The 51,473-nt window shown below is 64.8% G+C and carries 45 protein-coding genes, 1 pseudogene and 1 riboswitch (1 of these 47 cut by a window edge); of the genes and pseudogenes, 31 read left to right on the forward strand and 15 right to left on the reverse strand.

Features of this window, described 5'->3' with window-relative positions:
- Positions 1-118: the final stretch of an efflux RND transporter permease subunit gene (locus SB771_RS26120; protein WP_175659794.1), read on the forward strand. Its footprint begins 3,089 nt before the window's first position; the window shows 118 of its 3,207 coding nt (coding positions 3,090-3,207); its start codon lies off the left edge, out of view; it ends in the stop codon at positions 116-118.
- The gene (locus SB771_RS26125; protein ID WP_175659793.1) at positions 115-483 is read left to right on the forward strand and encodes a copper-binding protein; all 369 of its coding nucleotides are present in this window, start codon (positions 115-117) and stop codon (positions 481-483) included. The genes SB771_RS26120 and SB771_RS26125 overlap by 4 nt, the downstream gene beginning before the upstream one ends.
- Before the next feature lie 123 nt (positions 484-606).
- Here SB771_RS26125 and SB771_RS26130 read toward each other — a convergent pair whose 3' ends face one another.
- The 3 genes from SB771_RS26130 to SB771_RS26140 form a co-directional block, all read right to left on the reverse strand.
- The gene (locus SB771_RS26130; RefSeq protein ID WP_105833701.1) at positions 607-1,617 is read right to left on the reverse strand and encodes a sodium:calcium antiporter; all 1,011 of its coding nucleotides are present in this window, start codon (positions 1,615-1,617) and stop codon (positions 607-609) included.
- A gap of 82 nt (positions 1,618-1,699) precedes the next feature.
- A riboswitch (yybP-ykoY riboswitch) is annotated at positions 1,700-1,876 on the reverse strand.
- A 145-nt stretch (positions 1,877-2,021) separates the two neighbouring features.
- Positions 2,022-3,431, reverse strand: a complete 1,410-nt coding sequence (locus SB771_RS26135; protein ID WP_175659792.1) for a heavy metal sensor histidine kinase — start codon at positions 3,429-3,431, stop codon at positions 2,022-2,024.
- The gene (locus tag SB771_RS26140; RefSeq protein WP_012365252.1) at positions 3,428-4,099 is read right to left on the reverse strand and encodes a heavy metal response regulator transcription factor; all 672 of its coding nucleotides are present in this window, start codon (positions 4,097-4,099) and stop codon (positions 3,428-3,430) included. The genes SB771_RS26135 and SB771_RS26140 overlap by 4 nt, the downstream gene beginning before the upstream one ends.
- Before the next feature lie 278 nt (positions 4,100-4,377).
- Between SB771_RS26140 and SB771_RS26145 the strand changes: the two genes are divergently transcribed.
- From SB771_RS26145 to SB771_RS26190, 10 genes are all read left to right on the forward strand, one after another.
- The gene (locus SB771_RS26145) at positions 4,378-4,764 is read left to right on the forward strand and encodes a hypothetical protein (RefSeq protein WP_175659791.1); all 387 of its coding nucleotides are present in this window, start codon (positions 4,378-4,380) and stop codon (positions 4,762-4,764) included.
- 94 nt (positions 4,765-4,858) lie between these two features.
- Positions 4,859-5,155: a hypothetical protein gene (locus tag SB771_RS26150; protein WP_175659790.1), complete on the forward strand. Its 297-nt coding sequence runs from the start codon at positions 4,859-4,861 to the stop codon at positions 5,153-5,155.
- Complete coding sequence (locus tag SB771_RS26155) at positions 5,152-6,690, forward strand: TolC family protein (protein WP_175659789.1); 1,539 nt, start codon at positions 5,152-5,154, stop codon at positions 6,688-6,690. Before SB771_RS26150 ends, SB771_RS26155 begins: the two co-directional genes overlap by 4 nt.
- 1 nt (position 6,691) lies before the next feature.
- On the forward strand, positions 6,692-7,987 hold the full coding sequence (locus SB771_RS26160) for a multicopper oxidase family protein (protein WP_175659788.1): 1,296 nt from the start codon (positions 6,692-6,694) through the stop codon (positions 7,985-7,987).
- A gap of 82 nt (positions 7,988-8,069) precedes the next feature.
- On the forward strand, positions 8,070-8,417 hold the full coding sequence (locus SB771_RS26165; protein WP_175660136.1) for a copper-binding protein: 348 nt from the start codon (positions 8,070-8,072) through the stop codon (positions 8,415-8,417).
- A gap of 14 nt (positions 8,418-8,431) precedes the next feature.
- On the forward strand, positions 8,432-8,827 hold the full coding sequence (gene copC / locus SB771_RS26170; protein WP_011660121.1) for a copper homeostasis periplasmic binding protein CopC: 396 nt from the start codon (positions 8,432-8,434) through the stop codon (positions 8,825-8,827).
- Complete coding sequence (locus SB771_RS26175) at positions 8,824-9,765, forward strand: CopD family protein (RefSeq protein WP_175659787.1); 942 nt, start codon at positions 8,824-8,826, stop codon at positions 9,763-9,765. The genes copC and SB771_RS26175 overlap by 4 nt, the downstream gene beginning before the upstream one ends.
- A 215-nt stretch (positions 9,766-9,980) precedes the next feature.
- Complete coding sequence (locus tag SB771_RS26180) at positions 9,981-11,795, forward strand: ExeM/NucH family extracellular endonuclease (RefSeq protein ID WP_175659786.1); 1,815 nt, start codon at positions 9,981-9,983, stop codon at positions 11,793-11,795.
- Between the two features lie 807 nt (positions 11,796-12,602).
- The gene (locus SB771_RS26185; RefSeq protein ID WP_175659785.1) at positions 12,603-14,453 is read left to right on the forward strand and encodes a S10 family serine carboxypeptidase-like protein; all 1,851 of its coding nucleotides are present in this window, start codon (positions 12,603-12,605) and stop codon (positions 14,451-14,453) included.
- A 44-nt stretch (positions 14,454-14,497) separates the two neighbouring features.
- Positions 14,498-14,926 (forward strand): 2-oxoglutarate dehydrogenase, encoded by a 429-nt coding sequence (locus SB771_RS26190; protein WP_175659784.1) that lies wholly within the window; start codon positions 14,498-14,500, stop codon positions 14,924-14,926.
- 167 nt (positions 14,927-15,093) lie between these two features.
- On the opposite strand, the gene SB771_RS26195 is transcribed toward SB771_RS26190, so the two are convergent.
- The gene (locus SB771_RS26195) at positions 15,094-16,098 is read right to left on the reverse strand and encodes a helix-turn-helix domain-containing protein (RefSeq protein ID WP_175705223.1); all 1,005 of its coding nucleotides are present in this window, start codon (positions 16,096-16,098) and stop codon (positions 15,094-15,096) included.
- A 205-nt stretch (positions 16,099-16,303) separates the two neighbouring features.
- Here SB771_RS26195 and SB771_RS26200 point away from each other — a divergent pair, with 205 nt between their 5' ends.
- The 3 genes from SB771_RS26200 (at position 16,304) to glyA (ending at position 19,932) form a co-directional block, all read left to right on the forward strand.
- On the forward strand, positions 16,304-17,551 hold the full coding sequence (locus SB771_RS26200) for a D-arabinono-1,4-lactone oxidase (RefSeq protein WP_175659782.1): 1,248 nt from the start codon (positions 16,304-16,306) through the stop codon (positions 17,549-17,551).
- 33 nt (positions 17,552-17,584) lie between these two features.
- Complete coding sequence (locus SB771_RS26205) at positions 17,585-18,364, forward strand: SDR family NAD(P)-dependent oxidoreductase (RefSeq protein WP_175659781.1); 780 nt, start codon at positions 17,585-17,587, stop codon at positions 18,362-18,364.
- A 320-nt stretch (positions 18,365-18,684) separates the two neighbouring features.
- A complete protein-coding gene (gene glyA / locus SB771_RS26210; RefSeq protein ID WP_410721217.1) occupies positions 18,685-19,932 on the forward strand; it encodes a serine hydroxymethyltransferase in 1,248 nt (415 codons plus the stop codon).
- Positions 19,933-20,080: 148 nt separating this feature from the next.
- On the opposite strand, the gene SB771_RS26215 is transcribed toward glyA, so the two are convergent.
- Entirely contained in the window at positions 20,081-21,613 is a 1,533-nt protein-coding gene (locus SB771_RS26215) for an amino acid permease (protein WP_175662705.1), read from the reverse strand.
- Between the two features lie 234 nt (positions 21,614-21,847).
- On the opposite strand from SB771_RS26215, the pseudogene SB771_RS26220 reads away from it, so the two are divergent.
- Positions 21,848-22,257: pseudogene (locus SB771_RS26220) on the forward strand (thiamine biosynthesis protein ThiJ); the annotation flags it as partial.
- Positions 22,258-22,321: 64 nt separating this feature from the next.
- Here the strand turns inward: SB771_RS26220 and SB771_RS26225 are convergent.
- The 7 genes from SB771_RS26225 to SB771_RS26255 all read right to left on the reverse strand — a co-directional run bounded on the left by SB771_RS26225 (position 22,322) and on the right by SB771_RS26255 (position 32,866).
- The gene (locus SB771_RS26225) at positions 22,322-23,806 is read right to left on the reverse strand and encodes an aminotransferase class V-fold PLP-dependent enzyme (protein WP_175662704.1); all 1,485 of its coding nucleotides are present in this window, start codon (positions 23,804-23,806) and stop codon (positions 22,322-22,324) included.
- Between the two features lie 266 nt (positions 23,807-24,072).
- On the reverse strand, positions 24,073-24,387 hold the full coding sequence (locus SB771_RS26230; RefSeq protein ID WP_244096887.1) for a TrfB-related DNA-binding protein: 315 nt from the start codon (positions 24,385-24,387) through the stop codon (positions 24,073-24,075).
- 18 nt (positions 24,388-24,405) lie between these two features.
- Positions 24,406-24,663: a PAAR domain-containing protein gene (locus tag SB771_RS26235; protein WP_011660133.1), complete on the reverse strand. Its 258-nt coding sequence runs from the start codon at positions 24,661-24,663 to the stop codon at positions 24,406-24,408.
- A gap of 71 nt (positions 24,664-24,734) precedes the next feature.
- On the reverse strand, positions 24,735-26,075 hold the full coding sequence (locus SB771_RS26240) for a virulence factor (protein WP_175662712.1): 1,341 nt from the start codon (positions 26,073-26,075) through the stop codon (positions 24,735-24,737).
- Positions 26,076-26,291: 216 nt separating this feature from the next.
- On the reverse strand, positions 26,292-27,632 hold the full coding sequence (locus SB771_RS26245; RefSeq protein ID WP_175662711.1) for a virulence factor: 1,341 nt from the start codon (positions 27,630-27,632) through the stop codon (positions 26,292-26,294).
- A 134-nt stretch (positions 27,633-27,766) separates the two neighbouring features.
- A complete protein-coding gene (locus tag SB771_RS26250; RefSeq protein ID WP_175662702.1) occupies positions 27,767-30,079 on the reverse strand; it encodes a hypothetical protein in 2,313 nt (770 codons plus the stop codon).
- Between the two features lie 18 nt (positions 30,080-30,097).
- The gene (locus tag SB771_RS26255; RefSeq protein ID WP_175662701.1) at positions 30,098-32,866 is read right to left on the reverse strand and encodes a type VI secretion system Vgr family protein; all 2,769 of its coding nucleotides are present in this window, start codon (positions 32,864-32,866) and stop codon (positions 30,098-30,100) included.
- A gap of 745 nt (positions 32,867-33,611) precedes the next feature.
- On the opposite strand from SB771_RS26255, the gene SB771_RS26260 reads away from it, so the two are divergent.
- From SB771_RS26260 to SB771_RS26305, 10 genes are all read left to right on the forward strand, one after another.
- Positions 33,612-34,862, forward strand: coding sequence for an MFS transporter (locus SB771_RS26260; RefSeq protein ID WP_175662700.1), 1,251 nt, complete (start codon positions 33,612-33,614; stop codon positions 34,860-34,862).
- Between the two features lie 169 nt (positions 34,863-35,031).
- Positions 35,032-35,961, forward strand: coding sequence for a LysR family transcriptional regulator (locus tag SB771_RS26265; protein WP_175662699.1), 930 nt, complete (start codon positions 35,032-35,034; stop codon positions 35,959-35,961).
- Positions 35,962-36,075: 114 nt separating this feature from the next.
- Positions 36,076-36,570 carry a hydroxyquinol 1,2-dioxygenase gene (locus SB771_RS26270; RefSeq protein WP_175662698.1) on the forward strand — a complete coding sequence of 165 codons (495 nt, stop codon included), beginning with the start codon at positions 36,076-36,078 and terminating at the stop codon, positions 36,568-36,570.
- Between the two features lie 44 nt (positions 36,571-36,614).
- Positions 36,615-37,634 (forward strand): hydroxyquinol 1,2-dioxygenase, encoded by a 1,020-nt coding sequence (locus SB771_RS26275; RefSeq protein ID WP_175662697.1) that lies wholly within the window; start codon positions 36,615-36,617, stop codon positions 37,632-37,634.
- A 32-nt stretch (positions 37,635-37,666) separates the two neighbouring features.
- Positions 37,667-39,133 carry an aldehyde dehydrogenase family protein gene (locus SB771_RS26280; RefSeq protein WP_175662696.1) on the forward strand — a complete coding sequence of 489 codons (1,467 nt, stop codon included), beginning with the start codon at positions 37,667-37,669 and terminating at the stop codon, positions 39,131-39,133.
- 7 nt (positions 39,134-39,140) lie between these two features.
- Positions 39,141-40,208, forward strand: coding sequence for a maleylacetate reductase (locus SB771_RS26285; protein WP_175662695.1), 1,068 nt, complete (start codon positions 39,141-39,143; stop codon positions 40,206-40,208).
- Between the two features lie 28 nt (positions 40,209-40,236).
- Entirely contained in the window at positions 40,237-41,109 is an 873-nt protein-coding gene (locus tag SB771_RS26290) for an intradiol ring-cleavage dioxygenase (RefSeq protein WP_410721825.1), read from the forward strand.
- 5 nt (positions 41,110-41,114) lie between these two features.
- Complete coding sequence (locus SB771_RS26295; protein WP_012365279.1) at positions 41,115-41,426, forward strand: YciI family protein; 312 nt, start codon at positions 41,115-41,117, stop codon at positions 41,424-41,426.
- A gap of 3 nt (positions 41,427-41,429) precedes the next feature.
- Positions 41,430-41,765 (forward strand): Rieske (2Fe-2S) protein, encoded by a 336-nt coding sequence (locus tag SB771_RS26300; RefSeq protein ID WP_006759991.1) that lies wholly within the window; start codon positions 41,430-41,432, stop codon positions 41,763-41,765.
- Positions 41,766-42,003: 238 nt separating this feature from the next.
- Positions 42,004-43,092: a porin gene (locus SB771_RS26305; protein ID WP_175662710.1), complete on the forward strand. Its 1,089-nt coding sequence runs from the start codon at positions 42,004-42,006 to the stop codon at positions 43,090-43,092.
- 103 nt (positions 43,093-43,195) lie between these two features.
- On the opposite strand, the gene SB771_RS26310 is transcribed toward SB771_RS26305, so the two are convergent.
- Positions 43,196-43,855: a glutathione S-transferase family protein gene (locus SB771_RS26310; RefSeq protein WP_175662693.1), complete on the reverse strand. Its 660-nt coding sequence runs from the start codon at positions 43,853-43,855 to the stop codon at positions 43,196-43,198.
- 121 nt (positions 43,856-43,976) lie between these two features.
- Between SB771_RS26310 and SB771_RS26315 the strand changes: the two genes are divergently transcribed.
- Both SB771_RS26315 and SB771_RS26320 read left to right on the forward strand, forming a co-directional pair.
- Complete coding sequence (locus SB771_RS26315; RefSeq protein ID WP_175662709.1) at positions 43,977-44,786, forward strand: AraC family transcriptional regulator; 810 nt, start codon at positions 43,977-43,979, stop codon at positions 44,784-44,786.
- 269 nt (positions 44,787-45,055) lie between these two features.
- A complete protein-coding gene (locus SB771_RS26320) occupies positions 45,056-45,868 on the forward strand; it encodes a hypothetical protein (RefSeq protein ID WP_175662692.1) in 813 nt (270 codons plus the stop codon).
- A 95-nt stretch (positions 45,869-45,963) separates the two neighbouring features.
- Here SB771_RS26320 and SB771_RS26325 read toward each other — a convergent pair whose 3' ends face one another.
- Both SB771_RS26325 and SB771_RS26330 read right to left on the reverse strand, forming a co-directional pair.
- The gene (locus tag SB771_RS26325; protein ID WP_244096886.1) at positions 45,964-46,470 is read right to left on the reverse strand and encodes an adenylate kinase; all 507 of its coding nucleotides are present in this window, start codon (positions 46,468-46,470) and stop codon (positions 45,964-45,966) included.
- A 151-nt stretch (positions 46,471-46,621) separates the two neighbouring features.
- Positions 46,622-48,730, reverse strand: a complete 2,109-nt coding sequence (locus SB771_RS26330) for a copper-transporting P-type ATPase (protein ID WP_244096888.1) — start codon at positions 48,728-48,730, stop codon at positions 46,622-46,624.
- Between the two features lie 574 nt (positions 48,731-49,304).
- Between SB771_RS26330 and SB771_RS26335 the strand changes: the two genes are divergently transcribed.
- The 3 genes from SB771_RS26335 to SB771_RS26345 are packed head-to-tail and all read left to right on the forward strand — an operon-like array spanning position 49,305 to position 51,318.
- On the forward strand, positions 49,305-49,967 hold the full coding sequence (locus SB771_RS26335; RefSeq protein ID WP_410721216.1) for a LemA family protein: 663 nt from the start codon (positions 49,305-49,307) through the stop codon (positions 49,965-49,967).
- Positions 49,968-49,984: 17 nt separating this feature from the next.
- A complete protein-coding gene (locus SB771_RS26340) occupies positions 49,985-50,818 on the forward strand; it encodes a TPM domain-containing protein (RefSeq protein WP_175662691.1) in 834 nt (277 codons plus the stop codon).
- A 2-nt stretch (positions 50,819-50,820) separates the two neighbouring features.
- Positions 50,821-51,318: a TPM domain-containing protein gene (locus tag SB771_RS26345; RefSeq protein ID WP_175662690.1), complete on the forward strand. Its 498-nt coding sequence runs from the start codon at positions 50,821-50,823 to the stop codon at positions 51,316-51,318.
- Positions 51,319-51,473 lie beyond the last annotated feature (155 nt).

Raw genomic sequence — 51,473 nt, forward strand, 5'->3', positions numbered from 1 at the left:
CGCCGCATGGCTTTTGCGGCAGCGCCGTCGCGTGCGCAGCGCCAGCCGCCGGCGGCATTCCGATGCAGTTCCTCGCGGCATGAACGTGCCGTCCAACCCCACTGGAGAATCACGATGAAGATGAATCAACTGATCGTCACTGCCGCCGCCGCTCTCGCGACCGGGGCGTTCGCCGTACCCGCGCTTGCCGCGGGCGACATGTCGGGCATGGAGATGTCCGGCATGAAGATGTCGTCCGGCGGCGCGGCCGAATCGGGCACGGCGCTGACCGATGCGGAAGTGAAGAAGGTCGATGCCGCGAGCGGCAAAATTACGCTGAAGCACGGCGCTTTGCAGAACGTCGACATGCCGTCGATGACGATGGCGTTCAAGGCGAAGGACGCGGCGATGCTCGCGGAGGTTCATGCGGGCGACAAGGTGAGGGTGCGCGTCGAGCGCGTCAACGGCACGCTGACGATCGTCAAGCTCGAGAAGGCATCGTAAGCGCGGCAATGCGGGCGGCGCAGCCGCCGGCAGCGACGGCCGCGGCTCACGATGCGGCTTCGTGAACCGCGGTCGGGCGCGTGGATGCGCCCGATGTTGCCCGATCGTGCGCGATGTCGCGTTTCAGCGCGTCAGCGTCACGAACAGATAGCCGACGTACCCAGCCCCGTTCGCGAGCAACGCCCAGATCGCGAGCCCGTGCGCGCGGGCATTGACGCGCAGCCACGCCGCCGCCGCGAGCGTGATGATTACGCCGGTCAGCACTTCGGGGCGCGGCTCCCACGGCGTCAGCATGATGCCGATCGCCGGCAGCAGCGTGCCCTGGAACACCATCGCGCCGGTGATGTTGCCGAATGCGAGCGTGTCTTTCTTGCGGCGGATCCACAGCACGCTGTTGACCTTCTCTGGCAACTCCGTCGCGATCGGCACGATGATCAGCGACAGCAGCAGCGCGGAGATGCCGAGCACGTGCGACACGCCCTCGACGCCGTGAATGAAGCCCTTCGCACCGCCGACGAGCAGCGCGACGCCGATCGCGAGCTGCAGCGCGATGGTCGCGAGGTTGGTGGGCAGCCCGATGCGCGACAGGAACATCGCGTGCGGCGCTTCGGTGCCGTGCCCGGCATCGACGAGCTGCGTCGACGCGCGGAACGTCATCACGACATACAGCACGTAGATGCCGACCAGCATCGCGGCGAGCAGCGCGCGGACGCCCCACACGTGATGCGGGACGAACATCGCGACGGTGGCGAGCGCGAACGCGGCGATGAAGTAGTTCAGGTCGCGCACGAAGCCGGTGCGCTCGGGCTTGATCGTGCCGGTGAGGCCGCGCGAGCGGATCACGGCGATCGTCATCAGGAAGGTCGTCAGCGTCGCGAGCATCAGCGGCGCGCCGAGAATCGCGCCGACGCCGATTTCCTCGTTCACGGCTGCATTCGACGTGCCGCCCGCGAGCGCGAGCAGCGGCACCATCGTTTCGGGCAGCGCGGTGCCGACGGCCGCGAACAGCGAACCGGTGACGCCTTCGGAAATCTTCAGCCGTTCACCGAGATGTTCGAGCGCATTCGTGAAGAACTCGGCGGCGACCAGGATGACGATCAGCATGAACGCCAGTTCGACGAGCATCAACGTCATGCGGCACCTCCGCAGGCAGGCATGCAGGCGGTCATGGAACGGATGAAACGCGAAGGACAGGCAACGAGGAACATGGGGACTCCGTGGTCGGACGTGGACGAACCATGACGCATCTGCCGACGTCCGACCAGGAACGGCGCGATGCGTCGATGGTCTCGCCAGACCGATTCGGCCGAACGCGCCACGGCCGCAGGCCGAGTATGTTGACGTGTTCGCTTTCCGGGGGATGGAAAGCAGGCTACTCCCCAAAGACGAAGGGCAGTCTAGCCGAGCCGGCCGCTTTCGGCAAGCTTGTGCGGTCACACCCTTTCATTCGGAAAGGCAGGTCGAGCGACAGCGGATGCGCATGCCGTAGCGGGGAAGCAATCGGCGTGCGCGGGCGTCACGTGCGTGTCACGCGTGTGTTACGCAGCGCGAACCGGGAAATACAGCGCGAAGGTCGTGCGTCCGTCGCGGCTCTCGACCTCGACCTTGCCGCGGTGCAGCTCGATGATCGACTTGACGATCGCAAGCCCGAGCCCGGCGTTGCGCGCCGCACCGTGTCGCGACGAATCGATCCGGTAGAAGCGCTCGAAGATCCGCTCGATCTGCTCGGGCGGAATCGCGGCGCCCCGGTTCGTGACTTCGACGACCGCGTAGCCGGGCCGCGTCGATACGTTCAGCTCGATCGTCGAGCCGGCTTGCGCGTGTTCGAGCGCGTTCGACGCGAGATTGCTGACGGCGCGCCGGAACAGCGTCGCGTCCGCGACGACCGCCGCTTCGCCCTGCACGGCGAGCTGCACGCCGGCCTCGTCGGCCAACGCCTGGAAATACGACGCGAGCCGGCGCAGCTCGGCGCCCGCATCGAGTTCGACGGTCTTCAGGTGCTGCCGCGCATTGTCGGTGCGCGCGAGAAACAGCATGTTCTCGATCATTCGCTGCAACCGTTCGCATTCCTCGATGTTCGAATCGATCAGCGCTTCGTATTCCTCGGTGGTGCGCGCGCGCGACAGCGTGACCTGCGACGAGCTGATCACGTTCGCGAGCGGCGTGCGCATGTCGTGCGCGAGATCGGACGAGAACTGCGACAGCCGCACGAACGCGCGCTCGAGACGGTCGAGCATCCGGTTGACCGACGTGGCGAGTTCGTGCAACTCGACCGGACCGCCGCGCGCATCGAGACGCGCGTTCAGGTTGTGTGCCTCGATGCGCGAGGTCTGCCGGCCGAGGCTCTCGACCGGGCGCAGGCCGCGCGACGCGACCGCGTAGCCGAGCGCGCCGACCAGCAGCGCGCCGAGGGCGGCCGCGAGCCAGATGTCGACGCGATAGCTTTCCAGCAGCGACTGACGATCGGTCGCCGTGCGCGCCAGCGCGACCTGGATGGTTTCGCCCGACGGCAGTGTGGCGTGCGCACGCACGCAGCGCGACGTGCCGATGCCGGGCGGCGCGCAGGTGAACGGGCTGGCGGCCGCTGCGTCGGCCGGCCGCGGCCGCGCGATCACCGACGCGAGCGTGTTGCCGGCTTCGTCGGTGTGTTCGACGAGCGGACGGTTCGCGGCGTCGTAGATGCCGAGATAGACGCCCGGATGCGACAGCAGCACTTCATGGAAGACGGCCGGATCGGCGCGCAATGCCGCCGTCGACCCGCTCGCGCGCGCGAGCTGCAGGAACTGGTTGAGCTTGCCGGCGATCTCGATGTCGTCGCGCCGGGTCAGCTCGGCGGACAGCGAGCGATACAGGTACGCGCCGGTCAGCGCGAACACGAGCGCGGCGACGGCGGCGAACGCGAGCGTCAGGCGCCGGAGCAGCGAATACGGCGCGGGGTCGCCGGTCACGAGCGATCCTCGAGCACGTAGCCCATGCCGCGGATCGTGTGGATCAGCTTCTTCTCGTAAGCGTTGTCGATCTTCGCGCGCAGGCGCTTGATCGCCGCATCGACGACGTTCGTGTCGCTATCGAAATTCATGTCCCAGATCTGCGACGTGATGAAGGTGCGCGTCAGCACCTCGCCTTCGCGTTCCGCGAGCAGCTGCAGCAGCGCGAATTCCTGCGCGGTCAGATCGATGCGATTGTCCGCGCGCCGTACCCGGCGCTTGATCAGGTCGACCTCGAGATCGGCGACCTGCAGGAAGTCGCGCGCATTGCGCGGTGCGCGCCGCAACAGTGAACGGATGCGCGCGAGGAACTCCGCATACGCGAACGGCTTGAGCAGGTAGTCGTCGGCGCCCAGCTCGAGCCCCGTGACCTTGTCCTCGATCGCGTCGCGCGCCGTCAGCAGCAGGACCGGCGTCTGCTTCTGCGCGCGCAGCCGCCGGAGCACCTCGAAGCCGTCCAGCTCCGGAAGCATCACGTCGAGCACGACGAGATCGAAATCCTCGTGCAGCGCAAGGAACAGCCCGTCCTTGCCGTTCTCGGCCACGTCGACCGTATAGCTCGCCTCCGCCAGCCCCTTGCGCAGGTAGGACGCCATCTTGGGTTCGTCTTCGACTATCAGTATCCGCATGGTGGAGCAGGCCGTTCGTGATTCATCCGTGATTTCAGCCGGTCAGTGTAACGCGTGAGCTTAGGGCGCCGCGCGTGCGCGAAAGATGACCGGCGGATGACGGAATTGTCATGAAGCGCGCTCGCCGTGCGACGCCCGCGTTTCATGAAAAACCGGTCATGTTTCGGCCATGTCGTCGTCACGACGGCGGCGATAAGCTGCGGTGGTCTTGTGTCCGGAGCGCGCCGTCGCGGTGTCGCTCCCGTTCATCCGGTCGTAGCCTGCCTGATTCCGCATCCATGTCGTACTGGCGCAAATTCATCCTCGTCGTGCTGCTGGCGCTGAGCCTGCCGATCCAGTCGTTCGCGACCGTGTCGATGCAGTGCGCGGGCGCTGCCGCTGCCGTGCCGCATGGGGAGCATGAAGCGAGCGCCGATCATCCGGCCGCGTCGCTTGCGATGCAGAGCGCGCAGGGTGGCGAGCATGCGCACGACGACCACGCACGACATGCATCGTCGTGTTCGTCGTGCGGGGCCTGCTGCTTCGGCACCGGCATGGCCGATCCACCCGCGGCGTCCGTGGCGTCGGGTATCGGTATCGCGTTCGTCGCTTTCGCGCCGTCGCCGGTCGTCGTGTCGTTCCTGACCGGCGGCATCGAGCGGCCGCCGCGCCGGCTTCCCGTCTAGTCCTTGCCCTCTTCCGCGGCCGACCGGCCGCGATCCGCAAACCGTGCCGGCGGTCATTCGATGCCCGTCGCACGACACACGACGAGAAACACCCATGCGATTGATCATTGCGGCGCTGCTTGGCGCGGCGGCCCTCGTGCCGTCGCTCGCGCCTGCGCAAACTCCGCGTCCCGATCCGGCCGATGCCGCAGCGCCTGTGTCGGACGTCGCCGTGCCATCCGCGTTCGACGGCTACGTGCGGTATCGGGACGATGCAGGCCCGGGCTGGAAACAACTGAACCGCGACGTGATGGAGCGGCCCGCGAAGGGGCACGCGAAGTCCGGAAGCGCGAAGCCCGAAAACACGGCGGGCGGAGCGGCCCATTCGATGCACGGAGAGGCCGCGCAATGACGAGACTTGCGATGTCACCGCGAATCGGCGCGACCGCGCTCGTGCTGGCCTTCCTCGCCGGCTGTACGACGTTCTCGAAGGACGGCGGCTTCGACGCCGTGTCGTCCGCCGCATCGGAGCGGATCGGGAAAGACGCCGTGATCGTCAGGACCGACGCCGACCGCGACGCCGTCGACGCGCGCACGAAGGAACTGCTCGCGAAACCGCTGTCGATGGACGACGCGGTGCAGCTCGCGCTGCTGAACAACCGCGGCCTGCAAGCGTCGTACGCGGCGCTCGGGCTGTCGGAGGCCGATCTCGTGCAGGCCGGCCGGCTGCCGAACCCGCGCTTCTCGTTCAGCCGCACGCGGGCCGGCGACGGCGAGCTGAGCCTCGGGCGCACGTTCTCGGCCAACGTATTCGCGCTGCTGACCCTGCCGCTCGCGACGAACATCGAACGCCGCCGCTTCGAGCAGACCAAGCTCGAGACGGCCGACGCGATGCTGAAGGTCGCGGCCGACGCGCGCCGCGCGTATGTCGAGGCCGTGGCCGCCGAACAGGCCGCGAACTATGCGCGGCAGGTGCGCGACGCCGCGAGCGCCGCCGCCGAACTCGCGCTGCGCATGCGCCAGGCCGGCAACTTCAGCCGGCTCGACTACGCACGCGAACAGGCGTTCCATGCGGACGCGGTCGCCCAGCAGGCGAAGGCGCAGCAGCAGGCCGTGGCCGCACGCGAGAAGCTCACGCGGGCGATGGGGCTGTGGGGCGAGCGCACGCGCTACGCGCTGCCCGAGCGTCTGCCCGACCTGCCGAAGTCGCGTCCGGACCTGCCCGATCTCGAACGCTACGCGATGAGCAACCGTCTCGACATCCAGGCCGCGAAGCTGCAGACGCAGGGTGTCGCGTCGTCGCTCGGACTCAGCAAGGCGACGCGCTTCGTCAACGCGGTCGATCTCGGCTACGTGAACAACTACGAGACCGACAAGGGGCACGAGCACGGCTACGAGATCAGCGTCGAGATTCCGCTGTTCGACTGGGGTGGCGCGAAGGTCGCGCGGGCCGAGGCCGTCTACATGCAGTCGGCGAACCGGCTCGCGCAGACCGCGATCGACGCCCGCTCGGAAGTGCGCCAATCGTACGCGGCGTACACGACAAGCTACGACGTCGCGACGCACTATCGCGACGAAGTCGTGCCGCTGCGCAAGACGATCTCGGACGAGTTGCTGCTGCGCTACAACGGGATGCTCGCGAGCGTGTTCGAGCTGCTCACCGATGCACGCGAACAGGTCGGCGCGGTCAACGGCTACATCGATGCGCTGAAGGACTACTGGCTCGCCGAAACCGATCTGCAGATGGCCGTCGGCGGCCGGCTGCCGACTTCGCAGCCTGCGCCGCAGCCAACGTCGCAGCCGACCTCGCAGCCGATCTCGCAACCGGCGCCGCAACTGGCGCCACGCACCGCCGCGCCCGCCGCCTCCACGCCCGACGCTGCACAGCAGCCGGCTCCCTCTCCCGTGGCGCAACCGGCGCCCGCAACGCATCCGGAAGGTCATTGACATGGTGTCCCGTCGACAATTTCTCAGCGGCTCGGGCGCCGCGCTGCTCGGTGCGGCGATGGTCAGCAAGGCCGGCGCCGCGTCGCTGCCCGAAGCGCCCACGATGGCGAAGGCCGGCACTCAGCCGCCGCTCGTGCCGCCCAACGGCCGTCCGTACACGCCCGTCGCGACGCTGAATGGCTGGACGCTGCCGTGGCGGATGAAGAACGGCTGGAAGGAGTTCCACCTGACGGCCGAGCCGGTCGTGCGCGAGATGGCGCCCGGAATGAACGCGAACCTGTGGGGCTACAACGGCCAGTCGCCGGGCCCGACGATCGAGGCCGTCGAGGGCGACAAGGTCCGCATCTTCGTGACCAACCGCCTGCCGGAGCACACGACGATCCACTGGCACGGGCTGCGGCTGCCCAACGGGATGGACGGCGTCGGCGGCCTCACGCAGCCGCATATCCCGCCGGGCAAGACCTTCGTCTACGAGTTCCAGCTGGAGGCGCACGGCACGTTCATGTATCACCCGCACGCCGACGAGATGGTGCAGATGGCGATGGGGATGATGGGCATGTTCATCGTGCACCCGAAGGACCGCGCGACGATGCCGGTCGATCGCGACTTCGTGTTCCTGCTCTCCGCGTACGACATCGACCCGGGCAGCTACACGCCGCGCGTGAACGAGATGACGGACTTCAACATGTGGACGTTCAATTCGCGCGTGTTCCCGGGCATCGACCCGCTGCCGGTGCGGGCGGGCGACCGCGTGCGGATTCGTTTCGGAAACCTGACGATGACGAACCATCCGATCCATCTGCACGGCTACAGCTTCGAGGTCGCTGGCACCGACGGCGGCTGGATTCCGCCGGCGGCGCGCTGGCCCGAGGTGACGGCCGACGTCGCGGTCGGCCAGATGCGCGCGATCGAGTTCACCGCCGATCGCCCCGGCGACTGGGCGTTCCATTGCCACAAGTCGCATCACACGATGAATGCGATGGGCCATCAGGTGCCGAACCTGATCGGCGTGCCGCAGAAGGATCTCGCGCAGCGCATCGGCAAGCTCGTGCCCGACTACATGGCGATGGGCAGCACCGGCGGCGCGATGGGCGGCATGGAGATGCCGCTGCCCGACAACACGCTGCCGATGATGACGGGCACCGGCCCGTTCGGGCCGCTGGAGATGGGCGGCATGTTCACGGTGCTGAAGGTCCGGCAGGGGCTCGGCCGCAATGACTATCGCGATCCGGGCTGGTTCCGGCATCCGAAGGGCACCGTCGCCTACGAATACACCGGCGAATTGCCGGACGGCTGAGCGGCGGCCAACAGCGGCAAGCGGTGGCCGCACGGTGCGGCCGCCGGTTTCATTTCACTCACTCTGGATGGAGCAGGCAATGATGAAGAAAGGACTGGTTTCGATTGCAACGGGTTGCGTGCTGGCATTTTCCACGGCGGCGTACGCGGCCGGCGACATGGCCGGCATGGACATGGGCGGCAACGCGAAGCAGGGCGCCGACGCGACGCGCAAGATGTCGCATGGCGAGATCCGCAAGGTCGACACGGCCGCGGGCAAGCTGACGATCAAGCACGGCCCGCTCGAGAACCTCGGGATGGACGCGATGACGATGGTGTTCAAGGTCAAGGACCCGGCGATGCTCACGCAGGTCAAGGCCGGCGACAAGATCGATTTCGTCGCCGAGGACGTGGACGGCGCGTTGACCGTCGTCGAACTGCGCAAGCCGTGATGCCGGGGCGGAACATGCACACGAAGATCACGATGCTCACGCGGTTCGTTCGCGGCGTCCGCTTCGTCGCGGCCGGCGCGCTGATCGCCGCCGCGCCGGTTGCGGCCTGGGCGCACGGCAAGCTGGAGAGCGCGACGCCCGCGACCGGCAGCACGGTCGACACCGCACCCGACACGCTGCGGCTCGCGTTCAACGAAGACCTGGAGCCCACCTTCAGTTCGGTGAAGGTGTCGGACGCGAACGGCAAGCCCGTCGCGCACGACAGCGCGAAGGTCGATCCGGCGACGCCGCGCGTGATGACCGTCGCGATGCCGAAGCTCGCGCCGGGTGCGTACACGGTGCAATGGGTGGCGATGACGGCCGACGCGCATCGCACCAAAGGCACCTATACGTTCAAGGTGAAAGGGTGAACGAAGGCTTCGTCGGCATGCTGCGGCTGGCGGCCGTGGCGATCCAGAACGCCGGCTTTGCCGTCGTTATCGGCACGCTGCTCGGCAGCCGCTGGCTCGCGCGGGGCGAGTCGGCGTGGCAGCACGGCATCGCGCGGCGGCTCCTCGCGACGCTGCGCGGTGCGTCCGTCGTGTCGCTGCTCGCGAGCATCACGGCGTTCTGGGCGCACTGCGCGTTGATGAGCGAAGTGCCGCTGCTCGACGCGTGGCCGTCCGTGCGCGCGATGCTCGCCGGCACGGGGTTCGGTCATGCGTGGCTGGCCGGCGCCGTGTTCATGCTCGCGGTCGTGATCCTGTCGTTCGTTCGGCGCGTGACCGATACGCGCTTTCCGTTCGCGATCTGGGCCGCGCTCGCATGCGTCGCGCTGGCACGCAGCAACGGCGGCCATCCGGTCGACGCGGGGCTGTTCAGCGTGCCGGTGTGGGTCGACTGGCTGCATCTGCTGGCGATCAGCGCGTGGGTCGGGCTCGTGCTCGTGACGGCGTTCGGCGTGATGCCGCGATTGGCCGGGATGCCCGCGAGCGAGCGCACGACCGGCGCGTCGTTCGTGCAGTCGCTCTCCGATGCGTCGACGGTTGCCCTGGCCGTCCTGTTCGCGACCGGTGCATACAACGGATGGCGCGGCGTCGATACGACGGACAACCTGCTCGCATCGACGTACGGGCAGATCCTGCTGCTCAAGCTCGCGCTCGTGCTGATCGCGGCGGCGCTCGGCGGACACAACCGGTTCTTCGGGATGCCGAAGCTGTTGGCCGCGCTGAAGGATTCGCAGGCCGCGATGCCGGTCGTCGCGTTGCGCGGGTTCGGCGCGGTGCTGCGGATCGAGGCGGTCGTGCTCGCCGGCGTGCTGATGGTGGCGGCCGTGCTCGTGTCGAGCGCGTTGCCGGGGACGGTCTAGCGTCGCGGCGGGGTGAGGGGTGACGCCGGCAGCGGGAAATCGTCGGAACGGGGCCGGTGGTTGTCGGACGATTTCCCGCTTTTCGAGCGTGAGCGCGCGGCGGATCGCGGTGGCGCAGCGATACCGGGAATTACATATGCCTGTCTTCCGGTTACTAAAAACTGTCACCGAGCGCCGCTAAGCTTTCGCCACCCTCACAACCGGGATTCCCCGTCATGCGCTCGACAATCCGCCTGTTTGCCCCGCTATTGCTGCTGCCCACGCTTGCCGCGCCGGTCCTCGCGGCGACCGCCGCCCCCGTCAGCCCGAACTGCGGCGGCAGCACGACGCCGATCGCCGACATCCAGGGGCCGGGCGCGCCATCGCCGCTCGCCGGCCAGAACGCGTCGATCGAAGCGGTCGTCACGGCCGATTTCGGCGGCACGGACGGCTTCGGCGGCTTCTTCGTCCAGCAGGCCGACCCGCAGCGCCGCAACCAGCCGGGCGTGTCCGAAGGGCTGTTCGTCTATGCGCCGAAAGTGCGCGCGAAGGCCGGCGATCTCGTGCACGTGACGGGCAAGGTCGAGGAGAAATACGGGCAGACGCAGCTCACGCTGTCGGGTGCGATCGCGGTGTGCGCGAACGGCCAGACGGTCACGCCGGCGACGCTCACGCTGCCCGTCGACAGCCCGAACGCGTTCGCCGCGTATGAAGGGATGCTGGTGCGCCTGCCGCAGACGCTCACCGTCACCGACAACTACGAGCTCGGCCGCTACGGCAGCACGATGCTGAGCAACGGCCGGCTGCGCACGCCGACGAGCGTGGTGCCGCCGTCGCAGGCGCAGACGCAGATCGATGCGAACGCACGCAACCGGCTGATTCTCGACGACGGCTCGAACAAGCAGAACCCGGCGAGCGTGCCGTATCCGGCGCCGGAACTGTCGGCCGCGAACACGCTGCGCTCCGGCTACACCGTGCGCAACGTCGAAGGCGTGCTCGAGGTGCGCTACGGCGCATGGCGCGTGCAGCCGCTGCCCGGCGCGGCCGCGCCGACGTTCGACACGCGCGCGAACCCGCGCACCAACGCACCGGCACGCGATCCGAAATCGAACCTGCGCGTCGCGTCGTTCAACGTCCTCAACTACTTCAACGGTAACGGCATGGGCGGCGGCTTCGACGATCCGAACAACCGCGGCGCGAAGAGCTTCCAGGAATTCCAGCGTCAGGAAGCGAAGATCGTCAGCGCGCTGAAGGCACTCGACGCCGACGTGATCGGCCTGATGGAAATCCAGAACAACGGCTACGGCGAACTGAGCGCGGTGCGCCAGCTCGCGGCGAAGCTCGGCAGCAACTGGCGCGTGGTCGATCCGGGCACGTCGCGCCTCGGCGGCGACGCGATCACGGTCGCGATGATCTACGACAGCCGCACGGTCGAACCGGTCGGCCGCGCGTCGACGCTCGCGATCGACGACAAGAACCGCCAGCCGCTCGCGCAGTCGTTCCGCCGCGTCGGCGGCAACAAGCAGGCGCTGACGATCGCGGTCAACCACCTGAAGTCGAAGAACTGCCCGGACGCGGCGAACGACGACCTCGACCAGGGCGACGGCCAGGGCTGCTGGAACCCGACGCGCACGCGCGCGGCGGCGAAGCTGGCCGACTGGCTCGCCGGCACGCCGACGGGCGTCGCGGGGCAGGGCACGCTGCTGATCGGCGACTTCAACAGCTACACGTATGAAGACCCGATCCGCCTGCTTGAAGCGCGCGGCTACCGCAACCTCGTGTCGCGCTGGATCGGCGCCAATGCGTACAGCTACGTGTACAACGGCGAAGCCGGCTACCTCGATCACGCGCTCGCATCGTTGCCGCTCGCGTCGCACGTGAAGGCCGTGCACGAATGGCACATCAACGCGGATGAGCCGCTCGCGCTGCAGTACACGCTCGCGTACAAGTCGGCCGAGCAGCAGAAGACGTACTACGCGCCGGATGCGTATCGCTCGTCGGATCACGATCCGGTGCTGATCGATATCGCGCTGCCGGGCGGCGGGCGCTGATCGCCGCTCGAGCGTTTGGATGATGGCGTGCGGCGCTGCCGCACGTCGTCGCGTGAGCGTGAGCGGGAGTGTCGCCGCTCGCTCGCGCGGCCGCTCCGTTCACCACGCATCACGTGCCCGATTCGCGATTGCCGCAATGCAATCCGCAATGCGCGGGGCGAATGATTGCTTCTTCCTTGTGAATAACCCGCGTATTACAGCAACCGTGCGGCTTTATTCCGATATCGGGTAAATAATTCCGCCGCGTATCCTGAAAATCGTCGGAATCGGTATTTCGTGGATAGAGCCGGGTTTTATTCAGTAATTCGCGTCAGTCGGCTTCGGGTAATTAAAATGAAAGAATAACCCTGTCGATTTGAAGGAATCCCATGCGCGCGGCCAATGTTCGACAAAGGGTTGTGCGACATGCGACAAAGCCGCGGCATTCCGGGGAAAACGACTCGTATGGCGTGTCGGATGCGAACAATCGCATTTTCTTTCAAAATCCAGACACTGATCTCCGTTCGCATCATTGAAGATTTTTTAATATCGGAATGATCTTTGACAACGCGGCGCAACACCGCCTATTTTTGTTCTGTCGTAAATTTCGGTAATACAAAAGTCGTCAAAACTGCAAGGGGGCGGCGTTCCCGCATCATTCTCCGCCAGCAGTTTGCTGTGTCTGTATCAAGTTCAGTCTCTCGAAGAAGTCCAATCCCCAACCGCCGTCTGCCGATCGTGCAACGCGAGTGGCGGGTATGCCTGCGCGTTTTCGCCGGCGATGGCGGCCTGTGTGTGAAGCGATATTCGACCCACAAGGACAGAGGCATGCAACCAGACAGGAGCAGTACCGGCAGCCGCCGCGAACGCCGCGGCCGGCTGGCCGGGCTAGGCGCATTGACCGTCTTGACCATGGTGCTCGCGAGCTGCGGCGGCGACGATTCGTCGTCGGTCGGCGCGTCGAGCCTCGCGCAGGCCGTCGCCAGCCAGCAGGCCGGCGCGCAGCAGGCCGCGGGCAATCAGACGCCCGCGGCGAACCAGCCTTACGTCGACCCCGTTGCCTATTCGATGAACGCGACCGACGGCCTCGCGCCCGGGCAGGTGTCGGAGAAGGCGGCGGTGATGCATTACCAGTGGAAATCCGGCGGCACGACGGTCAACTACACGACGACCACCGGCCACCTGACCGCGCAGGACGCGAACGGCAACGCGGAGGCGTCGATGTCGTATGTCGCGTACACCGCGCCGAGCACGAACGGCAAGCCGCGTCCCGTCACGTTCGTCTATAACGGCGGCCCCGGCTCGTCGTCGATCTGGCTGCGGCTCGGCTCGTTCGCGCCGACGCGCGTCGCGACGCCCGATCCGCTGTTCGGCAACAACTGGCCGAACTATCCGCTCGTCGACAACGCGGAAAGCCTGATCGACACCACCGATCTCGTGTTCATCGACCCGCCGGGAACCGGGCTGTCGGAAGCCGTGTTGCCGAACACCAACCAGAAGTACTGGGGCTCCGACGCGGACGTCAACGTCATGCGCGACTTCATCCAGCGCTACCTGAACGTGAACGGCCGCGGCACGTCGCCGATCTACCTGTACGGCGAATCGTACGGCACGCCGCGCACCGACATGCTCGCGCTGGCGCTCGAATCGGCCGGCGTGCACCTGACGGGTATCGTGCTGCAGTCGGCGATCCTGAACTACTTCGCGGATGCGGTGGAGGCGGTGGCGATCACGCAGTCGACCGAAGGGCTGCTGCTCGACACCGATACCGTGGCCGGCTATCTGCCCGGCTATGCGGCGGTCGCCGCGTACTTCAACCAGGTGTCGCGGGCGCCGGTCAACCCATTCCTGTATGCAGTGCAGACCGAACTGTTCACGACGCTGATCTACAACCAGCTGCAGAAGTATTCGCAGTCGTGGGTGCTGAGCCAGCTCGGCATTCCGGATGCGCTCGGCACGCCGGTGTTCCCGAGCGATGCGACGCTGAAGCTGTGGTCGATCCCGTCGAGCCTCACGCAACAGGCGCTGCGCGACTACTTCAACGCGAACCCGTTCGGCACGAACCTGGTGCCCGGCACGACGATCGGCCGCTACGACGGACGCGTGTCGTTGCCGAACAGCGATCCGCGGCTGCAGGCGGACGGCGACCCGTCGGACATCCTGATCTCGCAGCCGTTCACGAACGCGCTCGCGACGCAGATGCCCGACTACCTCGGCTACACCGCGCCGAACGCGACCTACCTGCCGTTGAACGACAACATCATCCAGGTGTGGGACTTCTCGCATGACGGCCAGCCGATGCCCGACACGATCCCCGATCTGCTCGGCGCGCTGCAGCTCAATCCGAAGCTCCACGTGCTCGCGGAGAACGGCCTCCACGATCTGGCCACGCCGTTCTTCAACACGGAGAAGCAGCTCGCCCGTCTGCAGACGGTGAAAGGCCTGAATCCGAAGCTGCAGGTGAATTTCTTCCAGGGCGGGCACATGACGTATCTGGATGACGTCGCACGTCCGCAGATGAAGCGCGACCTGGCGACCTTCTACAAGGGCGCGCGGATTCCGACGGCGCTGACGCTGAAGACCCTGCCGCCGCCGTGGCCGGACGAGAATCCGGCCGGCACGCCGACCGGCAGCACGCCGGGCGCGACGGCCTCGACTTCGCTGGCGGCGGCACCGTAAACGACGGACTCCTTGCGAAAAGGAACCCTCTATTCATCCATTGAATGCGAGTGATCATGTCTCCAATCAACTTGATGCGACGTATGTGTTCGTTGATCGTCCTCGGTGCGGTGATGAGCGCCGCCTATGCGCTGCCGCCGCAGGCGGTGGCGCCGGTGAAGCTGCCGCACGGCGGCCACGGCGTCGACGGTCCGTTCTTTCCGTCGACCCGCGCGGTGCCGGTATTGCCGTCGACCGGCGCGACGCTGCAGCAGCAGGCGCAGAAGCGCGTCGATGCCAGGCTCGGCGGCAACACGGTGCTGGGCAACGGCGCGGCGGTGACGAAAGCGCAGGCGCAGAGCAGCGGGCTCGGGTTCGTCGCGAAGCACTTCGACGAGATCGATGCGAAGCACACCGGTCGCGTGACGATGAGCGATGTGCGGCAGTTCATCCAGCAGCGGCAGGTGCAGGCGCAGCAGGAACAGCAGGAGTGACGGTGTAGCGAGGTCGCCGGGTGGGAAGGCGGCCGGTGCCGGTTCGGTGCCGGCTGCCCAACCGCGGCGGCGGCCTGCGTTCAACCTGCCGCGGCGCACGTTCGTGCCGCGGCCTTCTTCGTGGAAGTTCGGCACGCGCCTAGCATCACGCCTCGCACGATCGACGCTCACGCTTCCCGCTGCGCGTATCGCCTCGCCGTCGCCGACGGCAACTCGCCGAACATCGCGCGATAGTCCTGCGCGAAACTGCTCAGGTGCCAGAAGCCCCACTTCGTCGCGGCCGACGTCACGGGCCCGCCGAGCCGCAGCTCGCGCCGCACGTGATTGAGCCGGACGGCGCGCAGGTAGGCGATCGGATTCAGATTGAGCGTGTCGTTGAACGCGTATTGCACGGTACGCCGGCTGATGCCGAGCTGCACGCACAGCTCGGCGATCGACAGCGGGCACGTCGACGCATCCTGCAGCCGCGCCTGCGCCGCGTTGACGAGCGACCAGTACTTCGTCGAACGCGTCGCGAGCGCGTCCGCGTCCGGCGCGGGCACCGTCATCGCTTCGGAAATCGCATACAGCACGGTCCGCTCGAGCAGCTCGATGCGATCCTGCGTCGTCACGTCGTCGGCCGGCGTGCTCTTCGCGGCCGCGGCCATCGCATGGCGCAGCAGGTGACGCAGGCGATCCGCGACCTGGGCCGTCATCGGGATCAGCGGTGCGAAGGTGCGGGCCCGCAGCGACGCGGCGAACGTGCGCAGCGCCAGCGTCGACAGCTTGTCGGGCGCGATTTCGACGTTCACCAGCACGTGCCGGTCCGGAGAATAGAACTCGAACACGGGCTGGCTCGAGAACACGTGCAGGCTGTCGCGCCCGCTCTTTTCGCCGCACATGCGCGCATGGCCTTCGAGCTCGAGCGGCACGGCCACGGCGACGCGATCCGACGGCACCGCGCCCTGTTGCAGGATCACCTTGTCGAGGTCTTCGACCAGCAGCCGGATGCCGCCGAGCGACACGATGGACGACGAGCCATGAAACCGGCCGCCCGAGATCTGCGTGTAGTTGAGGTGCCAGCCGTCGAAGATCCGCGCCTGCTCCTCCACGTCGGTGAACGCGCAGAACGTCACCCTCCGCGCGAGCGGCGGCGCGCCGGAGAAATCGCTCGGATCGGCAGACGGCGTCATCGGAGTCGGGAGGGGAGCGGGCGGATCGATTCATTGTAGTCGCTGCACGCGCCCGTCAAAAAACCCCGGAGAAAACCCTCGTTTGCCGAAATCCGATAGTGCAAAGCCAGCCGGCGAAATATCGTTGGCACGAACACGACGCATCGCGCCGGCACCGGGAGTCTCCCGCTTCGTTGCCGGCCCGCGCACTTCAGGAGAGAGGTTGATGGAGCTTCCACGTGGCGGATTCTGGCGGAACTGGGTCGGCAATCAATCGTGCGTCGCCGCGCACATGGCGGCGCCCACCAGCGAGGCGGAGATTGCCGAGCTGGTGCATGCCGCGACGAGCCGGGGCAAGAACGTCCGCTGCGCGGGATCGGGGCATTCGTTCACGCCCATCGTCGCGACGAGCGGCCTGCTGCTGTCGCTGAAGGACTACCACGGCATCGTCGCGGTCGACGAGCGGCAGAAGCGCGTGACGGTGAAGGCCGGCACGCGGATCAACGCGGTCACGCAGCATCTGAAGCAAATCGGCTTCTCGCTCGTCAACCAGGGCGACATCGATTCGCAGGCCATAGCCGGTGCGTTGGCGACGGGCACGCACGGCACCGGGACGACGCTGAGCAATCTGTCGTCGCAGGTGGTCGGGATGCGCATCATTCGCCCCGACGGCTCGATCATGGAAGTGAGCGACAAGCAGGACCTCGACCTGCTGCACGCGACGCAGGTGAATATCGGCATGTTCGGCGTGGTCTCCGAGCTGACGCTGCAGGTGACCGACGCGTTCTGGCTGCACGACCGCGTGTGGCGCGAGGACTTCGACGCGCTGATGGAACGTTACGACGAACTCGCGGCGACGCACCGGCATTTCGGTTTCTTCTGGTGCCCGACGTCCGAAAGCCGCCACCTGTACTGCCTGCCCGACACCACCGCGGTGTCGAATTCGAAGAAGGACTACGACGTGTGCGAAGTGAAGGTGATGGACGTGACCGACGCGCGCACGTACCACGAAGGCGAGCACGAGAAGATCGCGTACAGTTCGGAGGTCTACGCGATCCATTACGTCGCTAACTTTCACGAGCTCGAGTACGCGGTGCCGGCCGAACACGGCAAGGAAGCGTTGCGCCGCGTGCGCGACATGATCCTCACGAAGCATCGGGACTGCATCTTCCCGGTCGAGTACCGCTTCACGAAGGGCGATCCGGCATGGATCAGCCCGTTCAATCACCAGGACAGCGTGACCATCTCGTGCTCGGGCGGTCCGAACGGCGTCGACTACTGGCCGTTCCTGAAGGATGTCGACGACATCCTGCGCGACTACGGCTCGCGTCCGCACTGGGGCAAGCTGCACTTCACGAACCGCGACGACGTGGACCGCTGGTTTCCGAAGGCCGAGGCGTTCCGCGAACTGCGCCGCAGCGTGGACCCGGAAGGCCGTTTCCTCAACGATCATCTTCGGACCCTGTTCAGCTGAGGGGTTCTGACGAATCACACTGGAGAACGACGCATGAATGCCAAGATTGACGGTCGCCTGGCCGGCAAGGTCGCCATCGTGAGCGGCGGCGCGGGCGGATGCGGCGCCGCCGCGTCCGAGCTGTTCGCCGCGCAGGGCGCGAAGGTGGCGATCATCGACCGTGACGGCGACGCGGCCGACACGCTCGCGTCCCGGTTGCGCGATGTCGGCCTGCACGCGATCGGCCTGCAAGCCGACGTGTCGAAGCAGCCGGACGTGCAGCACGCCGTCGAGGCGGCCCGCACGCAGTACGGCAACGCGGACATCCTGTTCAATCATGCGGGCACGCTGATCGTCAAACCGTTCCTCGACATCGAGGAGTCGGAATGGGACTGGCTGATGGGCGTGAACGTGAAGAGCATGTTCCTGATGACGAAGGCGGTGCTGCCGCAGATGCTGGAAAAAGGGCGCGGCAGCATCGTGTGTACGTCGTCGATCTCGGCCGTCTGCGCGACGCCCGGCGAGGTGCTGTATGACGCGACCAAGGGCGCATGCCAGATGTTCGCGCGGGCGATCGCCGTCGAATACCGCGACCGCGGCATCCGCTGCAACGCGCTGGCGCCGGGCTTCATCCGCACGCCGCACGGGATGCGCGAGCTGAAGGATCTGCAGGCGATGGGCGTGGACGCGACCGAGGCGGCCATCGCGGTGCAGCAAGGCCGGCTGTGCGAGCCGTCGGAAGTGGCCGCGGCCGCGCTGTTCCTTGCGTCCGACGAATCGAGCTTCGTCAACGGCACCCAGCTGTTCGTCGACAACTGTTTTTCCGCTGTTTAGGCCCCCATATAAGCAAGAAGCCGACGGGCTGGCGCGACCTCTCCGGGAACGGCAGGTTCGGTCGAAGGTGCCGCAGCGATGCGGACCTTCGATTTTTTTTGGCCTGGCGTCGCGCGATGCGTCCTAGCGGAATGTCGCAATCCTTCTATCTGAACGCCGTGGCGTCTGCTGGAATGGCAATGACGTGTCACCGTTCAGCCGGCTTCGCGACGCGGCAGGGTTGTCGACGTCATCGAGCGCCGCGCCGGCGCTCGGCTTCGCGGGTCCGGGCAAGTCCGGCATACCAGGATCAATCCATCACTCTCTTCTGATCAATCATCATGTTCAATCGCACTACCAGCACCGTCGCCAACGTCGATCCCGAACTCTGGACTGCCATTCAGGACGAGAACCGCCGCCAGGAAGACCACATCGAGCTGATCGCGTCGGAAAACTACACGAGCCCGGCCGTGATGGCCGCGCAGGGCTCGCAGCTCACGAACAAGTACGCGGAAGGTTATCCGGGCAAGCGCTACTACGGCGGCTGTGAATACGTCGACGTGGTCGAGCAGCTGGCGATCGACCGTGTGAAGCAGCTGTTCGGCGCGGAAGCCGCGAACGTGCAGCCGAACTCGGGTTCGCAGGCGAACCAGGGCGTGTTCTTCGCGATGCTCAAGCCGGGCGACACGATCATGGGCATGAGCCTCGCGCACGGTGGTCACCTGACGCACGGCTCGCCGGTGAACATGTCGGGCAAGTGGTTCAACGTGGTGAGCTACGGTCTGAACGAGCAGGAAGACATCGACTATGACGCCGCCGAGCAGCTCGCACAGGAACACAAGCCGAAGCTGATCGTCGCGGGTGCATCGGCGTTCGCGCTGAAGATCGACTTCGAGCGCCTGGCGAAGATCGCGAAGTCGGTCGGTGCGTACCTGATGGTCGACATGGCGCACTACGCGGGCCTGATCGCGGCGGGCGTGTATCCGAACCCGGTGCCGCACGCCGACTTCGTGACGACGACGACGCACAAGAGCCTGCGCGGCCCGCGCGGCGGCGTGATCCTGATGAAGTCGGAATACGAGAAGCCGATCAACTCGGCGATCTTCCCGGGCATCCAGGGCGGCCCGCTGATGCACGTGATCGCGGCGAAGGCCGTGGCGTTCAAGGAAGCGCTGTCGCCGGAATTCAAGGCATACCAGGAAAAGGTGGTCGAGAACGCGCGCGTGCTGGCTGAAACGCTGGTCAAGCGCGGGCTGCGGATCGTGTCGGGCCGCACCGAAAGCCACGTGATGCTGGTGGACCTGCGCGCGAAGAACATCACGGGCAAGGCAGCGGAAGCGGCGCTGGGTGCCGCGCACATCACGGTGAACAAGAACGCGATCCCGAACGATCCGGAAAAGCCGTTCGTGACGAGCGGCATCCGCCTGGGTTCGCCGGCGATGACGACGCGCGGCTTTGGCCCGGCGGAAGCGGAACTGGTCGGCAACCTGATCGCCGACGTGCTGGAAGCGCCGGAAGATGCGGCGACGATCGAGCGCGTTCGCGGGCTTGTCGCGGAGTTGACGCAGCGTTTCCCGGTCTACGGCTGACGCGCTGCAGTCGGGCACCCGGTCGCGGGTTCCACTGCTCAGGCGGTTGAACCTCGTCCGGTCCGAAGCGATGTAAAAAAATCCGGCTCGCCGTGTATGTGCGAGCCGGATTTTTGCGTTGTGAGCCTAGGTGCGAGTCGCTATCGCTTCACACCGACGCATCGACGTTCGCCTCGAGTTCGCGAATGCGCGCGTCGTTGCGCGTGTCCTTGAGCACCGGCGGCCCCGCGAACGACTTGCGCACCCCGAAGCCGTACCAGATCACCATCAGCACGACCACGAACGCAACCAGCACGTAGAGCACCTTCTCGTTCGGCGGCTGGATGCCGACGTAAGCCAGCACGCAGGCGCCCACCAGCCCGAGCAACGCGCAGGGCTTCGACCAGATGCCGAGCTGGAACGGGCCTTTTTCGGTCCACGTGCGCCCTTCGGCGAGCATCCCGGAGCCGATCGGCATCGCATACGAGATGAACAGGAACACGGCGCTGCCCGCGCTCAACACCGAGAACGCGTCGCCGTACAGCGTGACGACGATCGCGAGCACGGCGCACGTCCAGATCGCGGGGCCGGGCGTCCGATGGTTGTGATTCACGCTGCGCAGCAGTTTCGACGCCGGCAGCCCGCCGTCGCGCGCAAACGCATACACCATGCGCGACGTCGACATGATCGCGGCGAGCCCGCACACATAGTTGATGAAGAACATCGCGAGCTCGAGGCATACGCGCAAGGCCTTCGGAATCGGCGCGAGGATCGCTTCGAAGAAGCCGGTGCCCTGTTTCATCGCGGCCGTCAGGTCCGGCATCACCAGCACGAACGTGCACACCATCACGTAGCCGAACACCGCGGACCAGAACACCGAGCCGATGATGCCGCGCGGCACGTTCCTCGCCGCGTTGTGGGTCTCTTCCGACGTGTGCGCGGACGCGTCGAAGCCCGTGATCGTGTAGGTCACCAGCAGCAGGCCGGACAGGAACGCGAGCGGCAGCGTCTGTTTCGGCCATGCGCCGCCGTCGACGCCCGTGAAGTTGGTGAAGGTAACGAGCCGATGCAGGTCGAACGCGACCGGCGAGTAGACCAGCAGCGACACGACCAGCGCGATCGTCACGACGAAGATCAGGTAGCCGGACAGGTCGGTGATCTTGCTCGCGATCTTGATGCCGCGTGCGTTCAGCATCGCCTGCGACAGCGTGATGAACGCGATGAACGCGGTCTGGTGCCACCACGTCAGGCTGTCCGAACTGACGCCGAACATCGGGGCGATCAGCGTCTTGAAGAACGGATCGTAGGTGCCGAAATTGATCGCGGCGATCACGAAGATCAGGCCGATCAGGTTCAGCCACGCCGTCATCCACCCCCATTTCTTCCCGCCGAGGATGGCGCCCCAGTGATAGAGGCCGCCGGCGGTGGGGAACGCCGATGCGATCTGCGACATCGACACTGCGACGATCAGCGCGAACAGCGAGCCGAGCGGCCAGCCGAGGCCGATCGATGCGCCGCCGGCGGCGGAAAACGCGAGCTGAAACGCCGTGATGCCGCCCGACAGAATGCAGATCACCGAAAACGACACGGCGAAGTTCGAGAAGCCGCTCATGCGTCTCGACAGCTCCTGCGCATATCCCATCTTGTGGAGAAGGCTTACGTCACTGTCGGTGCCTGAGTCAGGCTGGATTTTCGCGTCCATGTTCGCTCCGTCACGAATGTCCTGCATGGCAGGACCGTCATCGCTGCCCGGGCCCGGCATTGCGGCCCGCCCCTGGAATTCGTCGGCGGCACGCGACGTCATGGGTGAATGACACGTCGCTTTCCGGTCCGATGCGGGAACGGTATGAAGCCAAATCTCGCGACGCTATCGGATTTTGGCAATGCACCGGAAAGTCTGGACGGATGCACCTTTCGGGGGCATCGAGGGGGGGCTGATGCGGCTTGGGTCGGCGATCGCCGTTATGTGATGGAGGGGAATGCGATGACGGCGACTGCCGTGGCCGCGTCGGTTCGCGCGTCGCTTGCATTGGTGAATGCGTTGGCGGGGTTCGGCTGCGGGGCGCAACGTCGGCGCGGATGGATGGAGCGATGTGCACGACGGCAGCCGGGGCGGGTTGACCGCACGTGCCGTTGCGACTGCGCCGACGAATCGCGTCACGTTCTGGCGGCATCGGACCTTCGATTGGCCGGTCGCGAACGGCTTCGACGAACTCCCCGATGGTGCTCACCGCCGATGCGTGGGTGCGGACATCGCGCAGCGATGTTGGCGCAACGGCGGATGCGCAAGTACGTGGCGACGCGACGTCAGACTGGGTGGCGCTGCAACTGGAGTATGCGAAGTAGCGGCGGAGAATTGGCGTGTCGCTCGACGCGAACCGCGCTTCCCGGCCCGGAAACGGCGTTGCGCTCAGGCCGTGGCCGTCCGCCGCGCCGTCAGCCGGTTCCACAGCATCCCGGAGCGGCTTCCGCTGCGGCAATACGCGAGCACGGGCTTCGGCAGCGCATCGACCAGCGCGCCGAACGCGTCGACTTCCGCATCGCCGATCCGGTCGCGTTCGACCGGCAGATAGCGCGCGTCGAGGCCGAGTTCGCGCGCGGCGGCCGCGATCTCGTCGAAGGCCGGCTGATCGGCGCCTTCGCCGTCCGGCCGGTTGCAGATCACCGCGCGAAAGCCTGCATTGCGGATCGCTTTCAGGTCCGCCGGCGTGATCTGTCGCGACGCCGTGAACCCGGTGGCGGCCGCGGCCCGGCATTGTTCGATCGCGCGCGCAAAACACGCGACCGCGAAATCGACATCCTGCTCGGTCGTGAAGCGGCCGAAGCTGATGCGCACCGTGCGGCCCGCGGCTTCTGCATCGAGACCGATCGCGGTCAGCACGTGGGACGGCGCGCCGCTCGTCGAGTTGCATGCGGAGGTCGACGACACGGCGAGCGAATCGCCGAGCATGAACGGGAAGAAGCCCGGCGCGTTCACCGTGATGCTCAACGTGTGCGGGATGCGGCGCGCCGCTGCTGCGTTGTGCGTGATGTCGCCGAGCGCGTGCAGCGCGTCCTTCAGGCGCGCGCTGAGTGCCGCGATCCGCTCGGCTTCGCGCTCGAGCTTTTCGGCGGCCAGCTCGCACGCGGTGCCCATCCCGACGATCTGATGCGTCGCGAGCGTGCCCGAGCGCAGGCCGCGTTCGTGCCCGCCGCCGTGAATCTGCGGCGCGATGCGATCGGCGATGTCGCGACGGACGAACAGCGCGCCGATACCCTTCGGGCCATACACCTTGTGCGCGGACATCGACAGCAGGTCGATGCCGAGCGCGCGCACGTCGATCGGCGTCTTGCCGAGCGCCTGCGCGGCGTCGACGTGCAGCAGCGCGCCCGCCGCATGCACGATGCGCGAGATCGCGCCGATGTCCGTCAGCGTGCCGAGCTCGTTGTTGACGAGCATCAGCGACACGAGGCCCGTATCGGGGCGGATCGCCGCGGCCACGGCGTCGACGGTGATTTCGCCGTCGGCGGTGGGGCTCAGGTAAGCGGCCGTCATCCCGCGCTTCGACAGGTTCGCCATCGTGTCGAGGATGGCCTTGTGTTCGATGCGGCTCGTGATCAGGTGGCGCTTATCGGTCGCGGCTTCCGCGTAGCCCTTCAGCGCGAGGTTGTTCGATTCGGTGGCGCCCGACGTCCAGATGATCTCGTCGGCGTGCGCGCCGATCAGCGCGGCAACCTGCGCGCGTGCGTGCTCGACTTTTTCCTTCGCCAGCCGGCCGGCGGCGTGCGAACTCGACGCCGGATTGCCGAAGATGCCGTCGGCGCCGAGGCAGGCCGTCATCGCTTCGATCACGCGGGGATCCGCAGGGGTGGTGGCTGCGTAGTCGAGGTAGTGCAGCGGGGTGGTATCGCTCATGTCCTTCTCTTGCTCTTCTCTTCGGAATGGGAGAAATGATACGAGGTCGGGCGGGGAAAAAGGATCCAAAAGCGGCTGAGAATTTAGCTTGATATGGAATATGGATCTATCTGAATCCGATATTGGGGGATGAATTTTCTTTTGTTGGCGTGGCGGAGCCTCGGGGATTGGTCATACGGATGCCCTAGGGCGCGGCGCACCGCGGTGGCGCGCGGGCCGGGCTGCGACAAACCGAAATGCCGTCAGCGCGTCGGCGCGCGGGTCGGTCAGGCCGGCTCGTCTTGATCGGACCGGTTCGATAAACGATGCGCGTCCTGCACCCATGCGTGCAGCGCGCGCTCGTATTTCGCCGGGATCGTGATCGTGACCGTGGTGAGGCGTGTGACGTTACCCGGCAGGTCCAGATACCGCTGCCACGCCTTGCGAACGAGTTGAGACATTGCCGAGCGGTTCATGCCCAGCTTCCCGGCCAGTTCGCGCTGCGGGCGGCCCTTCACGAAAATCTCGTGCAGCGCCCACTGGTTCACCGGCTTGATGCGGGTATCTTGAAGCCGCAACTGCCGGAACTGTTCGGCGGTCATGCGTCGTGTCTTCTGCATTCAAATTCGCCCCGAATTCGGAAGTGAAGAAATCAGTTTCGCGCCGCAGGTCGTTTCGTCACCATCGAACGCGGCGGCTTGGCCTTCAATGTTGAAGGCCGGGTCACCTGCTGCAATCGTGCAGGCGCCGTGGATCGGACACGAGCAGGCGTCGCCGAAGCGCGCGACCGCGCGCCCCATCACCTTGCTGATTCCGGCGCCGGATTCGACCCGGCCGCCGTGGGTATGCATGTCGCCTACGCGGATAATTCCTCGCATATGACTCGTCCTCCGAATGATTTGTGTGTGGGTCGCGCGTTGCTCGCGCTGTGCCGCGGAGCCGGTTTGCATCACCACGAATAGCCTTGCATGCCGTAATCGATATCGTGTCGGCGTCCCCACCACGGCAGGTAGGCGTTGTTTCCGCCGCGCGCGCGGAACCAGTCCTTGGTTGGGTCGATCGGCGTGAGATTCGATGGCGGCCTGACGACGACGGCGACGGGGTGTTCAGTGTCGGTCGTGCCGGCGACCAATGCGTTGCCGCCGAAGTGGTTGATGCGACCGATCGCGAGCGCGACGTCGGTCAATGCGCTGCCTGTTCCCATGTCGCCGAGCAGGGCGGCGGTGTTGAAGGTCTGCTTCTTGTGCTCGTATTCCGGGAGCGTTTCGGTCAAGGTTTGCGCGAGAGCGGCGACGCGTGACGACGCAGCATCGCTGCCGTGGCCTGCATCGTGAACGATGTAGTTGAGGTCAGTGACCGCGACACCCGCATTGCGTGCCGCTTGCGCGATGGTTGCCTTCCACGCCTGGACGGCGCGCGTCGTGCCGACCTTCGGCGCAAATGCTTTCGTGTCGCCGGCCGCGGCCTTGCCGATCCAGGCGAGTGGTTCGCGCTCGGTATTGAAGTTCGGGCCGGCGAGGAACAGCACGACGAGGTTTTCGTTGATCTGCGCATCCGTGGGCGGGAAGTTCGGGGCATCCCAGTTCATTGCCCACGCGGTCTTGTCGGGGTTTGCCTGCAAGTAGTCCAACGCCTTGTTCAGCGATGTAAAACCGGCGTTCGCGCCGCCTTGCGTGATCTGAATATCGGGGGGTGTGTCGCGGCTCCAGAGCGTCTTGGGTGACGGTGGGCCGATTTCGAAAAAATTCATCATCCGATCACCCATGCGCGACCGGGCAAAGGCCGGATCAAGTCGGGGCGGAATGGCAGCTTCGACGTGCATGCCAGCGAGTTCGCGCCAATCACTTTGCTGCTCGGAACCTACTGTGTAGAAATACTTCGCGTTGCTGAAATAGCGCGAGCGGAGCAGTAAGATGAATTTATCGATGTACTTGGCGTAGAAGCCCTTGAACGATTCTTCTCCCTCGTTGCCGTATGCGATGCCAGCTACCGATTGCAGCGTGGTAAAAGACTTTGGGTCGGTGCGAACCATATCGTCATTCTTGTTGGGAGCCGAAAGTCCTTGTGCCCACAACAATTGCCATTCGGTGGGGTAGTCCATACGTTGCAACGGATTCAGCCACATCAGGCCGACAACCTGCGCGACGAACGGCTTGGCCGGCTCTTCGACTGATGACGATGAATTCTCTAACGCGCTGACAGGTGCGGCATGTACCGAGCGGGCGATGGCCGTGGTGAACAAGAACACCATGAGCGCAGCCAGGCTCGGTACGACAAAGAATCGTTTCATCCAATCTCCTATCTCCAATTGTGCCGGGTCGGGCTGTCCGACGTGCGCCATCAACGAGGCCATGAGCACGGTGGCGATCAGCCATGTCGAAACAGCGACGGCGCGTCGCGGCCACGTGGCGATCATGGGTTTCATACGAAACCCCCGGCCTTCAAATAAAACCCGCCTTCACGTTCGTCAGTGATCGTCGGTCATCCGTCCCGGCGCCGGTTTGCATCACCACGAATAGCCCTGCATGCCGTAATCGACGTCGTGTCTGCGTCCCCACCACGGCAGGTATGCATTGTTTCCGCCGCGCGCGCGGAACCAGTCCTTGGTTGAGTCGATCGGCGTGAGCTTCGATGGCGGCCTGACGACGACGGCGACGGGATGTTCAGGGTCGGTCGTGCCGGCGACCAATGCGTTGCCGCCGAAGTGGTTGATGCGACCGATCGCAAGCGCGACGTCGGTCAATGCGCTGCCCGTTCCCATGTCGCCGAGCAGGGCGGCGGTGTTGAATGTCTGCTTCTTGTGGTCGTATTCCGGCAGCGTTTCGGTCAAGGTTTGCGCGAGAGCGGCGACGCGTGACGACGCAGCATCGCTGCCGTGGCCTGCATCGTGAACGATGTAGTTCAGGTCAGTGACCGCGACACCCGCATTGCGGGCCGCTTGCGCGATGGTTGCCTTCCAGGCCTGGACGGCGCGCGTCGTGCCGACCTTCGGCGAAAACGCTTTCGTGTCGCCGGCCGCGGCCTTGCCGATCCATGCGAGCGGCTCGCGCTCGGTATTGAAGTTCGGGCCGGCTAGGAACAGCACGACGAGGTTTTCGTTGATCTGCGCATCCGTGGGCGGGAAGTTCGGGGCGTCCCAGTTCATTGCCCAGGCGGTCTTGTCGGGGTTTGCCTGCAAGTAGTCCAACGCCTTGTTCAGCGATGTAAAGCCGGCGTTTGCATTGCCTTGCGTGATCTGGATATCAGGGGGCGTGTCGCGGCTCCAAAGCGTCTTGGGTGATGGTGGGCCGATTTCGAAGCATTGGAGAAACTCATTGGTAAAGTACGTCTTCGCTTCGATCGGATCGAGCCTTGGAGGCAGAGCGAGCTCGATATGTATTCCGGCAAGCTCGCGCCAATCTTTGGGATTCTCCGATTTCACGGTGTAGAAATAGCTCGCGTTCGCGAAGTAGCGCGAACGCATCAACACGAGAAACTCGCTTACGTACTTGTGATAGAAACCCTTGAATGTTTCTTCGCCCTCGTTGCCGTATGCGATGCCAGCTACCGACTGCAGGGTGGTAAAGGACTTCGGGTCGGTGCGGACCATATCGTCATTCTTGTTGGGAGCGGCAAGCCCCTGTGTCCACAACAATTGCCATTCGGTCGGATAGTCCATACGTTGCAACGGATTCAACCACATCAGGCCCACAACCTGCGCGACGAACGGCTTGGCGGGCTCCTGGGCTGATGGTGATGAATTCTCTAGTGCATTCACAGGTGCGGCTTGTACAGAGCGCATGAGGGCTGTGGTGAACAGAAACACCATCAGCGCGGCCAGGCCAGGTACGGCAAACAATCGTTTCATCCAATCTCCTATTTCCAAATGTGCCGGGTCGGGTTGTTCGACATGCGCCATCAACGAGGCCATGAGCACGGTGGTGATGAGCCATGTCGAAACGGCGACGGCGACGCGTCGCGGCCAGGTAGCGATCAGTGCCTTCATACGAAACCCCCGGCCTTCAGATAAAACTCGCCTTCACGTTCATCCGTGATCGCCTCGGGAATCTTTCCTTCGCTATTCGTGGCATGCACCCATTCGTGCATCGACATTCGATCAAGCGTTCCGTATTTAAAGTAATTGACGTACTTCTTGTTCGGATTGGTTTCGGGAATACCCTTCCCTATCCGCCAATCCGCCTCAATGCGCAGCGATTTGAGTTGTTCCTCCGTCAGGTAGCACAGGCCCACCGCAACGTCATACGCAAGCGCCTTCTCGGCATGCTCCGGATTGGTCATCGTCGTAGAGTGATTGGTCGGGCTATTCGTCGAACCACGATCGAGCCAGTCGACGATCTGCTTGTCGCGCCATTCTTTGTAGCCCTCCGGTATCGTGCTTTTGCCATCCTCACCAATTACGTGGCCGTCGCTATCAAACCATTCGGTGTTCAGCGTTCGACGCGCTTCCATTCGCAACAACGCGCGATCTTCATAGCGCTGTCCGGCTTCCGTTTCCGCTGTACCCTGCGCGACGCTATCCGCGTTCTTTGCGTGGTACTGGTCGTACGGATCGTCGGTGCGCTTGTCCGCATCGGTCTTGCTCGCGTCGCGCCACGCGGCCGGTGGATCGTTGCCTTCGTTGAAGTCGCTTGTCGCGTCGCCATCTTTCGTTTCGACGGGCTTGCCGAATCGCAGCGCCTTCGGCGAAAACGGATCATCAAGTGCCGGGGCATCCGCCACCACCGTCCAGCCTTTCGGCGGATCGGCATTCACACGCAGCATGTTCAACGCCGAGCTGATTCCAGTCACGACGAACATCAGGGGCGCTGTCACGAGCGTAGCGGCCACGCCCAAGACAGACTCATTGCCCTTGATCGCACCGATCAGATTGAACTTGGCGGGCGGCGATGGCGGATACCAGAAGCCCGGTTTCGTTCCTTGCTTGCCATGTCGCCAATCGTCTTCCCAATACCGGTAAGGTTTCTGCACACCGACCGGAAAACCCGATGCGAACACCCGCTGCGTCAGAATGCCCGCCGCACCGATATCCTCAAGTTCGTGCTTGCTGATCCCGCGCCATCCGATGCCTTGCACCGTCACCGCTGAAATCACCTGATCGTGCGGACAGCAATACGCGGTGACGCGCCCATACGTCGACCCATTCAAGCCATGCCGCGCGCGATCCTCTTGCGCTGCATAAGAACGGTTGCTCGTGGGCGATACCCGCTCGTTTGCCATGTCCTCATCGATCTTGTCCGCGGACAGTTCGCATGCTGTGCGAGTGCCGATGATCGATAGAAACTTGCCGAAGGTCTTCGTGCGCGCGGCATAGGTCTGCCGTCCGCGATGACCGCTCGCGTCTTTCGTCGCGCGTTGCGACCATGAATCCATGAACGTGTCGGATTTGTACGGGCCGTCCGCATTCGCCAGGCTATACGGCGCATTCGCCAGTACGTAGGCATCCGCCACGCAATGTCCGGTGCGTCCCCACGGATCTTCGACATCGGCGAAGGCGTCGCCAAAGAACGCCGCCGTGAGGCCGACGATGTTGCCCTGGCTATGACACACGACGGTAATCGGTACATCGGCCTGCATGCGGCGAATCGACTCGATCAGCCGGGCCAGTCGCAACGCCGCGAGCACGCCATACGCGCGAGGCGGCGCGCGGTACAGCGGCCGGTTGGTTGGATTGACGCCCTGCACCGTCATCCATCCCATCGTTCGATCATCCAGACCGCCGTGCCAGAGATCGGGCAGGCTTGCACAGCCGTTCGTGAACGGACCGCCTCCCCAATAGTCCTTCTCGTTCAGGAATATCTTGTCGCCGTATTCCTTCAGTTCGGCCGCTGTTGCCCGATAGCCCCACCGGAAATGAATGACAGGCGAAAACGACGGCTCGGGTTTGATGTAGTCACCGGACCAAAGCTTCGGATTCAAGAACCCATCCGGCGTCACGCTTTCCGTATACTTCGCGGGCGTCAGCTGCCCCGCATCGACGCCGTGATACATCATCTGATCGTCCAGTCGCCCGAGCCTGCGATTCAGTCCTTTGCACAGCCCTTGCTCCGTTGCATCGAACCATTCGCCCTCCGAGTTGACGCCGTGCACGAAGATCACGACGCCGGGCAACGGCAATTGCTTGATGCAGATCAGCGGCGTGTTCTTTGCAAACATCGTTACGCCTTCGCCGCGGCCGACGACGATCTGCGGCGGCGCCGGCCGCGGCGCAGGAACGTCGGGAGCATCGGCTTTCGTCGCGGGTTCGCCGCCAGGCGCGGCCGCTACCGTCGCCGAATCAAGAAATGAATCGCTCATTCAAACTCCTGCGCATTCCTATATGTTTTTCTTGATGAACCGCACCGCCAGTCTCTCGAACTGGTCGGCATCGACGGCGGGCAGTTGTCCGGCCACGTCGCTCGACACATTGGATACCGGCCCGGACGGCTTTTGAATCTCGCCTTCGAATCCCGCAGCCGCGTGGCCGTCCGTCGAGCGGACCAGCTTTGGCACCCGGCCAAGCGTGTCCTGCGCGAATGTCGGCATGTCCGCGTTCATGCTCGCCGGACCATCCCATGCATGACCGGCTGACTTCACCGTGAACGTTCCGGGGCATCCCAGCTCGATATCGCCGCCGCGCAGCCGGAGATACGCGCCACCGGACGTAACGAGCACGACTTCATCACTGGCGCTGCCAACGAGCTTTCCGCCCGCCGCGGTCAATTGAATGTTCTTCGCCGAGTCGACGCGCGTATCGTCGTTCTGCGACTGGATCGTGACCTTCCCCTGATTCGCGATCGCCGACACGCCGTCGCCGTGCGCAAACATCGCGACGCCGCGACCGGCATGCAGATTGATGCGCTCGCCGCTCGTGACTTGCACATGTTGCTGCGCGACCTGATCGATGTTCTCGCCCGCATGGATCACGTGCGTTTTGGGCGTGACGTGGAGCGCCCCGGACTGCGCGCCGAATGCGAGCAGCGCCGACGCATCGTCGGCCGCGCCGGCTGGTGCGCCGCCGGGCGTCCAGTTGCGGAATGCACGGGCGACGTTGTCCTGGCCGCTGGTGTCGGCGGACTGCCCGCCGTGCTGGCCGGCGTAATCGCCGAGCGATTTGAAGAGTTCGGTGCATTGATCGAGCAGGCGAATCAGTTCATCGCGATCGAGCTGACCACCGCTGGCCCGTGTGCGCGCATAGGTCGACAGCAGGATGCCGCGCGCGGCGCGCAACGCGGCGGCGGCATCGGTGCGCAGCTCCGCGCCTTCGCCGCGCGCCTCACCATGTCCGTTTTCTCGCGGCTGCGTCAGATACCCGAGATTCAATTCGGTATGCGCATGTTCGCTCGCCAACTGCGCCGAGATTTGCGACGGCGTATCGTCCAGACGAAGCTGGTTATAACGCCTGCCGTTGATTTCCTTGGTCTTGATGCCGGAGAGGAACCGGTTGCCGGGAAGCGCGCCGGTATGGCTGAAGGTCGCTGGCGGATTCGCGCCATTGCTCAGGACGCCGATGATGACCAACCGGTCCGGGTCGCCCGCAAGACATCCCAACAGGACTTCCATGCCGACGCGGGGCAGGAAGAGCGTCCCGAAGTTGCCGCCCGCCAGATTTGCTCCGACGCGAATGGGTGCGCTGTCACCGGCCCGGCCGTTCGTTCCGGCGCCTTGCGCGTGCGCATGATCGGCCGGATCGTAACCGTGGATCCGCACGCGCACGCGGCCGGCGCTGTCGCAAAACACTTCCTCGCCCTGCATGCCGACGATCGTGCCGGTCAGCAGGTGAACCGGCGGCACATCGATCTTCGGATCGTAGGCGGGTTTGAGCGGCACGCCGCGCCGCACGCACGTGAAGCGGTTCTCGTAGCGCGTGTCCACTTGTTCGGCAACATCGGCAGGCGTCGGCCCAACGGTTTGCGTCAGGTTACGGCTCGCCGCGAAGAGTCCCTGCGCCCGGCTCGCGAGCTGCGTTGGCAAGTTGTTCCGGATATCGTGTCGAACCGACGTGACGACGAACCGACGATGCTCGATCGGCTTCATATCCAGCTCCGGGTCGCCCGTCAACGTGAACCAGTGGCCGACCGGCAAATCGCGCACGTTGCTGATCCCGTCGTATCGCTCGGCTTCGAACTGGTGAGCCAGTATCCGGTCGCGCGTGATGCGGTCGTGGTCGCTCCACGAATCGCCGACGTGCGGGATGTCGATCGCGACGTCGGTCAGCAGGTGGGCCAGATCGTTTCCCGAGTCACCCTGATGGAGGCTGGTGACGGCCATGGAATCGTCGATGCGAGCCGTCTTGTAGTCCCACGACGGACGGCGGACCTTGCCGGACGACAGGCGCTGGCGGTGCGCAAAGAGCGTCACCGTGTCGCGCTGCGCAGCGCCCGCGTCGCGAGGATGAAGGCGCAGCGCACCGGCCGGTGCCTCTTTCAGGCAATGCGGATCGTCGCAAAACACGAGCGTGTGAACCGGCTGCTCGTCGGTCATGCCGTGCACGCGGCCGACCGGCTCGGCCTTCACGAAGACCGTGATGCCTTCCCGGCGCAGCAGACGCCGGATGAAGCGCGCGTCCGATTCGTTGACCTGCCGCGTGAGCTCGCGCACCGGATAGCGATCGGCCTGCAGCCCGGACAGGTCGAAATCGAACGCGCGCGCGAGTGCATAGCTGCGCTGTTTCCATTCGTTCATCAGCGTCACGAGGATTTCCGGCACGCTGCGCGAGCGGAACACGCGGGCGTTCGTGCGACCCTCCATCAACGACAGTGCGTCACACACTTGCAGTTGATAGACGGTCAGCTCGCCGTCGGATTGACCGGTCCGCACTTCGCGCACGATCGCATTGATCGCGCGTACGCCGCCCCGATCGGTCGTCACGCGAACCGACACGGGCAGGCCGAGAAACAGCGCCGGCGACAGATGGTCGTGGGTGGATACGCAGGTCAGCTGCCCTTCGATGCCGGACATCAGCCCTTCATGGATATCGGCGTGATGGAGCGCCAGCAGATGGCCGACCGCGCGTTGCGCGCGCCCGAAATGGAGATCGACTGGCCGCGGGTTCCCGTCAATCAGACCAGACGCAAAATTACGGAGCGTTTTTGCTATCGACATCACGCTAATCTCATTGCTATGTTTCAGAATTCTGATTTATCTGAAATTGAATATCGGTAGGGTTAAAGGCGGGAATCCGCTAAATCGCGCGGCGGAGATTAGCAAGTTTTTCTGGCTCGGAGAATGTATTTTTATTTTGAGATCGCGCGATTTGTCTTTAAGAAACAGTATTTTGCGTTTTTGGGGGATCTGTTGATTTTTTAAAAATCTTATGTCGGGATGCGATTGATGCTGTCTCGACAATTATTCGGTGGACCACGGGATGCGGTCGCGTTATTTTGTCCGATTAAAGCAGGTGTGGATTTTTAAAAACTCGATTTGTCAGACATAAAGACCGACGACTGCCTGTTGCAGTATCGGAAAAGACGCGAACGGGATCGCACTCGTGCCTGCGCAGGCAATGTGCGCGAACGCATGATGTCTATGAGGGATTCCCCCGTAACACGCCGGTGAACGTCACGTCGACGCCCGTGGCCCTTCGCCCGGCGCTTTCCCGCCGACGCTTCCCACCTCCCGCTCCCGATTATTTGCGTTTCGCGAATGGCGCGTTCGCCGGTTGTTCCATACCCGATCGGCGGCCGCGCCCCTATCGTTCGGGCGTCGGCTGATTGAATTCGACGCCTGCAACCGGAAAGGCGGCCGCCATTTCCTCGCGACTCGCGTCGCATCGCACACAAGACAACGGACGTGGCTTCATGCACCGACGCTCCGGCGCGTGCAGGCGGACCAATCCACGGAGACAGACATGAAAGCAAACGAGTGGGATACCTCCTATGAGTGGAAGGCGGTGACGCTGCTGGCGCTCGGTTTTGGGCTGGTCGGCCTCGACCGCTGGCTCATCGCGCCGCTGTTCCCGTCGATCATGAAGGACCTGCACCTGACCGCGCAGGACGTCGGCAACTGCATCGGCGTGCTCGGCCTGTCGTGGGGCATTTTCGCGGCGCTGATGGGCGGCATCTCCGACAAGATCGGCCGCCGCAAGGTCCTGATCCCCGCCATCGTCGCGTTCTCGCTGCTGTCCGGCTTCTCGGGGCTCGCGGGCGGGCTGCTCGGCCTGATCGCGATCCGCGGGCTGATGGGCGTGGCCGAGGGTTCGTTCTGCCCGACCAGCTTCGCCGCGACCGCCGACGCGTCGCACCCGCGGCGGCGCGGCCTGAACCTCGGGCTGCAGCAAAGCGGCTTCGCGCTGTTTGGGCTGGCACTGTCGCCGATCATCGCGACCCAGTTGCTCAACGTCGTGTCGTGGCGCTGGGTGTTCGCGCTCGTGGCGCTTCCCGGGCTGATCCTCGGCGCGGTCATGTTCTTCGTGATCCGCGAGCCGAAGCGCACCAAGGAGGTCGCGTCGGAACACGCGCCGGCCTCGCTCGGCCATGTGCTCAAGAGCCGCAACATCCTCGTCGCGATGGCCGCGCTCTGTTGCGCGATGACCGGCGTGTTCGTGCTCGGCGCGCTGCTGCCGCTGTACCTGACGGACTACCTGTCGCTCGGCACGCAGAAGATGGGCCTCGTGGTGTCGGCGATCGGCTTCGGCGGCTTTCTCGGGCAGTTCGGGCTGCCGGGCCTGTCCGACCTGGTGGGGCGCCGCCTCGCGAGCATCGTCGGCTTCGCCGGCACGGCGGTGATGCTCTACATTTTCCGCGGGCTCGGCCCGCAGCCGGTCGTGTTGTTCGTCGTCCTGTTCGTCGCGTCGTTCTTCACGCTCGGGCTGGTGTCGCTGCTGTCGGGGCCGGTGGCGACCGAAGCCGCGCCTGTCGGCCTCGTATCGACGTCGATCGGCGTGGTGGTCGGCTGCGGCGAGATCTTCGGCGGCGGCATCGCGCCGGCGCTGGGTGGATACGTCGCCGCGCACTTCGGGATCCAGAACATTCTGTGGCTGCCGATGATTGCGGTGCTGCTCGGCATAGTGGTCAGCATGCTGCTGCGGGAAACCGCGCCGGCCGTGCTGCAGCGCCGCGTGGGCGTGCAGCCGGAGCTGACTACGGGCGAACAGCCGTAACGTGTCGCTCCGCCGCACTTGCACTTGCACTTGCACCTGCACCTGCACCCGCGCCCGGCGCCCTGCGAGATTGACACCTGCCGGGTGACAGTGTGACGCTTTGCGCATGCTCCAATCGGCCGGCAGGTACGGTTAGACTGGCGGTTTCGCTTCCCGGAAAAGGCGCCGCATGGACCGCTTTCTGAGCATCGAGGCATTCGTCAGGGTCGCGGAGGCGAGCAGTTTTGCGGAAGCGGCACGACAGCTTGGGGTCACCAGTTCGGTCGTGACGAACCGCATCCAGCAACTGGAGAAGTTCGTCAACGCGCCGCTGTTCCATCGCAGCACGCGCCACGTGCGGCTGTCCGAAGTGGGCGAGACCTTCTATCGCGAATGCGCGGAGGTGGTCGGGCGCGTGAACGAGCTGACCGACCAGATGCGCGAACTGCGCGCGACCCCGACCGGGCGGCTGCGCATCCAGATGCTGCCCGGCTTCGCGCTCGATCACTTCGGCGTGCCGCTTGCGGAATTCAACCGGCGCTACCCGGGCATCCAGCTCGACATCATCGTCAACGACCGTGTGGTGGACCCTGTCGAAGAAGGGTTCGACATCGCGTTCCAGATCTTCCCGCCGATTTCCGAATCGCTGATCGAGCGGCGCCTGTTCGTGGTCCGACGTCTGTTCTGCGCGTCGCCCGCGTATCTCGACGCGCATGGTGCGCCACAACATCCGCGCGAATTGCTGCAGCACACGACGGCGCTGTATTCGGGTTATCCATCACGCAACCGCTGGACGATGACGCGCGGCGACGAGGTCGTCGAAATGGAATTGCCCGGCATGATCCGCTCGAACTCCGTGCATCTGCTGCGCGAGTACGCGCTGACGGGTGGCGGTGTCGTGTGTCTGCCGACGCTGGTCGCGAGCGAGGCGCTCGTGGCGGGCCGGCTGGTGCCCATCCTCACCGACTTCCAGATCGCGCCGCTGAGCTTCGCGGCCGTCTATCCCGCAACGCAGCGACAGGCGTTGAAGGTGAAAGCGCTGGTGGAATTCCTCGCCGAATACATCGGCGACGAATCGCCGTGGGACCGTCCGCTGCTGGAGCGCGGCTGGGTCCGCTGAGCCGGGCGATTATTCGCGAAACGCAAATGCCGTAGTCGCGCTCCGTTGCCTTGTTGAGGGGCGCCCTTGCCCCTAGAGTTGAATCCAACAAGCGGTACAACTCAGGAGACAGCAATGACCGACACGGCATTCCACACCGTCTTTGGCTCGCTCGACAGCTACACCAAGGGCGAGATCGAAATCACCAGCGGCAGCGCGCAGCACTACGCCTTCTCGAACGTGTTCGAGGTGGCATCGAAGTCGGCCCCTTACGAGAAAGTCGTCGCCGGCAAGAACCTCGAATACGTGATCGAAGTGCTGCGCACCGACGGCGAGTCGCCGTGGTTTTCCTGCGCGCACGACGAGTTCGCGATCCAGATGGACGGCGAAGTCCGCATCGAATTCATCAAGCTCGACAACCCGCCGACCACCGGCCGCGGCACCGTGAGCGCCGGCACGCAGCCGGCGGGCCGCGAGATGGGCTACGTCGTCCTGCGCAAGGGGCATCAGGCGCTGCTGCCGGCCGGCTGCGCGTATCGGTTCGCCGCCGACAAGCCGGGCGTCGCGCTCGTGCAGACCGTGCTCGGCGAACTGTCCGTCGAGAAGTGGGCCGAAATCTGCCTGCACTGACCGATCCGACCGCCCCCCAATTCGACTATTCCAGGAGACACGTGATGGCCACTCTCGAGACCCTCGATCTTTCCGCAGGCTTTGCCGCCGATCTGGTGCAAGCCACCGAAGCCGATACCGTCACCGGCTACCGCCGCTTCCACCTCGGCGCGTTCGCGTTCCAGCGCGACGAGTACTTCGTCAAAATCAGCTGGCCGGCGAAGGGCAGCACGCGCACGCATGCGATCCCCGCGGACGCGTTTTTGCGCGCGATGATGCGCGACGTGGCGTGGGGCTTCTTCTACGGCTGGGTGAATTTCGATCACGTGTTCGGCACGCGCAATCACTACGGCAAGGTGGACGTCTATGCCGGCACATTCAACGGAATCCTGAAGGAAGCCGGCGTCGACTACACCGAGACCTTCGAGACGCCGACGATCATGGCGACCTTCAAGGCGATGCTGCACGACTGGACCAACGAGGGCTTCGACCCGTTCGCGGCGCCCGAGGAAACCGGCACGGCATTCGGCCGCAAGCATGGCGAGAACGGCGCGGCGATCGAACGCACGCGCATCGCGACGCGCCGCATGCCGGGCCTCGAAGGCGACTCGCCGCTGCGCGACGAACTGCCGGTCAACCGCGCGTTCCGCGACGTCGGCCAGGACGAGCCGGAGGTGCATGTGAGGCCCGGCTTCGAAGGCGAGCTGCACGCGTTCAACCTGTTCAAGTACCTGTCGCGCTCGGACGTGACGTGGAATCCGTCGGTCACCTCCGTGTGCGGGCGCAGCCTGTTCTGCCCGACCACCGAGGAATTCATCCTGCCGGTGTTCCACGGCAACGACCGCGTCGAATGGTTCCTGCAACTGTCCGACGAAATCGTGTGGGACATCGGCGACAAGAACACCGGTGCGCCGCGCGCACGCATCACGATGCGGGCCGGCGACATCTGCGCGATGCCCGCGGACATCCGGCACCAGGGCTACTCGACAAAGCGCTCGATGCTGCTGGTCTGGGAAAACGCGACGCCGGACCTTCCGCAGCGATACGAGAGCGGCGAGCTTGCGCCGTATCCGATCGAATTCTAAGCAGCGCATGCGCGCGATACCGAGGACGATTCATGCAAACCCAACTCTTCATCGACGGCCGCTTCGTTGACGCCGTCGAGCGTGGCACGATCGACGTGCTCAATCCGCACGACGGCTCGCTGATCACGGCAATCGCCGCCGCCACCGCGGCGGACGTGGACCTGGCCGTCGCCGCCGCCACCCGCGCGTTCCCGAAGTGGTCGGCCATGCCGGCGGCCGAACGCGGCCGCCTGCTGCTGCGTCTCGCCGACGCGATCGAAGCCAACGCGGAGGAACTCGCGCAGCTCGAATCGCTGGACACCGGCCACCCGATCCGCGACTCGCGCGCGCTCGACGTGCCGCGCACGGCAGGATGCTTCCGCTACTTCGGCGGGATGGCCGACAAGCTGCAGGGCTCGGTGATTCCGGTCGAAACCGGCTTCCTGAACTACGTGCAGCGCGCGCCGATCGGCGTCGTCGGCCAGATCGTGCCGTGGAATTTCCCGCTGATGTTCACGAGCTGGAAGATGGGCCCGGCGCTGGCTGCGGGCAACACCGTGGTGCTCAAGCCGTCGGAGATCACGCCGCTGTCGACGCTGCGTATCGTCGAACTGATGGCCGAGGTCGGGTTCCCGGCCGGCGTCGTCAACATCGTCCCCGGTTACGGGCATACGGCGGGCCAGCGGCTCGCCGAACATCCCGGTGTCGGGAAGATCGCGTTCACCGGTTCGACGGCGACGGGCCGCCGCATCGTCGACGCATCGCAGGGCAACCTGAAGCGCGTGCAGCTGGAGCTGGGCGGCAAGGGCGCGAACATCGTGTTCGACGATGCGAACCTCGACGCCGCCATCAACGGCGCCGCGTGGGCGATCTTCCACAACCAGGGGCAGGCGTGCATCGCGGGTTCGCGTCTCGTGTTGCACGAACGCATCGCCGACGCGTTCCTCGAACGTTTCGTGTCGCTGGCGTCGTCGATCCGCGTCGGCAATCCGCTGGATCCGGACACCGAGATGGGGCCGCTCACGTCGAAGCAGCATCTCGACCGCGTGCTGTCGTTCGTCGACGTCGCGCGCGAGCAGGGCGGCCGTGTGCTCACGGGTGGCAGCGTGCCGCAGGATGCGGCGCTCGCTAACGGCTACTACGTGCGCCCGACGGTCATCGAAGCGAAGAGCGCCGCCGACCGCGTCGCACAGGAGGAAGTGTTCGGCCCGTTCGTCACCGTGCTGCGCTTCGGCAGCGACGAGGAAGCGCTGTCGATCGCCAACGCGACCGAATACGGGCTCGGCAGCGGCCTCTGGACCAACGATCTGTCCCGCGCGCACCGGATGGCCGCGCGGATCGACGCGGGCATGTGCTGGATCAACTGCTACAAGCGCGTCAATCCGGGCAGCCCGTTCGGCGGCGTCGGCAAGTCGGGCTACGGCCGCGAGATGGGTTTCGAGGCAATGCACGACTACACGGAAGCGCGCTCGGTGTGGGTCAACGTCGACGGCAACGTGCCGCCGCATTTCAAGCGCTGAGGCCGAGATGGAGCGCTTCGTCTATCAGGGAACGCCGTCGCGCGTCGTGTTCGAATGGGGCGCGCTCGAGCGGCTGCCCGACGAATTGTCCGCGCTCGGCGCGCACCGCGCGCTGATTCTGTCGACGCCCGAGCAGCAGCCGCTTGCCGAACGGGTCGCCGGCGTGCTCGGCGAGCGGGCGGCGGGCGTATGCGCGCAGGCCGTGATGCACGTGCCGATCGAGGTGGCCCGTGCCGCGCGCGAGAGGGCGGCCGAGCTGGGCGCGGACTGCTGCATCGCGATCGGCGGCGGCTCGACGATCGGGCTTGGCAAGGCGATCGCGCTCGAATCGTCGCTGCCGATCCTCGCCGTGCCGACGACGTACGCGGGCTCGGAGATGACGCCGATCTACGGGCTCACGGAAGGCCGGCTGAAGCGCACCGGGCGCGATGCGCGCGTGCTGCCGCGTACGGTGCTCTACGACCCGTCGCTGACGTTGTCGCTGCCGCCGGGGATTTCGGCGGCGTCCGGTGTCAACGCGATGGCGCATGCGGTCGAAGCGCTCTATGCGGAAGATGCGAACCCGGTGATCAGCCTGATGGCCGAGGAGTCGATTCGTGCGCTTGGCGACGCGCTGCCGGCGATCGTTCGTACACCAGACGACCGCGAGATGCGCAGCCGCGCGTTGTACGGCGCATGGCTTGCCGGCACGTGTCTCGGCGCGGTCGGCATGGCGCTGCACCACAAGCTCTGTCATACGCTCGGCGGCACCTTCAACCTGCCGCACGCGCAGACCCACGCCGCGATGTTGCCGCATACCGCCCACTACAACCATGCCGCGGCGCCCGACGCGCTGCGCCGGGTCGCGCGGGCGCTGGGCGGCACCGGCGCGGCCGACGCCGGCCCGCTGTTGTTCCGGTTGAATCGGCAGCTCGGCCTGTCGGCGGCGCTTGCCGATATCGGGATGCCGGAAGCGGGCCTCGACGAAGCCGCCGACCTCGCATGCCGGAATCCCTACGCAAATCCGCGGCCGATCGAACGCGCGCCGATTCGCGAATTGCTTCAGCGTGCGTGGCAAGGGCACGCGCCGCAGTGAGCGGCCGGCCGCATTCAAGGAGACGAACGTGACGAATGAACATCATGACGGCGACACCCGGCTGACCGAGCAGGTCGTCGCCAGCTTCGACGGTACGCCGAACCCGCGCTTGCGCGTGCTGATGCAGAGCCTCGTGCGGCACCTGCATGCGTTTGTCCGCGAAACGGAACTGACCGAGGCCGAGTGGATGGCCGCGATCCGCTTCCTGACCGAAACCGGGCAGATGTGCGACGACGTCGTGCGCCAGGAATTCATCCTGTTGTCGGACACGCTGGGCGTGTCGATGCTGGTCGATGCGATCAACCATCGTTTCGCCACCGGTGCTACGGAAACGACCGTGTTCGGCCCGTTCTACATCGAGGGCATGCCTGAGCGTGCGTACGGCGAGAACATGGCGTTCACGCCCGGCACGCCGGTCGTCGTGCAGGGTCGCGTGCTCGCCACCGACGGTGCGCCGGTGTCGGGCGCCGTGCTCGACGTGTGGCAGACCGCGGACAACGGCATGTATTCCGGACAGGACAAGGAACAGCCGCACGGCAATCTGCGCGGCCGCTACCGGACCGATGCCGAAGGCCGTTACGCGATCACGACGATTCTGCCGGTCAGCTATCCGATTCCGACCGACGGCCCGGTCGGCAAGATGCTCGATGCCACCGGACGCCATCCGTGGCGGCCCGCGCACCTGCACTTCATGATCGACGCGCCGGGCTACCGCAAGCTCGTCACGCATCTGTTCGACGAGGAGGACGCGTATCTGAAGTCGGATGCCGTGTTCGGTGTGAAGCCGTCGCTGATGGTCGCCTATCGGCCGCGTGCGGCGGACGATGAACTTGCACGCCGGTTCGGGTTGAAAGGCGCGTATCGCGAAGCGACGTATGACTTCGTGCTCGACCGGAGCTGACCGACATGGCTCGATTTTTCGCGGTGTTTGCGACGGACCAGCCCGGGATGCGCGACGTGCGCGACCGCGTGCGTGCCACGCATCGGACCTACCTGCGTTCCGCCGCGCAGCACGGCGTCTATGTGCGGCTCGGCGGGCCGACGCTCGATCCGCAGGGCGATGCGATGAACGGCACGCTGCTCGTCATCGAGGCGGACGACATCGATGCGGTGATGCAGTTCGTCGGCAACGATCCGTACGTGAAAGAAGGGCTGTTCTCGCGGGTCGAGGTGCGTCCGTGGGACTGGAGCCTCGGCAATCCCGAGCGGAGAGTGTGAGCCATGGGCGCCACGCAACTCTGTCGCTTCTCCGAGGTGCCCGACGGCGGGGCGCGGGTTGTCGACGAGGCGGGCATCGGGCGACCCGTCATCGTCGTGCGGCGTGGGGAGCAGGTGTGGGCGTACGTGAACCGTTGTCCGCATTTCTCGGTTCCGCTCGATTTCGTGCCGGGCAACGTTTCCTGTTACCGGTCGCAGGTGCTGATGTGCGCGCATCACAGTGCGCTGTTCCGGTTCGACGATGGTGTGTGCATCGATGGGCCGTGCTCCGGCGCCGGGCTGGAAGCCGTGGCGGTCGAGGTGGATTCGGCGGCGTGGGTGGTCTGTCGCGGCGCTTGAGTCGGAAGGTGGGGCTGCCCAACCGTGTTCGGGTGATCGGGCAATCGCATCGAGATGGATGAAATCGGGAATGAGCGGGATTTCATTCATTCTTTCAAATCAGTAAAACTAATTAATTTTCCGACCCGGATGAAAGAGAAGCCGGGCTGGGGGAAGTCGTTGTTTCAAGAAACATCGGTCGAGTACCCGCGACACAGTGGGCGGCCGTTCGCATTCACAGAAAAAAGACGGAGACACTATGAAAGTGAGGTTTGGAGCAGCCGCGATGCTTGTCATCGCGCAGGGCGCGTACGCGCAAAGCAGCGTGACCTTGTTCGGTCTGATCGACAGCGGCATCTCGTATGTCAGCAACGAGGGCGGCGGGAAGAACGTCAAGTTCGACGACGGCATCTTCACGCCGAACCTGTTCGGCTTGCGCGGCACCGAGGATCTCGGCGGCGGATATCGTGCGACGTTCGCGCTCGTGAACCAGTTCTCGATGGCGAACGGCAGCATCATCGGCACCGGGTTTTTCGGCCGCAATGCGTACGTCGGGATCGAGAGCGACCGCTTCGGCAATATCACGCTCGGCAACCAGTACGACTTCATGGTCGATTCCCTGTTTGCGAAGGGGAACGCGATTTCGATGGATATCAGCGGGTTGTACGGGTTCAGGAATGGCCCGTTCCAGCGTCTTGCGCTGCCCAACAATCCGACCGGCGCATTCGATTGGGATCGAACCGCGGGGAGCAAGCCGGTGGCGAATTCAGTCAAATACAGTTCGCCGACGATTGCGGGTTTCTCAGGGGGAGTGATGTACGCGTTCGGTGGCGTGGCCGGTTCCATCGGCGCGGACAACGCCGTGAGCGCCGGGTTGAACTACGAAGTCGGGGCGTTCGGTATCGGCGCGGCCTATACGAACGAAAAGTACCGTCCGGCTCCCGGTACACCGTCGACCAGTGTGCGCAACTGGGGCGTCGGGATGCACTATGACTTCGGCGCGGTGACCGCGAAGGCGTTGCTGACCACCGTCCACAATTCGTTCAACGACGCCGGTGTGTGGATGGCTGAAGCCGGTGGCATGTGGCGCATCAGGCCGGACGTTTTTCTCGGCGCGAAGTACATGTACATGAAGGGCAACGAAGCCGTGAACGACAACCACGCGCATCAGGTCAGCGTCGCGCTTCAATACCTGCTGTCGAAGCGGACGATGGTTTATGTGTCCGGGGACTATCAACGCGCGAACAGCGGCGCCAACGCGCAGATCAACGGCGTGCTCGACCCGAATGGGGCGTCCAGTTCAGCGACCCAGGCGGTGGCGCGGATCGGGTTGCATACGATGTTTTGACGGAGGCGGAGGCGGAGGCGGAGGCGGAGGCGGAGGCGGCGCGCGGCGCGCGGGTCGGCCGGCGTCGGGGAGGAGCTTGCGTCAAGCTCCGCCTGGCGCCGGGCTACCTCGCCGTCGCGGCGGCCTCTTTGGCTTTGTCCTGCTCCGCCGCCAGCGCCGCATCAGCCGCCTGTGCGCGCTGGATGGCCGGGCGTGCCAGGATGCGATCGATGTACGCGCGAATGCGCGGCGTCTCGGGTATCAGCTTGAACATCGTGATCCAGTTCAGCGCCGCGCCCCACAGCACATCGGCTGCCGTGAAGCGCTCGCCCAGCAGGTACGGCCCCTTTGCCAGTTGCGCCTCGAGCGTGTTGATGACGGTATCGAAATCGCCGTAGGGCGACGTCGAGTAGGGTACGGGCGGACGATTCATCGACCGGTCGACGATGGCCGGCTCGAAGCACGAACCGTAGAACGTCATCCAGCGCAGGTACGGTCCGCGCAGCGAGTCGCCCGGCGCTGGCGACAGGCCGGCTTCCGGATACAGTTCCGCCGCGTACAGGTAGACGGCGGCCTGCTCGGTGACGATCACGTCGCCGTGGCGCAGTGCGGGAACCTTGCCCATCGGATTGATCGCGAGGTAAGCGGCTTCGTGATGCTTGCCGGTCGAGAGATCGAACGCGTGCAGTTCATAGTCGGCGCTCAGTTCCTCTAGCAGCATGCGGACGCCCGCCGATCGGCTGCGCGGCGAGTGGAACAGGGTCAGGTGGCGGTCTTGCGGCATGGCGGGCTCCGGTGGGCGTTCGGGACAAGGTTTCCAATGTAGGTGGGTTCCGGGCCGCCGTCTTGGAAAAATCCGCTGTGGCGGTGCATCATTACGGCAATCCTTCCACACGTTCGTCACCATGGCCGACTTGCGTAACGTGACCGACCCGCCCAAGGGCGTCGTCGGCCCGAAAGCGTTCAACCAGCGCTTCCGCCTGAATCGCTACTACCCGTGTGCCGAACTGGCCGGGGTGCTCGATCACCACTGGGTCGTCGAATGGGATCTGCGCGGCCAGCCGCCGTACGTGCAGCGCACGCTGCCTTATCCATGCGTGAACCTGGTGTTCGACCGGCGGCGCACGGGAATCTTCGGTGTGGTGTCGGGCGCGTTCGAGACGACGCTGGCCGGGGCCGGGAAGGTGATCGGCATGCGGTTTCGGGCCGGTGCGTTTCGCGCGTTCCTCGGCAAACCCGTGCATCTGCTGACCGACAAGGTGGTGCCGGTGTCGACGCTGCTCGATTGCGGCGATGCGGAAGCCGAACACGCCGTGCTCGGCGGCGACGCTGATGCCGCGATGGTGGCGGCGGCCGAGGCGCTGCTGTTGCGCGTGCTGCCGCCGGCGGATCCGCAGGTCGAGCGCATTCATGCCATTTTGCGGATCCTGCAGCAGGACCTCGCGCTGACGCAGGTGCGTGATCTGGCCGAGCGTGCGGGGTTGAGCGAGCGCACGCTGCAGCAGCTCTTTTCCAGCCATGTGGGGGTGACGCCGAAGTGGGTGATCTGTCGATACCGGTTGCATGAGGCCGCCGACAAGCTCGCCGGCGGCGAGCCGGTCGATCTCGCGGAGTTGGCGCATGCGCTCGGGTATTTCGATCAGGCGCATTTCACGCGCGATTTCCGCAAGTTGGTGGGGAAGGCGCCGGCGGAGTATCGGCGGGACGATCGGTAGCGGGGAGGTGGCGGTTGCGGCTTCGCGACGGGCAACCGCATGTCGTTGACTGCCGCACGTCGCGCCGCTGCTCGCCGGTCGTGGATTGCTGGATTGTTGTAGTCCGGGCAATACGATAGTGTGGCGTGCTGGCCTGCCGCCGAGCTGCAATTGAACCTACGATGTGTCGCGTAGGCGACCGGTGAGCTCGAACGGTTGGCGCGCTGCCCATCAATTTCATCCTGCCGATCGCGTGGTCGGCCGGTCAGTCAGATAATCAGGAGTCTGTCGTGTTTTACCGGAAATCCATGTTGGGTCGTCGGAATGTCGTGTGCGTTGCCGCCGTGGCGATCATGCTGGCGCAAGTCGCGATGCGTGCTGAGGCCGCCAATGTCGGCGACACGGCGAGCGCTGCGCCCGCCGTGTCGCCCGATACGTCACCCACGCGGCCGATTGTCGGCGACGATCCGGTTGCCATTCGGGACGCGCTGCAGAAGCAGCACATCAAAAGCGCGGCCCCGTCCCTGAGCGATCGCGTCCGCAGCCTGGTCCCCGGCGGTGCCGACCAGCATGGCCGGAACGCCGACCTGGCCGCGGTCAATCTGGATCGTGAGGTGACTTTCCTGGTGCCGGTGTCGTACGGGCTGCTGTATCAGTCGAAGAAGCATGTGTTGAAGGTGGACGTCGACCTGGTCGACAGCGACGGCGAAGGCCGCAAAGGCATCCTGCTCAAAAAGAGCATCACTGGGAAGCGTGGGCGAGGGCTCGTGATCGCGGCCGAGGCGAAGGCAAAAGGCTATATCCAGCAGATCGACATCATCGAGCTCGATCCCGGAAAAGGCGGGAAGTCCACCGTTCGCGGGCGTGTGAACCTTTCGCCGGCCGCGTATGCGCAAACGCATGGCCAGTTCGCGATCGCTATTTCCGGGCGACTGGTGCGGCCGTATCTGACGGAGCACATTGAGCACGCCGAGCCGAGCAACGACGAACCGACCGATATCACGACGAGGACTTCCCGGTTGTATCTGGATGTCGAATCGATTTCGTTGGTGAGTCCGGCGAGTGGGGCGGTGGTGTTGAAGAAGTTGAGTTTGTCGAAGTAGTGGGTATTGCGATCAAGTGCATTTCACGCGCGATATCCGACGCCGTCTTGACTCGCCGGGGTGAGTTGGCGTCGCCGATTGACGCATCGCAGAGTCTACGAAGGCTGCGCGTCCCAACGATGGAGGAAGGCCATTACGTCATCGCGTGATCGAAGAATCCGCTTGTCGGCCCCGTATTCCTCAAACAATTTCTGGTGGCCAACGTACGAACTCGATCCCTGACGACTTCGATACGTCGAGGCCCAATCCAGCAGCGCGGCGAATGACGCCGCGTCTCCTCCTCGACGAATACCGCGGTGACGGATATTCTCAACGCATTCCGCTTCGTCGAGGCACAACCAGATCAGCGCGGTGGAGTCATCGCGGATCTCATTGACGAGCGAACCGTAAATACCTTCGATGACCCATCGATCAGCTTTCGCGGCGTCTCGCAGTAATTGAAGGGCATCGTTGCGCTCCCGAGTAACGCTGTATCCGCCCGGAAGCCAATGAATCGAATCCAGATCTACACAGGGCGCCGCCAACCGATTCGCGATTCGTTCGGCGAGCCAGCTTTTTCCGGAACCCGAATTCCCCACTATCAGCGTTCTATGCAGATCCATACGGGGGCTCGTCTCGTGGGGGCCAACGGCTAATCTCTTGATCGTCAAGTGCCGCAGCTCAATTGATCGGCGATGGCTCGGAGCGCAAGCTTGCCGAGCCGGTTAATCGCATGATCGCAGATGCGCATGCCGACGCACGCTGCGCGAAAAGCTAAATCTTCGCGTTGCGCAGTCGCAGCGCGTTCGAGATGACCGAAGCGGAGCTAAGACTCATGGCCAGTGCGGCAATCATCGGCGAGAGCAGCAGCCCCGTGAATGGATAAAGCACCCCAGCCGCCAACGGAACCCCGAGTGCGTTGTAAACGAACGCGAAGCCAAGATTTTGCTTCATGTTCGCGACCGTTGCCTCGGACAGCGCGCGAGCACGCGCGATACCGCGCAGGTCGCCCTTGACCAGCGTCACCTGGGCGCTGCTCATTGCCACATCCGTGCCGGTTCCCATCGCCACGCCGACATCGGCCTTGGCAAGCGCGGGAGCGTCGTTTATGCCGTCCCCGGCCATCGCCACGACATGCCGGGCTTGCTGAAGCCGTGTCACCAGGTCGAGCTTGTCGGCAGGCTGCACCTCGCCATGGAATTCATCGACGCCAAGCTTCTCGGCCACGGCCTTGGCCGTGACCACGCCGTCACCGGTCGCCATCACGACGCGAATACCGTTCTCCTTCAATGTCGAAAGCGCTTCCGGCGTCGTCGTCTTTATCGGGTCGGCGACTGCCAGCAGCCCGGCCAAGCCGCCGTCGACCGCCAGATACATGACACTGGCGCCCTGCGCGCGCATGCCGTCCGCCTCGTTGGCCAGCGACTCGACAGAGACAGCGTCGGTCTGCATCAGCGCGGTGTTGCCCAGCGCGAGTTTCCTGCCGGCGACCAGTCCTCTCACGCCGATACCCGTCGCGGATTCGAAATTCTCCGGGCGGTCCAAAGTCAGGTTCTTCTCACGCGCAGCCGCAACGATGGCCGCAGCAAGCGGATGCTCGCTGCCCTGGTCGAGACTCGCCGCCAGACGAAGCACTTCGTCGGCCGTGTATCCGTTTGTGCCCACGGCCCGCTCGAAGGCTGGATGCCCCTCGGTCAGCGTGCCCGTTTTGTCGACGATCAGTACATCGACCTTTCGCAGATTTTCGATCGCGGCCGCATCGCGAAAGAGAATCCCGCTGGTGGCTCCTTTGCCGCTTGCGACCATGATGGACATTGGCGTCGCAAGACCCAACGCACAGGGGCATACAATGATGAGCACCGCCACCGCGTTGATGAGGCCGAACACCCAGCTGGGCTCGGGCCCGAAGATGCCCCATACGAAGAACGTCAGAAGAGCGGCGCTGACGACTCCGACGACAAACACGCCAGCCACCTTGTCGGCCATCCGCTGCATGGGTGCCCGGGACCGCTGCGCCTGCGCGACCATCTGCACGATTTGTGACAGCACCGTCTCGGAGCCGACCTTTTCCGAGCGGATGATGAGACTGCCTGTCGCGTTCATCGTCGCGCCGATGACGTGGTCGCCAACACGCTTCGTGACGGGAATGGGCTCGCCGGTGATCATGGACTCGTCCAGCGAACTCGAGCCATCGGTCACCACGCCGTCCGTGGGGACTTTCTCGCCGGGCCGCACGCGAAGCAGGTTTCCGACATGTACATGGGACAACGGAATGTCTTCCTCGGAACCGTCCGGGTTGATGCGTCGGGCCGTCTTGGGGGCGAGCCCGAGCAGCGCCTTGATGGCGGCGGATGTTTGCGAGCGGGCCTTCAGTTCGAGCAACTGCCCGAGAAGCGTCAGCGAAATGATGACCGCCGCCGCTTCAAAATAGACGCTGACTCGGCCGTGCTCACTGTACGTTTCAGGAAACACGCCGGGGAAGAGGGTAGCGATGACACTGTAGATATACGCGGCGCCTGTCCCGAGCCCGATGAGCGTCCACATGTTGGGGCTGCGGTTCATGAATGAGCGAATGCACCGCGCGAAAAACGGCAGGCCGGCCCACAGGATGACCGGCGTGGAGACGATGAACTCGACCCAGCTTTCGGTGCCGGCATCCATCAGTTTCAGGCGATGGCCGAACATCGCCAGCACGAAAACGACGACGGTCAGTGGCAACGTCCACCAGAATCGGCGTCGGAAATCGACCAGTTCCGGATTCTCGCCTTCGTCGACGCTGGGCAGAATCGGCTCCAGCGTCATGCCGCACTTCGGACATTGCCCGGGGTGGTCCTGGCGAATTTCCGGGTGCATCGGGCACGTGTAGATAGTGCCCTCGGGCATCGCTTGGGGCTGCTGCTTGGCCGTCTCGTGTGCGTGATGGCCGCCCGATGACACGTGCTCGGAAATCCGTTGACGATAACGCTTGTCTTCGCCAGGTTGACCGCTCATTTGACGCTCCTTTGCTCAGCCGTTCCGCTCCGGTTATTGACCGAGGCCGGCCGGTACATCAGTTGCGTACAGTGAGACGCCACAGCGTCGGCTGTGGGTGGGCCGCCTGATTTCAATGTACCTGGGCCGGGCGCTTCCCGAACATATTAGGTAAAACTTCTCGGCCGGATGCTGCCTGCGCAGCCTGACGGTCCACGAGCATCGTTTTCGAAAGCCGGTTGAATTCCGGAATCACTCTATGCTCGCGCCCCTTCGACCGCTTGACGTCGCTCAACAAAATTAAGAACCCAAATTCGTCATACGAATCACAGCCATGGAGCGAGCATGCGACCGGATGGGTGTATCGCCTCGGGCATGCTCGGCAACGCAGCATTGACGTGCATCAACGCTGCGCTCGCCCGGCTACTTACGATAGACAGTGCATCCGTGAGCGGAATGCCGCGGAATATCGAGCAGAGGCGCGTCCATGGTGGAAAAATCGGCAGCAATCTCCGCGCGGCGCGGTCTGGCCCGCGCACTTCTGACGGCCGCACTGGCGGTCTCCATGCTTGCTCTCGCTGGATGCGGCTATAACGCGATCCAGACTGAAGACGAGCAGGTGAAGGCCAGTTGGTCAGAAGTTCTAAATCAGTATCAACGGCGTGCCGACCTTGTCCCCAATCTCGTCAACACGGTGAAGGGCTACGCGAACCAGGAAAAGGAAGTGCTCGTCAGTGTGACGGAGGCCCGGGCGCAAGTGGGCTCGATTCGCACCACGCCCGAACTTCTTGCCGACCCGCAGGCGTTCGCAAAGTTCGAGGCGGCGCAGGGGCAGCTCACGTCGTCTCTGTCACGTCTGCTCGTGGTATCGGAGAACTATCCGCAATTGAAGTCGGATGCGAACTTCCGGGACTTGCAGGCGCAGCTCGAGGGTACGGAAAATCGTATCGCCGTCGCCCGCAATCGATACATTCGCTCCGTCCAGACGTACAACACGACGGTACGTTCGTTCCCGAGTAATTTGACTGCAAAGGTGTTCGGCTATCTGGAACGACCCAACTTCTCGGTAAGCAACGAAGCCGAGATTTCCAGGCCGCCGCGGGTCGACTTCGGCTCGACGCCGGCATCTGCAGGCAGGGCTTCCAATTGAACGTGTTCCGACTGGCGATGGCCGTCGTCTTCGCCTTCTTTGTGTTGGGTGGAGTTCGCGCCCACGCGGACGCCGTTGTCCCGCCGCTGACATCGAGAGTAACCGATGAGACTGGAACCCTGACCAGCGACCAGAAGGCTGGCCTTGAGCAGACATTGAAAGAGTTCGAAGCGAAAAAGGGAACGCAGATTTCGGTTCTTGTTGTTCCAACCACGGCGCCGGAAACCATCGAACAGTATTCGATGCGAGTCGTCGAGCAATGGAAGCTTGGGCGCAAGAACGTCGACGACGGCGCGCTTCTGATTATCGCCAAGAATGACCGCACGCTTCGAATCGAGGTCGGATACGGCCTCGAAGGCGTGCTCACCGACGCGACGAGCAATCGCATCATCAACGAGGCAATCGTTCCCCGGTTCCGAAACGGCGATTTCTACGGCGGCATCACTGCGGGCCTCGACGGCATGATGCGCGTCACCAGCGGCGAGCAGTTGCCCCCGCCGCAGCGACGAGATCAGGCAAGCACGGGCGCCGGACGGTTACTTCCGCTTCTCTTCCTCCTGACGGTCATGGCCGGCGGCCTGCTGCGCGCCATGCTCGGGAGATTGCCGGGGGCCGCCGTTACAGGCGGAGTCGTTGGGGTACTCGCGTGGGTTTTGTCGGGGGCGCTTTTTGTCGCTATCGCGGCAGGACTGATGGCGCTGCTCTTCACGTTGCTGGGGGGCGGGATGGGCGCGGTTGGCGGGCGCTTCATTGGCGGTAGCGGCGGGCGTTTCGGTAGTGATTCGAATCGCGACATCTTTCGCGGAGGCGGTGGTGGCTTTGGCGGCGGTGGCGCATCGGGACGGTGGTGAGCATGGACCTGAAACGCCTCTTCCGGCATCTCTTCACGACCCACTGGCGGGTCAACAGCGCATTTTCACGGCAAGCACTTATCGCTATTGAAGAGGCTGTACGTACCAGTCATCGCGCGCACGTGGGTCAAGTCAGGTTTGCTGTAGAGGGGGCGCTGCACATCGGCGCCTTGCTGAAGGGCACATCTGCGAGGGACCGTGCCATCGAGGTTTTCTCGGCCCTCCGGGTTTGGGACACGGAGCACAACAACGGCATTCTTATCTATCTGCTTCTGGCGGACCGCGACGTCGAAATCGTTGTGGACCGAGGCATACACGCCAAGGTGGATGGCCGCGAATGGGAGGCGATTTGCCAAGCCATGGAGGCCCATTTCCGGCAAGGAGATTTCCGGTCCGGTGCGCTGCGGGGTGTCGAACAAGTTACCGAGCTGTTGAGAAAACACTTTCCAGCTCACGGTCCGCGGCGCGACGACCTTTCGAGTTCGCCCGTCGTGATGTGAGGCCTCGGCTTCATATCGATCCTCCGGAGCGGAAATCTGCGAATTTTGTGAGAAACCATTGGCTCCGAGGTTGCCAAAGGAGGTATCCGGAATTTAGTGTGTGAGGCGGGTTGAGATTCAGACTCCGATGTTGAATCGTTCCGGGTAAAGCAGCG

Origin of the sequence: Burkholderia sp. SIMBA_051, from assembly GCF_046534915.1 — a bacterium.
In the GTDB taxonomy this organism is placed as follows: Bacteria; Pseudomonadota; Gammaproteobacteria; order Burkholderiales; family Burkholderiaceae; genus Burkholderia; species Burkholderia ambifaria.

Excerpts from the sequence above, each read along its gene's own strand:
- SB771_RS26310 (WP_175662693.1), bottom strand. The coding sequence starts at position 43,855 with ATGCCGCAAGACCGCCACCTGACCCTGTTCCACTCGCCGCGCAGCCGA.
- SB771_RS26270 (WP_175662698.1), top strand. The coding sequence starts at position 36,076 with ATGACCGACACGGCATTCCACACCGTCTTTGGCTCGCTCGACAGCTAC.
- SB771_RS26300 (WP_006759991.1), top strand. The coding sequence starts at position 41,430 with ATGGGCGCCACGCAACTCTGTCGCTTCTCCGAGGTGCCCGACGGCGGG.
- SB771_RS26190 (WP_175659784.1), top strand. The coding sequence starts at position 14,498 with ATGCGAGTGATCATGTCTCCAATCAACTTGATGCGACGTATGTGTTCG.
- SB771_RS26340 (WP_175662691.1), top strand. The coding sequence starts at position 49,985 with ATGGCCGTCGTCTTCGCCTTCTTTGTGTTGGGTGGAGTTCGCGCCCAC.
- SB771_RS26125 (WP_175659793.1), top strand. The coding sequence starts at position 115 with ATGAAGATGAATCAACTGATCGTCACTGCCGCCGCCGCTCTCGCGACC.
- SB771_RS26295 (WP_012365279.1), top strand. The coding sequence starts at position 41,115 with ATGGCTCGATTTTTCGCGGTGTTTGCGACGGACCAGCCCGGGATGCGC.
- SB771_RS26200 (WP_175659782.1), top strand. The coding sequence starts at position 16,304 with ATGGAGCTTCCACGTGGCGGATTCTGGCGGAACTGGGTCGGCAATCAA.
- SB771_RS26315 (WP_175662709.1), top strand. The coding sequence starts at position 43,977 with ATGGCCGACTTGCGTAACGTGACCGACCCGCCCAAGGGCGTCGTCGGC.
- SB771_RS26260 (WP_175662700.1), top strand. The coding sequence starts at position 33,612 with ATGAAAGCAAACGAGTGGGATACCTCCTATGAGTGGAAGGCGGTGACG.
- SB771_RS26305 (WP_175662710.1), top strand. The coding sequence starts at position 42,004 with ATGAAAGTGAGGTTTGGAGCAGCCGCGATGCTTGTCATCGCGCAGGGC.
- SB771_RS26265 (WP_175662699.1), top strand. The coding sequence starts at position 35,032 with ATGGACCGCTTTCTGAGCATCGAGGCATTCGTCAGGGTCGCGGAGGCG.
- SB771_RS26155 (WP_175659789.1), top strand. The coding sequence starts at position 5,152 with ATGACGAGACTTGCGATGTCACCGCGAATCGGCGCGACCGCGCTCGTG.
- glyA (WP_410721217.1), top strand. The coding sequence starts at position 18,685 with ATGTTCAATCGCACTACCAGCACCGTCGCCAACGTCGATCCCGAACTC.
- SB771_RS26250 (WP_175662702.1), bottom strand. The coding sequence starts at position 30,079 with ATGAGCGATTCATTTCTTGATTCGGCGACGGTAGCGGCCGCGCCTGGC.
- SB771_RS26165 (WP_175660136.1), top strand. The coding sequence starts at position 8,070 with ATGAAGAAAGGACTGGTTTCGATTGCAACGGGTTGCGTGCTGGCATTT.
- SB771_RS26235 (WP_011660133.1), bottom strand. The coding sequence starts at position 24,663 with ATGCGAGGAATTATCCGCGTAGGCGACATGCATACCCACGGCGGCCGG.
- SB771_RS26240 (WP_175662712.1), bottom strand. The coding sequence starts at position 26,075 with ATGAAACGATTCTTTGTCGTACCGAGCCTGGCTGCGCTCATGGTGTTC.
- SB771_RS26280 (WP_175662696.1), top strand. The coding sequence starts at position 37,667 with ATGCAAACCCAACTCTTCATCGACGGCCGCTTCGTTGACGCCGTCGAG.
- SB771_RS26245 (WP_175662711.1), bottom strand. The coding sequence starts at position 27,632 with ATGAAACGATTGTTTGCCGTACCTGGCCTGGCCGCGCTGATGGTGTTT.
- SB771_RS26185 (WP_175659785.1), top strand. The coding sequence starts at position 12,603 with ATGCAACCAGACAGGAGCAGTACCGGCAGCCGCCGCGAACGCCGCGGC.
- SB771_RS26215 (WP_175662705.1), bottom strand. The coding sequence starts at position 21,613 with ATGGACGCGAAAATCCAGCCTGACTCAGGCACCGACAGTGACGTAAGC.
- SB771_RS26255 (WP_175662701.1), bottom strand. The coding sequence starts at position 32,866 with ATGTCGATAGCAAAAACGCTCCGTAATTTTGCGTCTGGTCTGATTGAC.
- SB771_RS26130 (WP_105833701.1), bottom strand. The coding sequence starts at position 1,617 with ATGACGTTGATGCTCGTCGAACTGGCGTTCATGCTGATCGTCATCCTG.
- SB771_RS26225 (WP_175662704.1), bottom strand. The coding sequence starts at position 23,806 with ATGAGCGATACCACCCCGCTGCACTACCTCGACTACGCAGCCACCACC.
- SB771_RS26140 (WP_012365252.1), bottom strand. The coding sequence starts at position 4,099 with ATGCGGATACTGATAGTCGAAGACGAACCCAAGATGGCGTCCTACCTG.
- SB771_RS26180 (WP_175659786.1), top strand. The coding sequence starts at position 9,981 with ATGCGCTCGACAATCCGCCTGTTTGCCCCGCTATTGCTGCTGCCCACG.
- SB771_RS26345 (WP_175662690.1), top strand. The coding sequence starts at position 50,821 with ATGGACCTGAAACGCCTCTTCCGGCATCTCTTCACGACCCACTGGCGG.
- SB771_RS26205 (WP_175659781.1), top strand. The coding sequence starts at position 17,585 with ATGAATGCCAAGATTGACGGTCGCCTGGCCGGCAAGGTCGCCATCGTG.
- SB771_RS26150 (WP_175659790.1), top strand. The coding sequence starts at position 4,859 with ATGCGATTGATCATTGCGGCGCTGCTTGGCGCGGCGGCCCTCGTGCCG.
- SB771_RS26285 (WP_175662695.1), top strand. The coding sequence starts at position 39,141 with ATGGAGCGCTTCGTCTATCAGGGAACGCCGTCGCGCGTCGTGTTCGAA.
- SB771_RS26160 (WP_175659788.1), top strand. The coding sequence starts at position 6,692 with ATGGTGTCCCGTCGACAATTTCTCAGCGGCTCGGGCGCCGCGCTGCTC.
- SB771_RS26335 (WP_410721216.1), top strand. The coding sequence starts at position 49,305 with ATGGTGGAAAAATCGGCAGCAATCTCCGCGCGGCGCGGTCTGGCCCGC.
- SB771_RS26195 (WP_175705223.1), bottom strand. The coding sequence starts at position 16,098 with ATGACGCCGTCTGCCGATCCGAGCGATTTCTCCGGCGCGCCGCCGCTC.
- SB771_RS26330 (WP_244096888.1), bottom strand. The coding sequence starts at position 48,730 with ATGCCCGAGGGCACTATCTACACGTGCCCGATGCACCCGGAAATTCGC.
- SB771_RS26230 (WP_244096887.1), bottom strand. The coding sequence starts at position 24,387 with ATGACCGCCGAACAGTTCCGGCAGTTGCGGCTTCAAGATACCCGCATC.
- SB771_RS26325 (WP_244096886.1), bottom strand. The coding sequence starts at position 46,470 with ATGGATCTGCATAGAACGCTGATAGTGGGGAATTCGGGTTCCGGAAAA.
- copC (WP_011660121.1), top strand. The coding sequence starts at position 8,432 with ATGCACACGAAGATCACGATGCTCACGCGGTTCGTTCGCGGCGTCCGC.
- SB771_RS26275 (WP_175662697.1), top strand. The coding sequence starts at position 36,615 with ATGGCCACTCTCGAGACCCTCGATCTTTCCGCAGGCTTTGCCGCCGAT.
- SB771_RS26145 (WP_175659791.1), top strand. The coding sequence starts at position 4,378 with ATGTCGTACTGGCGCAAATTCATCCTCGTCGTGCTGCTGGCGCTGAGC.